This is a genomic window from Planctomycetota bacterium, from assembly GCA_016872555.1.
In the GTDB taxonomy this organism is placed as follows: domain Bacteria; phylum Planctomycetota; class Planctomycetia; order Pirellulales; family UBA1268; genus F1-20-MAGs016.
Genome location: VGZO01000001.1, coordinates 112,966 through 170,636, shown reverse-complemented (window position 1 = coordinate 170,636; position 57,671 = coordinate 112,966). Strand labels below are relative to the sequence as shown.

Sequence of the window (57,671 nt, the reverse complement as noted above, 5' to 3'; positions counted from 1 at the left end):
CTGGCGACGCGCCTGGCGACGATGGCCAAGGAGCTGAAGGAAGCGCGCCGCAAGGGGGCGACCCCGGCCGCGAACCTGTCGGTCGACCAGCTGCTCGCCGGCGCCACCGACCATGGCGGCACGAAGGTCGTCGTCGCCGATGCCCGGGGGGCCGACGCGGCGGCGATGCGCGAGTGCATCGACCTGCTGCGGCGCAAGGCGAGCCCGATCGCCGTGCTGCTCGGGTCGCGGGCCGACGACAAGGTCACGCTCGTCGCCGGGATCAGCCGCGAGCTCGAGGCCCGCGGCCTGTCGGCGGGGACGTGGATCCGCGACCCCGCGGCGCTCGTCGGCGGCAAGGGGGGCGGCCGCGCCGACCTCGCGCAGGCCGGCGGTAAGCTCGGCGATCGTCTCCCCGAGGCACTGGCCGCCGCGCGGGAGACGATCGCCAAGATGCTCGACGCCTGAGCGCCACTGTCGTCGTGGAAACGGGCGGGCTCAGAGCAGCTTGTGGAGCGCCGCCAAGGCCGCGTCGTAATCGGGCTCCGACGCCACTTCCTTGACGACCTGCGCGTAGCGGACGACGCCCTGGGCGTCGAGCACGAACACGGCCCGGGCGAGGATCTTGAGCTCGTCGATGAGGACGCCGTAGCGGGTCCCGAACGAGCGGTCCATGTAGTCGCTGCCGGTCTTCAGGGCGGTGATGTTCTCGGCGCCGCAGAAGCGGTTCATCGCGAACGGCAGGTCGAGGCTCACGGTCAGGGCGTTGATCCTGTCGCCGTGGGAGCCGAGGCGCTGGTTGAACGACTTGGTTTGCGTCTGGCAGACCGGCGTGTCGAGCGACGGAACGACCGAGATGATCGAGGGCTTGCCGAGGAGGTCGGCCTTGCGGACCTGCTGCATCCCGGCCGGGCCGTAGCTGGCCAGCGAGAAATCGGGGGCGGGACTCCCGACGGCCAATTCGTCGCCGACGAGTGTCAGGGGATTGCCTTTGAACGTGACCGCACCGTGCCGCCCCATGCGAGTGTCTCCGGGAGTGATGGTTTTCGACCGCGGCAGTATGGCCGGCTGCGGCCGTTGGGCAAGCGCGGCCGCGCCCGGGGCCTGACCGCGGCGGTTCGGAAACCCCGCTGCCCGCTGCAGGCCACCGCGGCGACGGCGGTTGTCTCGTCCCCGGGGGAGGGTGGACGACAGACCGCTCCGGGAGGCTGCTACAGTGGGGGCCTTCGCGGGAGGATGCGACGTGATCCGGGCGATCAGCAAGGCGGGGCAGTTGTTCGGGCTGGGGCTGCCGATGATCGCGATCATCCTCGAGCTCAACCACCGCATCAGCCTCGGGCAGATGCTGGTGATGCTCGTCGCCGCGGTCTGCTGCTTCAGCATCGGCCGGATCCTCGAGGGGTTTGCCGCGTCCTGACCGCTCCGCCGGCCGGAGGCGGTGGTCGCGCGGCGGGCGGCGCCGTGCCCCTGCCCACTCCCCGCAGCTTGCCGGAGGAGCGGGAGAATCGGGCTTCAGGCGACCGGGCGCGGGGACTACAGTCCCGACCCTCGTTCCCCGGGATCCCCGCCATGACCGTGTCGCGCTGCCGTCTTCCGCTGGCGCTTGTCTGCCTCGGCCTCGTCGGGGCAGGGGGGTGCGCGTCGCTCGGCCGGCCGAAGTGGCTCGATCCCGGTCCGGTCCGCAACCAGCAGCGGAAGGCGGTCCGGTTCGATCCCTATCTGCAGAACGACATCGGGCCGTATTCGTTCCGGATGCCGCTGATGGATGGCAGCCGGCCCCGCGACTTCATCGAGCCGGTTCCCGAGGTCCGCCGTTCGCGGTGGTGGTCGCCGGTCCGCTGACCGGCCCGATTCACCGCTCCGAGCCAGGCCGGCGAAACCGTGCCCGCCACCGGTCGTTCAACAGGGGGGGCCGAGCCACCTCGGCCCGGGAGCCTGCCGGTCCAGCGCCGGTATCATCAGCGGGTGCTGGCGGCTGACCGCGGGGCGGCGCTGGCCGGAGCCATCGGAGGGGGATGCCGTGCAGCGCGCGATGGATCAAGGGCGGTCGCCCACAACGCGGTGGCCCCGAGGGCTGGCGGTGGCCGCCGGTCTTGCGATCTTCGTCGCCCATGCGTGTGCTGGCGAGACGACCGACCCGGCGTTTTCCTCCGACGACATTGCCTTCTTCGAGAAGCAGATCCGTCCGCTGCTGGTGGCCCACTGCCACGAGTGCCATTCGGCCGGAGCCGCCGACATCCGTTCCGGCCTCCGCGTCGACGACCGCGAGGCCCTCCTGGCCGGTGGCGACGGCGGGGTGGTGGTCGATCCGCGAAACCCCGAGGCGAGCCGGCTCCTCGCCGTGCTCCGCTCGACCGACCCCGACGTCATGCCGCCGCGCGGCCATGGCGGACCGCTGCCCGAGCCGAGCGTCGCACTGGTGGCCGAGTGGATCGGCCGCGGCCTGCCGATGCCGGCTGGCGACGTGCCCCGCGCCGATCCCCGTGAGGCCCTGGCGACGCACTGGGCGTTCCAACCGGTGCGCTGCGCGGCCGTGCCGGCGGTGGCCAACGGCGACTGGGCGTGGAGCGACGTCGACCGGTTCGTGCTCGAGCGTCTCGAGGCGCGGGGGCTCCGTCCGGTCGCCGACGCGACTCCCGCAACGCTGCTGCGGCGCGTCCACCTCGACCTCACCGGTCTGCCCCCCGAGCCGGCCGAGGTCGAGGCGTTCCTCGCCGACCCGTCGCGGGCGCGCCTCGAGAGCACGATCGACCGGTTGCTCGCCTCCCCGCGCTACGGCGAGCGCTGGGGTCGCCACTGGCTCGACGTCGCCCGCTACGGCGAGAGCAGCGGCAAGGAGACCGATTTCACCTACCCCCATGCCTGGCGCTACCGCGACTACGTGATCGCGGCGTTCGACGCCGACATGCCGTTCGACCGGTTCATCCGCGAGCAGATCGCCGGCGATTTCTTCGTCGCCCCCGATGACCGCGACCGCGCCGAGTTGCTGGCGGCGACCGGGTTCCTCGCCCTCGGGCCGAAGTCGCACGTCGAACGGAACCGGCTGCGGTTCACGATGGACCTTGTCGACGAGCAAATCGACACCGTCGGCCAGGCGTTCCTCGGGCTGACGATCTCCTGCGCGCGCTGCCACGACCACAAATACGACCCCGTCACGCAGCGCGACTACTACGCCCTGGCGGGAATCTTCCGCAGCACCGACACGCGCTACGGCACGATCCGCCTCGTCCAAAACGCCAATCCCGCCGACATCGTCGAAATCCCCCGCTCGGCCGGGCAACCCGACGGCGTCGAGCCGCTCGACCCGCGGCAGCGCGCCCAGCTCGAGGCGCAGGTGGAGCGGCTCGAGGAGGAATTCCGCACGCTCACCGCCGACCGGGGAGCGGCGGGAAACCCCGCGATCATCCGCAACCGCACGCAACTGACGCTGGTGCGGACGCGGCTGGCGTCCTTCCAGCCCGACGGTACGCCACGGCAATTCGTCGCCTGCGTCCTCGACCGGCCGCAGCCGCGCGACTCGGAGCTGTTCCTCCGCGGCGACGTCGAGAAGCCCGGGGTCGTCGTCCCGCGCGGGCTGCCGGCGTGGGCGGGGCCGACCCCCGGGCGCCTCGACGGCAGCGGCCGGCTCGAGCTCGCCGAGTGGATCGCCTCGGCCACAAACCCGCTCACGCCGCGCGTGATCGTCAACCGGGTCTGGCTCCATCTCTTCGGCCGGGGGCTGGTGAACACCCCCGACAACTTCGGCCGGGCTGGCGAGGCGCCGTCGCATCCCGAGCTCCTCGACCACCTCGCCGCGGGCTTCGTCGCCGACGGGTGGTCGGTGAAGCGCCTGGTGAAACGCCTGATGACGACGCACGCCTATGCCCTGTCCACCGCCACGTCGGAGGAGGCGTTCGCCGTCGATCCCGACAACGCACTGCGCTGGCGGATGACGCCGCGGCGCCTCGACGCCGAGGCGATCCGCGACGGGATCCTGTTCACCGCCGGGCTGCTGCGGCTCGAGCGCCCGGTCGGATCGACGGTGGCCCGGCAGGGGGACGGGCCCGCTTTCCAGCCGGCGTTCCTCCGCCGCCGTCCCGCCGACGAGGTGCTCCCCGTCCGCGCCGTCTACCTGCCGATGCTCCGTGGCACGCCGCCGGAGTCGCTGGCGCTGTTCGACCTCCCGGCCGGCACGGGCGTCACCGGCCAGCGCTCGGAGACCACGGTCCCGGCCCAGTCGCTCTACCTGATGAACAACCGCGTCGTCCTCGAGGCCGCGGCGACCGCCGCCGACCGCCTCACGGCCCGTGCCCCCGGCGACGCGGCCCGCGTCGAGCTGGCCTACCTGGCGGCGTTCGGCCGCCGTCCCGACAGCGCCGAGATCGAGGCGGCGCTGGCGTTCGTGGCCGATCACCGCGCTCCGCGCGCGGGGTGGGCGGCGCTGTGCCAGGCCCTGTGGGCCAGCCAGGAGTTCCTGGCGCGGAACTGATCCGCTCATCCCCGAGGTCCGCCATGACAACCCAGCTCGTTGCTCCCGGATTCCCGCTCCCTTCGCGGCGCGACTGGCTGGCGACGACGGCCGCCGGCTTCGGCCTCGTCGCGTTTCGTGCCCTCGCCGGCGCCGCGGCCGGGGGGGCGTCTGTGCGGGCACCGCATTTCACGCCGCGGGCCACACGCGTCCTCTTCCTCTGCATGGACGGCGGCCCGTCGCACGTCGACAGCTTCGACCACAAGCCGGAGCTCGTGCGGCGGGCCGGCGCGCCGATCGGCCGCGGCCGGGTGCCGGGGGGCCGGCTGCTCCCGCCGGCGTGGGAATTCCGCCAGCGCGGCGACAGCGGCCTGTGGATCTCCGAGCTGTTCCCGCAGATCGCGGCGCACGCCGACACGCTGTGCCTGGTCAACAGCATGAAGACCGACGTGCCCAACCACCCGCCGGCGTTCCTCCAGATGCACACCGGCATGAGCAACGCCGTGCGGCCGTCGCTCGGGGCGTGGGTCACCTACGGCCTGGGCAGCGAGAACGACAACCTCCCCGGGTTCGTCACGATCAGTCCGCCACCTGCCAACGGCGGTCCGGCCAATTACGGCAGCGCCTTTCTCCCCGCCCGCCACCAGGGGACCCGGATCGGCGGCGGCCGGGCCCGGGTCGCCGACGCCCGGGTGAGCAACCTCGCCCATCCGTTCCTCGGCCGCTCGGAGCAGCGGCGGCAGCTGGAGTTCGTCCAGGCGCTCAACCGCCGGTCGCTCGACGGCGCGGCCGACGCCGCCGCGGTCGACGGTCTGATCGCGTCGCACGAGCTCGCGTTCCGGATGCAGGACGCGCTTCCCGAGGCCCTCGACCTGGCACGCGAGACCGAGGAAACGCAGCGCCTCTACGGCATCGGCGACGACGCCACCGAAGATTTCGGCCGGCAGTGCCTGATGGCGCGGCGCCTTCTCGAGGCAGGGGTCCGGTTCGTCGAGGTCTGCCACGGCGGCTGGGACCAGCACCGCAACCTCCGCGAGGATCACGCCGAGCACGCCCGGGCGGTCGATGCTCCGATCGCCGGCCTCCTCACCGACCTCGCGTCGCGCGGCCTGCTCGCCGACACGCTGGTGATCTGGGGCGGGGAGTTCGGCCGCACCCCCTATGCCCAGGTGGAGGACGGGCGCGACCACAACCATCTCGGGTTCACGACCTGGTTCGCCGGCGGCGGGGTCAAGGGGGGCCATGCCCACGGTGCCACCGACGAGTTCGGCCTCGAGGCGGTGGTCGATCCGGTGCCGATCCACGACTGGCACGCCACGATCCTCCACCTCCTCGGCCTCGACCACACGCGGCTCACGTTCACCCACGCCGGGCGCGAGATGCGGCTGACCGATACCAAGGGCACGGTGGTGACGGGGATCCTCGGCTGAGACCAGGACCGCTGCCGGTGGCAGTTGGCGGTGTATGATCGCTGTTTCGCCGGCGTTGCCGGTGCCGTCCGCCGCCATCCTGGAATCTCCCGTGGCCCCCGAGCCCCGCCGCCCCGAACAACCGTCCCGGATCACCTCCCGCCGCCCCCCGCGGCCGCCGTCGCCCGGCGTGGTGCCCCCGGCCGGCCGGGGGCGTCGCCCGCCCCACGGCGAGCAACCTGGGGAGCGGCTCCAGAAAGTGCTCGCCGCCGCCGGGATCGGCAGCCGGCGGGCCTGCGAGGAGTTGATCACCTCGGGGCGCGTCGAAGTCGACCGCAAGGTGGTCGCCGTCCTCGGCACGCGCGTCGATCCGGTCCGTCAGGAGATCCGAGTCGACGGCGAGCGTCTGCCCGATCCGCGCCGCAGCGTCTACGCCGTCTACAAGCCGGTCGGCGTGGTGACCACCAATTTCGATCCGTCCGGGAGGCCGCGCGTCGTCGACCTCGTGCCGGGCGAGCAGCGGCTGTTCGCCGTCGGCCGGCTCGATCGGATGAGCGAGGGCCTGATCCTCGTGACCAACGACGGCGAGCTGGCCAACCTCCTCGCCCACCCGCGCTACGGCGTCGAGAAACGGTATCTCGTCCAGGTCGCCGGCGTGCCGACCCCGGAGACGCTCGACCAGCTCCGCCGCGGCGTCGGGCTCGCCGAGGGGATGGCCCGCGCCCAGCACGTCTTCCTCCGCTCGCAGCACAAGCAGAGCGCGGTGCTCGAGATGGTCCTCGACGAGGGGAAGAACCGCGAGATCCGCCGGATGCTCGCCCGCCTCGGCCACAAGGTCCACCAGCTCAAGCGGGTCGCCGTCGGCGGGCTGTCGCTCGGCGATCTCCTGCCGGGTCAGTCGCGGCGATTGTCCGGCGCCGAGGTCGAGGCGTTGCGACGCGACGCCCTGGCGCAGGCCGGGGACGGCCCGGGGCGGCGGCCTCCCCCCGCTCCCCGCGGGCGCGGGCCCGGCCGCGGCGGCCGCCCGCGGCGCGACGACGGACAATTGCCCCCCAGGCCCGCCGGCCGCCCGACCGGTGCGCCGCGCCGTCCCGGTCGCCCGGGAGCGGGGCCGGGCGATCGCGGCCTGGCCGAGCGCCGCCCCGGCCCGCCGCAGGGGCTGCCCCCGGGTGGCCCGGGACCGGGAGGAGCGGGAGTGAGGCGCCGGCGCCGCCCCGGGAAGGCGTCGTCGTGGAGGAAGCCGCGTGCCGAGTGACCGCTCCGCCGTCGCCGGGAAGGAAGGCGTTGCCTGCTATGCCGACGGCGCCCGCGTGGAACGGGTGCCGATCGTTGCCCACCGTCAGGTCGGTACCGGCACGTTCCGGCTGCGCCTCGACTGGCCGGCGCTCGCGGCCACGGCCCGGCCCGGGCAGTTCGCGATGCTGCGGATCGCCGGCCGACTCGATCCCCTCCTGGCCCGGCCCCTGGCCGTCTACGAAACCTACGATAGCCCCGACGCCGTCGATCCGCGGGGCGACGGGGCAGGGCGCCGCTACGTCGACTTCCTGTACCTCGTCCACGGCAAGTTCACCAGCGCCCTGACGACACTCGCTCCGGGTGCAGAGCTCCACGTCTGGGGGCCGCTGGGCAACGGCTTCAGCCGTGTCCCCGCCGTCGGCCACCTGGTGCTCGTCGCCGGCGGCATCGGGCAGACGGCCCTGTTGGCGCTCGGCCGCGCCGCACGGGCGCGGGGTGCGTCCCGGGTGACGCTCTGCTGGGGGGCGCGGTCGGCGGGATTCCTCGCCGATGCCGACGACTTCCGCCGCGCCGGCATCGAGGTCCACCTCGCGACGCTCGACGGGTCGGCAGGGCTGCGGGGCACCGTCGTCGATCTGCTCGACCGCCTCTTCGACGGCGGCCCCGAGCCCGGGCACGTGGCCTGCTGCGGACCGGAGCCGATGATGCACGCCGTGGCGCGGTGGTCGGCGGCCCGCGCCATCGGGTGCACCGTGTCGCTGGAAACGCCGATGGCCTGCGGCGTCGGGATCTGCTTCACCTGCGTGGCGCCGATCCGCGATCCGGACGGTGGCTGGGACTACCGCCGGACGTGCATCGAGGGGCCGGTGTTCGACGCGGCCGCCGTCGTCTGGGAGCCGGGGCAGGGGTGATCAGCCCCGGCCGGGGAATGGCGGATCAGCCCTTGGCGGGCTTCTTCGCCTTCGACCCCTTGGCTGCCGTCTTGGCCACGGTCCCGGTGCCGGCGCCGCGAGTGACGGCGAGGATCCGGGCCGAGAGGCGCGACTTGATCCGCGCGGCCCGGTTGGGGTGGATCGTGCGGCCTGCCGCGGCCCGGTCGGCCTTCTTGGCGACGAGCCGGAACTGCTCCCGCGCTCCCGCCACGTCGCCGGCGAGCAGCTGCTCGAGCAGGCGGCGGACATGGGTCTTGATCTCGGACTTGGTCGCCCGGTTCCGCTCGCGGCGGACGACGTTCTGGCGAAGGCGTTTTTTGGCGCTGGCCGAATGGGGCATCGTGGTTCTTTCGCTGGACGAAACCTGCGGGACGACGGACGGCGCAGACCGCCGTCAGGATGTCGGGGGCCCACCTTTATCCTTCACCGAGCTCAACTTGTCCAGCCGCTGGGCCACGTCGCGGTAGCCGAAATCGATGCCGGCGAGGGTCGAGAGGTGCTTGCGGGCGGCGTCGGGATCCCCCATCCCGGCCGCGAGGACCCCGGCCCGGTACAGCGCCCGCTTCCGCTGTTCCTGTTCCCTGTCGGTGAGGGCGTCGAGGGCGATGGCGTAGTTGCGCATCGCCAGGTCGTATTGGCGGATCGACTGGAAGCACTCGCCGAGCTCGAGCGCCACGACCCCCTTGCGCCGGGCGTCGTTTTGGAGCACGTCCTGGAACTGCTTGATCGCCTCGGGGACGTTGCGGGCCGCCTTGAGCCGCAGCCCGAGCTCGTAGCGGATGGCGGTGTTCTCCGGGTAGCGCGACGACCGCGCCGAGAACACCTCGACCTCGAGCTTGGCATGCGCCTGGCGGAGCTGATCGAGCGTGCCCTGAGCCGCCGGGTCGGACGCCGCGCGCTTCTCGGCGACCGCGACGTGCTGCCGTGACCAACGGATCTGGCGATCCTCGAGGTGCTCGCGGACCTTGATGTCGCCACCGCTCGCGGCCAGCGCCCGCTCCAGGACCTTCTCGGCCTCGGCGGTGTCGTTGGCCTGCTCGAGGAGGTCGGCCAGTTCGTAGGCGGCCTCGGTGTCGGTCGGCTTCGCCGCGATCGTCTTGCGGAGGACCGTCGCCCGGTCGGGCTCCGCGCCCCCCGCCGCCGGTGCCGCCGCCTTCGGCGCCACGCGCCCCGTCAGCCCGCCGCCGGCGGAGATCGTCTTCTCGACCTGGAGCCGGGCGATCTCGCGCTCCGCCTCCTCGGCCATCCCCTTGAGCGACGAGACCCGCACCCAGCAGGCGATCGCCTGGTCGAAGTTGCCCATCTCGGCGGCGAACTTGGCGCACTGGCGATTGACATCGATGTCGGTCGGAGCAGCATCGAGGGCCGAGCGGAGGTAGACCCCGCGGGTCTCCTGATGGCCGAGCTGCCCGCAGGCATCGGCCATCGCCAGTAGCGCCGGGACGTCGTAGGGATTGCCCTTGAGGATCTCGACGCCGAGGCGGATCACCTCGCGCCACTGCCCGGCGGCCGCCGGCTTCTTCAGGCCCCCCACCTTGCTGCCGCTGCCGAGAAACGACGTCAGGCCGCCCCCTTTCTTCGGCGGATGCTTCTTGCGGAGCACGCCGAGCAGGCTCTGGAGGTAGATCGCGCTGGCGGGATCGCCGACGACGCAGTTGGCAAACATCTCCGCCGCGTAGTCGGCGTTGGCCGCGGCGTTCTGCGTGCCGCGTTGGAAGCTCTGCTGGAGCCGAGAACGCTCCGATGGCGACAGCGGCGATGGCTGGTCCGGCTCGTTGGCGGCCATGCTGCCCGTGATGCTGCTGCGAGGGAAACACCACCCGGAACGGGGTGCCGGCTGCCGGTGGCCCCGCCGCCCCGCGGCCGTCCCGTCGGCCCGCCGCACGGCGCCGCCGGCCGGGCGGCGGAAGCGGTAGAGTGTAGTGGTCCGGGTGTGGAGCCTCAATCCTCGCTCCCTCCGGCTTCCCCGTGACGAGCGATCGTGTCCGCCTCCTTTTCTGGTGACGCCACCCCCTCTCTCGGCCGTTCGCCGCCGGGGCGGGTGTGGTTCGTGGGCGCCGGCCCGGGGAGCCCCGACCTGCTCACGCTCCGCGCCCTCGACTGCCTCGAGCGTGCCGACGTGATCGTCCACGACGCGCTGGTGCCCCCGAGCCTGCTGACCCGCACCGGAGCCGTGGAGCGCTGCATCGCCGCCCCGCGCGGCGACGGCCACGGCGCCGACTCCGGGACGGCGACGGGTGACTTGCTCGCCAGGCTGGCCACGAGCGGGCGGCGGGTCGTGCGTCTCAAGGGGGGCGACCCGGGCGTGTTCGCGCGGCTCACCGAGGAGATCGCCCCGCTCGACGCGGCGGGCATCCACTGGGAAATCGTGCCTGGCGTCACCGCCGCGCTGGCAGCGGCCGCCGCCGCCGGGGCAGCGCTCACCAGCCGTCAGGGGTCGTCGAGCCTGACGCTCGTGACCGGCCACGGCGCCGCCGGCACCGAGGACCGCGTCGACTTCGGCGCCCTTGCGCGCGTGCCGGGGACGCTGGCGGTCTACATGGGGGTCGAGCAGGTCCGGGCCTGGGCCGGCGCCCTGGTCGCCGCCGGCCGGGATCCCGACACGCCGGTGACCCTCGTCAGCCACTGCGGCTGGCCCGACCAGCGGATCGTCAGATCGAACCTCGCGGCCTGCGCCAGCGCCGCGGCGACCGCCGACTGCCCACCCCCGACGGTCGCCCTCGTCGGCCTCGCGCCGGGCGCTTCGGCGCCGCGTTGTTCCGGTCCGCTCACGGGGCGGACGGTCCTCGTCACGCGACCGCGCGGGCAGACCGACGACCTCGTCCGCGCGCTGGAAGCGGCGGGCGCCACCCCCCACCTCCTCCCGCTGGTCACGATCGGCCCACCCCCCGACGGCGCCGCACTCGATCGCGCGATCGACGCCGCCGACCGCTACGACTGGATCGTCTTCGCCAGCGCCAACGGCGTCGATGCCTTCGCCGGCCGGCTCCGCGCCCTGTCGCGCGACGGCCGCGCGCTGGGCACCGCCCGCCTCGCCGCGATCGGCGGCGCGACGGCGCGGGCCCTGGCGACGGCCGGGCTGGTGTGCGACGCCGTGCCCGAGCTCGAGCGGTCGGAGGGGCTCGTCGACCTCCTCGCGGACGCGGCGCACCGCGGGCGGTTCCTGCTCGTCCGGGCCGATGCCGGCCGCGACGTCCTCGCGACGGGCCTCCGTGCCGCCGGGCATCACGTCGATGAAGTGGCCGCCTACACGAGCCGACCGCTCGAATCGCTCCCCCCCGGGGCGCGGGCGGCCCTCGACGCCACGGCGATCGACTGGATCACGGTCACCAGCGGCCGGATCGCCGAGGCGGCCTGCCGGTTGTTCGGCGACGGCATCCGTCGCTGGCGGGTGGCGAGTATCAGCCCGGTGACGTCGGCGGCGCTGCGCCGGCTGGGGGTGGAGCCGGATGCGGAAGCGTTGCGGCCGACCGCCGCCGCGCTGGTCGGGGCGATCGCCGCCGCCGACGGTCGGGCGGAATGAATCTGCGGGCCGTGCGGGGGCGCCGGACGACCGTGAAGGCCGGATGGGGGGACGCCGATAGCTGACAAGGAGGGGGCGCAGGGTCCCCGGTCGCTGGGAACCGCGTCACATGCCCACCGCGTCCGATCGGTCGACCGTCGTGCTGTCCCACGTGGTCGCTGCCGGCACGACCGCCGAGCACCTCGTCGCGATCGACGCCGCCGCGCGCCGCCGCGGGGTCCTTGTCACATGGGCCGCACGCCTCGACGGCCTCGCCGCGATGGCGGGCAGCGCGGCCCCGATCCGGGCGGTGGCCGACGACCCCGGGTGGTGGGAGTCGCGGGCGGCCCTCCGCGACCGGGTCGAGCGGACGATCCGGCTGCTTCCCGGCATCGACACGCTGGTCGTCGGTGACGGGCGGATGCTCGTCCACCGCGAGCTGCTCCGCGATCACGGGATCCGCACGGTGTGCGTCGACAGGTTCGACGACGCGGCGCGCGGATCGCGGCGCCCGGCTCCGGCGGGCTGGGCGTGCCGCAGCCTGTCGTGGGGCCTGTGGGAAGTGGCGCTCACGGCACCGTCGCGCGGGTGGTTGACGCGCTTCACGGGGCGCACCGCGACGGTCCGACCGGTGCCCGGCTGTCTCACCGTGCTCGGTGCCGGGCCGGCCGTCGAGCCGACGGCGACGATCGACCGCGTCGCACGGTGGGTCGAGGCGGGGGTGGCGACGACCGCGAGCCTCGGGGCCCTGCCCGGATTGGTGGCCGCCTCCGGCACTGCCGCGGCCGGCTCGGTGCTCCGCGCCGCCTGACACGAACCGCCGGGGACACACCACGCTCGGCGCACCGGCCACCCACGTGGAGGCTGTCGGCAGCAAGGGCGCTCGCGCGGCCACCGCGCTCACGGCTCAGGGACGGCTCTTCTCTACCACCGACCAGCTGAGGTAGGCGAGGATCAGACTGGCGATCACGAACCCGATGTCGAGGCCGACACTCACCCGGCGGAAGGGAAACCCCGCCGCGAGGTCCGCGAGGAACAGGATCCCGACCAGTCCCGAGACGACCATCCCGGTCAGAGGCAGCATTTTCGTCACCGGGCACCTGCTCCGCGATCGGCCACCGCCGGGGGTTGGGAAGGCCTACTACCATAATCGACAGCCGGGGGAGCGCCATCCACCGCTCCGGGCACCGGCGGGGAAAATGCCGTCCCGGCACCGGCCGCACGACCCCTCCGAACCGCTCCACCCCTCCCCCCACACCGAGGCACCGATGGCACACCCCGCCTCAGCCCAAACGGCGGTCTACACCGGGTCGTTCGACCCCGTCACGCTCGGCCACCTCGACGTCATCGAGCGGGCGAGCCGGATCTTCGGCTCGGTCGTGGTCGGCGTCGGCATCAACCCCGACAAACACCCGCTGTTCGCCAGCGACGAGCGGGTGGCGCTGGTCGAGGCGGCGACCGCACACCTGGCCAACGTCCGCGCGGCCCCGTTTTCCGGGCTGGCGGTGGTCTTCGTCCGCGAGCAGGGGGCGACGGTGCTGCTCCGCGGCGTCCGCTCGCTGAGCGACATGGAGGCCGAGTTCACGATGACGCTGGCCAACCGCAAACTCGATCCGGAAATCGAGACGGTGTTTCTGATGTCGGCCGCCGAGTATTCCCACGTCTCGTCGTCGCTGCTCAAGCAGATCACGCCGTTGGCAGACGACCGGGCGCTGGCCCGGTTCGTGCCGCTGCCGGTGGTCCGCGCCCTGCGGAGCAAGCTTCCGGCGCCCGCCCGCTGAAGGGCGGCGCCGGTCGGGCGGTCAGTTGAGCCGGCCAGCGCCGCCCGGACCGGCGTCGAAATGCTGGCGCAGGTAGCGGGCGCGTTCGATCCGCTCGTCGCTCCCCTCGAGTTGGATGCCGCGCAGTTTCTGCAGGTGGGCCGGCTGCGTGCGGACGAGCAACGAATTGATGTCGGCCACGTCGACGTCGCCGATCAGCCCGAGGAGGACTCCCATCCGGACCCTCGACAGCAGCTGCATCGCCTCCTCGACCTTGATCGTCTGCGCCGTGCGGAGGATCCCGTATGCCCGGCTGACTTGGTCGTGGACGTTCTGCTGTGTCTCGCGGACGAGGAACTCGCGGGCGCGGCGCTCGTATTCGATGACCACCGGGACGACGTCGCCGACCTGCTGGAGGAGCTCCTCCTCGGTGCGGCCGAGCGTCGTCTGGTTGGAAATCTGGTAGAAGTCGCCGAGCGCCTGCGAGCCCTCCCCGTACAGGCCGCGGACCGCCAGCGAGATCTTCTGCAGGCTGCGGAACACCTTGTCGATCTGCCGCGTGATCACCAGCGCCGGCAGGTGGAGCATGACGCTGACGCGGATCCCGGTGCCGACGTTGGTCGGGCAGGCGGTGAGGTAGCCGAACCGCGAGTGGAAGGCGTACGGCACGACCCGCTCGATCTCGTCGTCGACCGCCCGGATCTGCTCCCAGGCGCCGTGGAGATCGAGGCCGCTGTGGAGGCACTGGATGCGGAGATGATCCTCTTCGTTGATCATCAGGCTGACCTGCTCACGGTCGTCGATCGCGACCCCGCGGGCCCCGGCGGCCTCGGCGTGCTCGCGGCTGATCAGCTGTCGCTCGACGAGAAACCGGCGATCGACCTCCTCGAGGCGGCCGACGTCGAAATACTCGAGCCCCCGTCCGAGCGGCACCCGCGCGATCCGCTCGCGGAGCAGGCGCTCGACGTCCGCGCGGTCCTGGGCCGAGGCCCGGCTGACGAACGGGAAGTGGGCGACGTTGCGCGCCAGCCGCACGCGGCTGCTCATCACGATGTCCGATTCCGGACCGGTGCCGCGAAGCCATTCGCCGACCGAGTCGGTGAGAGTGTCGAGTTTCATGACGGCGTGTCTTCGGCTTTCCGTCGCGGTGCGAGCCAGCGCTCCTCGAGCGCGCGGATCGCGTCGCGGTGCTCGCGGGCGTCTTCGTAGCGTTCGGCGGCGATCGCCTCCTTGAGCGACCGGCGCAGGCCGATGGCGGCGGTCAGTTCCGCGGTGTCCTCCGGCAGCGCTTGCCCGGTTCCGCCCGCGGGGGAGACCGGGAGTCGGCTCGGCCGGCGGCCGGTGTGCTCGGTCGCCCCGTGGATGTTGGCGATCAGCGGCTCGAGTTCGCGCTCGAACTCGACGTAGTCGTGGGGGCAGCCGAGCCGCCCCTGGTTGCGGAACTCGAAGAACGTGATGCCGCACATCGGGCAGGCGCGTTGGTCGAGTTGGGACAGTTCGGCGGCGGTCTGCCCGACGCCGAGCGGGCCGACCAAACCGCCTCCCTTGGGCGTCTCGGCGCCGCCCCCGGATTCGGCCTGGTTGAGGTACACCCGGGCGTGGTCGTCGCAGAGGTGGATCTCGCGCACCGCACCCCCCTCCAGCTCCGTGATGTGGAACACCGCCTGCGCGTCGCACTGCTGGCATTTCATCGCCGGAACTCCACGGCGGCGACGGGCCCGCCCCATCGCCGACACGCATCATACCCGTCCGGTGACTTCCGGTCGCCGTCAATGCCGGCGGCGGGGTGTTGACCGGCGGCCCCGCCGGAGAGTCTGTTGACGGTCACGGCCCGCCGTACCCCGCGCCCACTCCGATGCACCATCCCGACCCCGCCCGGTTCGCGACCCTCGCCGCCGGTCATCGTCTCGTGCCGGTCTACCGAAGGCTGCTCGCCGACGGCCTCACCCCGGTGACGGCGTTCCGCCGGTTCGACGGCGGCGCGTGCGGATGCCTGTTCGAGAGCGTCGTCGGCGGCGAACGGGTCGGCCGCTACAGCTTCCTCGCCGCCGACCCGTTCATGCGCCTCGAGGCACGGCGGACGACCGTGCGCGTGGTGCGCGGCGGTGACGAGGAGACGCTGGAGGTCGCCGACCCCCTTGCCGAACTGCAGCAACGCCTCGCCGAGTTTCGACCGGCCCGGCTCCCGGAATTGCCGCCTTTCACCGGTGGGGCGATCGGCTACGCCGCCTACGACGCCGTCCGCTACGCCGAGCGCCTCCCGGACGCCCCGCCCGACGATCTCGGGCTCCCCGACGTGAGCTTCGCGTTCTTCGACCGGCTCGTCGTCTTCGACCACGTCACCAAGACACTCGACGTGATCGTGCTGGCCGACACCGGCGCTGCCGGCGGGGCGGAGGAGGCCTACCGTAGCGCCTGCCGGAGGATCGACCAGACACTCGAGCGGCTGTTCACCCCCGACGACTGGCCCGCGCCCGCCGACGTCGGCCCGCGGGCGCTCGCCCCCGGCCGGATCGAGGCGCTGGCGAGCCATTTCCCCCGCGAGCAGTTCCTTGCCGCGGTGTCGCGGGCGATCGAGTACATCCGTGCCGGCGACATTTTCCAGGTGGTCCTCAGCCGCCGCCTCGACATCCCGTTCCCGTCCCCGCCTCTCGAGCTCTACCGCACGCTGCGGGTGGTCAACCCGAGCCCGTTCATGTTCTACCTCCGGCTCCCCGAGGTGACGCTCGTCGGCAGTTCGCCGGAGATCATGGTCCGCTGCGTCGACGGCGCCGTGACGGTCCGCCCGCTGGCCGGCACGCGCCCCCGCGGCAAGACGGCGGAGGAGGATGAGGCGCTCGCCGCGTCGCTGCTGGCCGACCCGAAGGAGCGGGCCGAGCACGTGATGCTCATCGACCTGGGGCGCAACGACGTCGGGCGCGTGGCGCGGATCGGATCGGTGGCGCTGTCCGACGTGATGTCGATCGAGCGCTACAGCCACGTCATGCACCTCACCAGCAACGTCACCGGCACGCTCGCCGACGGGCGCACGGCGTTCGACGCGCTGGCCGCCTGCCTACCGGCGGGCACGGTGTCGGGCGCGCCCAAGATCCGCGCCATGGAGATCATCGACGAGCTCGAGCCGCGCCGCCGCGGCCCCTACGCCGGCGCCGTCGGCTACGTCGACTTCGGCGGCACGATGGACACCTGCATCGCCCTGCGCACCGTGGTGATCACCGGCGGGACGGCCCACGTCCAGACCGGTGCCGGGATCGTCGCCGACAGCGTCCCGGAGAAGGAGTTCGAGGAGTCGGTGAACAAGGCCACGGGGCTGCTCGTGTCGATCGACATGACGCTCGCCCGGGCTGCCGCCGGCCGATGATCGTCCTCGCCGACGTGACCGTCGACCGCGGTGGCGAGCGCGTCATCGACGGCGTCGGCTGGTCGGTGGCGGCCGGCGAGTCCTGGGCGCTGGTGGGGCGCACCGGGTCGGGGCGGGGGACGCTGCTGGAGGCGCTCGCCGGACGGCTGGCGTTGGCGCGTGGCGACGTCATCGTCGCCGGCTGCTCGCTCCGCGCGGCACCGCGCCGGTTCCGCCGTCTGGTCGGCCACGTGCCGGCCGGGATCGTCGCCCCGCCGGCGCTGCGGGCCGGCGAGTTTCTCGAGGTGACGGGGGCCGAGGAGGGGCTGGCCGGCGCGGCGCTGGCCGGCGCCGTCAAGCGGGCGCTGGCGCTGGCCGGCCTCGACGGCGACGGCCAGGCCCGCCTCGACCGGATCCCCGACGGGATCCGCAAGCGCCTGCTCGTCGCCCGGGCGCTGCTCCTCGACCCGCCGGTCCTGCTCATCGACGACCCGTTCCAGGGCCTCGACCCCACCGAGCGGCGCGACGTCGAGCGCCTCGTCGGCGACCTCGTCCTCGTCGAGCGGGCCGTGGTCGCCGTCGTGCCCGACGCCGACGTGCCCGGCTGCTTCACGCACCTGGCGGTGATGCGCGGGGGGCGGATCGTGAGCCGCTCCGTCGCCTCCCCGGCGGCGTTCCCGGGCCGGTCGTGGCCCGTCCGCTTCGTCGTCCCGGGCCGGGCCGACGACGCGCTGGCCGTGCTCGCGGTGGTCGCCGCCGATCCGGTGGCCCGCGACGCCGATACGGTCGTGGTGCCGCTCGCCGGCGACGGGGCGATCGCGGAGGCGGTCGCGGCGCTGGTCCATGCGGAGATCGGCGTCGCCGCCGTCGGCCACGACGGGCCGTGGGCGGCGCGGCTGCTCGACGGATGACGCGCCTCCCGCGCGGCCGTTTGACGCTCGGCGGACCGCGGCGGACGATGGGGGGATACCGGCCGATCCTCTCGCCTCGGGGAGCGCGATCCCGTGCGCTGCCGACTTCCGCGCCTGTTCCCATTCCTCGCGGGCCTCGGGCTGGCGGTGCCGGCGCTGCTCGCCTCGGGCGCCGATCCGGGGCCCTCCGCCGACCTCGCGTTCTTCCGCGACCAGGTCGAGCCGCTGCTGTCGCGGCGCTGCCTTCCCTGCCACTCCCATGGCGCCGGGCGGATGGAAGGGGGGCTGGCGCTCGATTGGCGTAGTGGCTGGGAACGGGGGGGCGACCGCGGCCCGGCGATCGCCCCGGGTGAGCCCGAGGCGAGCCTGCTGGTGACGGCGGTGCGCCATGCCGACCCCGACCTACGGATGCCGGCCGAGCCCCTCCCGGCCGCCGAGGTCGCGATCCTCGTCGAGTGGATCCGCCGCGGCGCCCCCGATCCGCGCATCGCCGCCCCACGGGCGGGCGACTGGTGGTCGCTGCGACCGCTCACGAGGCCGCCGGTGCCGGGGAGCGCCCCCGCCGATCGGGCGATCGACGCGTTTCTCGACCAGCGCATCGCACGCGCCGGGCTCACTCCGGCCGACGAGGCCGACCGGCGTGCGCTCCTGCGCCGGCTGTCGTTCGACCTCCACGGCCTGCCGCCGACCCCCGACGAGGTCGATGCCTTCGTCGCCGACTCCGCCCCCGCCGCCGTCGACCGCGTCGTCGAGCGCCTCCTCGCCTCCCCGCGGATCGGTGAGCGCTTCGCGCGCCACTGGCTCGACTCGATCCACTTCGCCGACAGCCACGGCTTCGAGCACGACGTCTTCCGCCCCAACGCCTGGCCGTACCGCGACTGGGTGATCGACGCCTTCGCCGCCGACCTGCCCTGGCCGACGTTCGTCCGTGCCCAACTCGCCGCCGACGTGTTCTTTCCCGACGACGGCCCGGTCCAGGCAGCCCTCGGGTTCCTCGGCGCCGGCACCTACGACCACTCCGCGGCGAGCACCGCGCCGCGGACGTTCGAATACCTCGACCGCGACGACCTCGTCACACAAACGATGGGCGCCGTGACGAGCACGACGGCCAACTGCGCCCGCTGCCACGCCCACAAGTTCGACCCGATCCCGCAGGAGGACTACTACGCGCTGCAGGCCGTGTTCGCCGGGATCGGCAAGGGGGAGATCGACTGGGAGCCCGACGGCTCGGTCGCGGCGGCGCGGCGGCGCTGGCGGACCCTCGCCGACCTCGCCGTCTCCGGTCCGGAGGCGCTGCTCGGCATGCCGGAAGCCGCGCTCGTGGCCGCCTGGGAGGCGGCCGGGGCGCACGCGGCGTGGTGGCCGCTGCCCCTGGCGAGCTATTCGTCGGCGTTCGGGGTGGAGCTGTCGCGCCAGGACGACGGGTCGATCCTGGCCTGCGGCACCGCGCCGGAGCGCGACGTCGTCATGCTCTCGGCCTCCGGGCCGCTCCCGCCGATCACCGCGCTGCGCCTCGACGTGCTCACCGACGAGTCGTTGCCGATGGCCGGGCCGGGCCGGGCGCCAAACGGCAACCTCCATCTCTCCGAGGTCGAGCTGACCGTTTTCCCGGCCGAAGGCGGTGCCCCGCGCCGGATCGCGATCGCCCGGGCGAGCGCCGATTTCGAGCAGGCGGGCTGGTCGATCGCCCATGCCATCGACGGTGCGCCGGCGACCGCGTGGGGCATCCACCCCGAGGAGGGCAAGCCGCACCACGCGGTGTTCGTGCCGGCCGAGGCGATCGCGCTGGGCGCCGGCGAGACGCTCGTGGTCGCCCTCCGCCAGGTCCACGGCGGTGCCCACCTGATCGGCCGGTTTCGGATCTCGTGCACCGACGGCGATCCCGCGGTGGCGATCGCGCTCTCCCCGGCAGCCGAGGCCGCGCTCGCCGTGCCCCCGGCGGCGCGGAGCCGCGACCAGGCGGCGGCGCTGGCCGGCGCCGTCATCGGCGCCCGTGCGCGGGCCGAGCTGAGCGCGCTGCCGGCCGTGCGCAAGCTCTACGCCGCCGCACCGACGGCGACCAACGAGCGCGGCACGATCTCGATCGCTCCGCCGCGCGAGATCCGGGTCCTCGAGCGCGGCGACATCGACCGTCCCCTGCACCCGGTCGGGCCGGGCGCCCTCGCCGCGGTCGGGGCGCTCGAGGCGCGCTTCGAGCTCCCCCCGGGCGCCCCCGAGGGGGCGCGGCGCGCGGCGCTGGCCGAATGGCTCGTCCACCCCGACAACCCGCTTACCTGGCGGAGCATCGCCAACCGGGTCTGGCACTGGCACTTCGGCCGCGGCCTGTGCGACACGCCCAACGACTTCGGCCGGATGGGAAGCCTGCCGAGCCATCCGGAATTGCTCGACTGGCTCGCCTGCGAACTGCGCGAGACGGGGTCGCTGCGGCACCTTCACCGGCTGATCTGCACGAGCCGTGCCTACCGCCGGTCTTCGACGATTCCCGCCGGCGGCTTCGACGCCGACCCCGACGGCCGGCTGCTGGCCTGGATGCCGCGCCGGCGGCTCGACGCCGAGGGATTCTTCGACGGCGTGCTGCGGGTCGCCACGACCCTCGACGAGACGCGCGGCGGCCCCGGGATCGCCCGGTTCACGCAGAAGCCCGGCGCCCAGCTCACGCCGATCCTCGACTACGACGCCTTCGACCTCGACGCCCCCGGCGCCAACCGCCGGGCGATCTACCGCGTGGTGTGGCGCGGGATCCCCGATCCGCTGTTCGACGCCCTCGACTTCCCCGATCTCGGCCTCCTCGCCCCGGCGCGCGGCTTCTCCGCCTCGGCGCTCCAGGCGCTCGTCCTGGCCAACAACCGCTTCGTCCTCCACCACGCCGCGGTGCTGGCGCGCGCCGCCGCGGCCCACGCCGCCGACCGGACCGGCCAGGTGCGCTGGATGGTGCGCCGCGCCTGGCTCCGCGATCCGACCGCGGAGGAGGAAGGGGAGTTGGACGCGCTGGCCGACCGCCACGGCCTCCCCGCGGTCGCCCGGGCATTGTTCAATGCCGACGAGTTCCTGTTCAGCGACTGAGCCCGCCATGGTGATCCCGATCCCGCGCCGCGATCTGCTCGCCACCGCCGGCGGTGGCTTCGGCGCCGTGGCGCTGGCCGGGCTCTTCGTCCGCGACGGCCTCGCCGACGCTCCCGCCGGTGATCCCTCCTGGCCGCTCGGCGGCCTCCACCATCCGGCCCGGGCGCGGCGCGTGATCCAGCTGTTCATGAACGGCGGCACGAGCCCGATGGACACGTTCGACCACAAGCCGCTGCTGGCCAAGCACGACGGCGAGGCACTCGGCCCCAAGGAGAAGCCCGAGGGGTTCACCACGCCGGTCGGCAAGGTGATGAACAGCCCGTTCGCATTCGCGCGCCACGGCGAGACGGGCCGCTGGGTGAGCGAGGTCTTTCCCTGCCAGGCCCGGCAGGTCGACCGGCTGGCGTTCCTGATGGCGATGAAGACGACGACCAACGTCCACGGCCCGGCCAGCTACATGATGAACACCGGGTTCATGCTGCCGGGTTTTCCCTGCCTGGGGGCGTGGGTCTCGTACGGCCTCGGGCGGATCGTCGACGACCTCCCCGAGTTCGTCGTCCTCCCCGACCCGCGCGGCCTTCCCTACAACCAGAAGGGGAACTTCTCCGCCGGCTTCCTCCCCGCCCGCCACCAGGGCACCGTCGTCGACGCCGGCGGTGCCGAGCCGATCCCCGACGCGTTCGCGGCCGGCGCCTATCCCTTCGCCCGCGGCGACGCCGATCGCGAGACGCTGGCGCTCATCCAGCGGCTCAACCGCCGTCACGCCGCGGCCCGGCCGCACGACACGCGCCTCGAGGCGCGGATCGCCGCCGGCGAGCTGGCGGCCCGGCTCCAGCTCTCCGCGCCGGCGACGTTCGCGCTCGACGGCGAGACGGCGACCACGCGCCGCGCCTACGGCCTCGACCGCCCCGAGACGGCCGACTTCGGCACGCGCTGCCTCGTCGCCCGGCGCCTCGTCGAGCGTGGCACCCGCTTCGTGCAGGTGTGGAGCGGGCCGCAGGGGGCGGTGAACAACTGGGACAACCACGGCAGCATCGTCAAGGAGCTCCCACCGATCGCCGCGAGCGTCGACGGTCCGATCGCCGCGCTCCTCGACGACCTCCACGCCCGCGGCCTCCTCGCCGACACGCTGGTCGTGTGGACGACGGAGTTCGGCCGCACGCCGTTCGCCCAGAACAACCAGGGGCGCGACCACAACGGCGGGAGCTTCGTCACCTGGCTGGCCGGTGCCGGCGTGAAGGCCGGCGCGACCCACGGGCGGAGCGACGATCTCGGCTACCAGGGGATCGACGGGATCACGACCGTCCACGACCTCCAGGCGACGATTCTCCATCTGCTCGGGATCGACCACACGCGGCTGACGTTCCGCACCGCCGGCGTCGACCGTCGCCTGACCGACGTCCACGGTCACGTGATCCGCAGCGTGCTGGCATGACGGCCCCCGCCGCTCAGCCGGCGGCGAACTCGTCGATACCGTGCGCGGCAAGCTCCGCCGACCAGCCCGTGCACTGGGCCTCGAGCTGCCCGAGCGACAGGCCGGTGACGAACATTCCCGGGCGGCTCCGCGCCGCGTCGAGCCAGGAGCGGAGGTCGCTGACGTCGGCCATGGAGGATCGCCCGCGCCGCTGCTACCGCGCCGCCGTCACGAGGTCGGCGACGGTGCGCTCGACGCCGGCGGCGAGCGCCGCCGGACCCGACGGCGCCAATTCGTCGATCCGGCGCACGAGCGCCGAGCCGACGATCGCCCCGTCGGCCACCCCCGCCAGCAGTTTCACCTGCTCCGGCGTGCTCACGCCGAAGCCGACGAGCACGGGGACGCTGGCCTGCGTCCGCAGCCAGGCGACCCGTTCGACGAGCCCGGCGGGGAGTTCGCTCCGCGCGCCGGTCACGCCGGCGACGCTCACGCAGTAGAGGAACCCGGTCGAGCGGCGGGCGATCTCCGCGGCCCGGTCGGCGGGGGTCGTCGGCGTGACGAGGCGCACCAGCGCCAGCCCAGCCCCCCGGCAGGCGGCATCGAGGAGATCCGATTCCTCGAGCGGCAGGTCGGGAACGACGAACCCGGCCAGGCCCGCCGCCGCGGAGTCGGCGACGAAGCGATCGATGCCGCGGCGGTAGATGATCGAATAGCTGACCATCGCCAGGACCGGCATCCGCACGCGCGCGGTCGCCGCGGTGACCATCGCGAACAACTTCTCGAGCGTGAACCCCGCCGCCAGCGCGCGGGTGTAGGAGGCCTGGATCACCGGCCCGTCGGCGATCGGATCACTGTAGGGCACGCCCAGCTCGCAGACGGCCGCACCGGCGCGGTCGAGCGCCTCGATGACGATCGCCGTCGTGGCCAGATCGGGGTCGCCGGCGGTCACGAACGGGGCGAGGGCCTTGCGCCCGTCGGCGGCCAGTGCCGCGAAACGCTCCGCGAGGGGCACCGGTCGCGTGCTCATCCGTGCCCCCCGCCCGCGGCGGCGCGGAGCCGGGCGATCTCGGCGGCATCCTTCTCGCCGCGGCCCGACAGGCAGACGACGATGTGCTCGCTCGCCGGGCGCCTGGCCGCTTCCTCGACCGCCCAGGCGAGGGCATGGGAGGTCTCGAGCGCCGGCAGAATCCCCTCGCGGCGGGCGACGAGATCGAAGGCGGCCAGCGCCGCTGTGTCGGTGACGCTCGTGTATTCGACGCGCTTCGTGTCGTGCCACCAGGCATGCTCGGGACCGACGCCGGGATAGTCGAGGCCGGCCGAGACCGAGTGGACGTCGGCGGTCTGGCCGTCGCCGTCCTGGAGGACATACGACAGACTGCCGTGGAGGATCCCCGGCGAGCCGAACGACAGGCTGGCGGCGTGGTCGCCGGGCTTGCCAGAGCGCCCCCCCGCCTCGACGCCGACGAGACGGATCGAGGCGTGCTCGACGAGGGGATAGAACATCCCCGCGGCGTTGCTCCCGCCGCCGACACAGGCCACGACGCAGTCGGGATCGCGGCCGATCTCCTTCCGGCAGAAGGCGAGCGTCTCGCGGCCGATCACCGATTGGAAGTCGCGGACGATGCGCGGGAAGGGGTGGGGCCCGACGACCGATCCGATGATGTAGTGGGTCGTCTCGACCGATCCCATCCAGTCGCGCATCGCCTCGTTGATCGCGTCGCGCAGCGTGCGCGAGCCACTCTCCACCGGCCGGACCTCCGCCCCCATCATCTTCATGCTGCGGACGTTGGGCTCCTGGCGGCGGACGTCCTCGGAGCCCATGTAGACGACGCAGTCGAGGCCAAACCGGGCGCAGGCGGTGGCCGTGGCGACGCCGTGCTGGCCGGCGCCGGTCTCGGCGATGATCCGCGACTTGCCCATCCGGATCGCCAACAGCGCTTGGCCGAGGGTGTTGTTGATCTTGTGGGCGCCGGTGTGGCCGAGGTCCTCGCGCTTGAGCCAGATCTGGGCTCCGCCGGCGTAGGCGGTGAGCCGCTTGGCGAACAGCAGCGGCGTCGGACGGCCGACGAAGGCCGCGAGCAGCTGGTCGAGCTCTGCCTGGAACGCCGGATCGCCGCGGGCCTCCTCGTAGGCGGCGGTGAGCTGGTCGAGCGCCGCCGACAGCGTCTCGGGCACGTAACGACCGCCAAACCGGCCGAACCGGCCGTGCACGTCGGGCACCTGGGCGATCCCCCCCGCGGGGAGCGGCGGGGCGGCGGTTGGCGGTGTCATCGGGGGCTCCGGGGAGGCGTGACGGAGGGGGCGGCGGCCCGGGCCGGGAGGGCAGCGGGGCGGCGGCGAAGTCCGCACGGCAGCGTAGGATTGCCGCGGCCGATTGTAGCCGGCCCGGCGGCAGCCAGCAGGAGCCGGCCCGAGAGAGGGTTTCCGGTCGGCCGGGGTGAGGACGTGCCCGAGCTACCCGAAGTGGAGACGATGCGGCGCGGTATCGGCCGGATCGTCGGCGGCCGGATCCATGCCGTCCGGTTTCCCCGGTCGACCCGGCGCCCGCTCTCGATCGTGCCCCGCCCCGCGCTGCTCGCCGAGCGCCTCCGCGGTGCCCGGATCGATGCCGTCGAGCGGCATGGCAAGCGGATCGCGATCGGCCTCGAGCCGGCCGGCCCGGAGCGCGCCCTCCGCTGGCTCGTCATCGAGCCGCGGATGACCGGCCTGCTCCTGCTCGTGCCACCGCCGACGGCCGATCACCTGCGGATGGAGCTCGACGTCGGCGATCGCCCCTGCCACCGGCTCCGCTTCTGGGACCAGCGCGGTCTGGGGACGATCCGCCTGGTCGACGCGGCGGGGCTCGAACGTGCCTGCGGTGCGGCGAAACTCGGCGTTGACGGGCTGGCCGTCACCGCCGCCGACCTCGAGCGCGCCCTGGGCGGCTCGCGCCGCGCGATCAAGGTCGCCCTCCTCGACCAACGCGCGGTGGCGGGGATCGGCAACATCTACGCCGCCGAGATCCTCCACCGCGCGGGGATCGACCCGCGCACCCCCTGCCGCCGGCTCGTCGCCGACGACTGGGAGCGCGTCGCCGCCGCCGCCCGCGGGATCCTCGCCGCGGCCGTCGACCACGAGGGCTCGAGCATCGGCGACGAGCTCTACCGCACCGCCGACGACCGGAAGGGGAGCTACCAACGGCTCCACCGCGTGTACGGCCTGGCGGGAACCTCCTGCCGGCGGTGCCGCACGCCGATCGAGCGGATCGTCCAGGCCCAGCGATCGACCTTCTTCTGCCCTGTCTGCCAACCGCGGCGGCGTCGCGCTTCGCCGCGCCGCTCCGGCTGATACGATTGTGTTTTCGCCGCCGTCGCGGTCCCCCGAGGAGCTCCCCATGCAGCCGTCCCTCGCCCACCTCTCGCGCCGTCGCTTCCTCGCCTCCAGTGCCGCGCTGGCCGCCGCCGCGCCCCTGGCCGGTGCCGACGAGCCGACGCGGTCCGCCGAAACGCTCGCCCAGGCGCTCCACGCCACGCTCACGCCGGCGCAGCGCGAGGTGGTCTGCTTCCCCTGGGACTACGTCCACCCCAAGTTCGGCCTGTTGCGCACGCGGGTCGGCAACAACTGGAACGCCACCAAGCCGGAACTGGTCAGCGACTTCTTCACCGGCGAGCAGAAACGACTCGTGCGCGACATCTTCGAGCAGTTGATCCGGCCGGAATGGCAGGGGCGGATCGACAAGCAGCTCGAGGATGATGCCGGCGGCTTCGGCCACGCCCAGTCGATCGCGCTGATCGGAGAGCCGGGGTCGGGGAAGTTCCAGTTCCTGATGACCGGCCGGCACATGACGCTGCGCTGCGACGGCGACTCCGCCGAGCACGTCGCCTTCGGCGGGCCGATCTTCTACGGCCACGATCCCGGCGGCTTCAACGAGGAGGCGACCCACCCGGGCAACGTCTTCTGGCCGCAGGCACTGGCCGCCAACAAGGTGGCGGCGATGCTCGACGGCCGGCAGCGGGAGCTGGCCCTGGTCGCGAAGCAGCCGGCCGAGAGCGCCGTCGCCTTCAAGGGGAGCAAGCTCGAGCAGGGGATTGCCGTGACCGAGCTGTCGGCCGACCAGCGTGCCGAGCTGGAAAACGTGCTCGCCGTCCTCCTCGAGCCGTACCGCGCGGGCGACCAGGCGGAGGTGCGCCGCTGCCTGTCGGCCCAGGGGGGGCTCGACGCCTGCCGGCTCGCCTTCTACCGCGATGGCGACATCGGCGACGACGGCGTCTGGGACTGCTGGCGGCTCGAGGGCCCGGCCTTCGTCTGGCACTACCGCGGCGCGCCGCACGTCCACGTCTGGGTGAACATCGCCGATTCCCCCGACGTGCCGACCAACACCTGACGCGATGGCCGACTGCTGCATCATCGGCGGCGGCGTGATCGGCCTGTCGCTGGCCCGCGAACTGGCCGGCCGCGGCGCGGCCGTCGAGCTGGTGTGTCGTGATCCCGTCGAGCGGACCGCGTCGTGGGCCGCGGCCGGGATCTTCCCCCCGGTGGCCGATGGCCCCGCGGCGACCGCGCTCGAACGGTTCACCGCCTTCAGCGACCGGCTCCACTGGCAGTGGGCGGACGAGCTCCGCGCGGAGACCGGGATCGACAACGGGCTGCGCCGCTGCGGCGGCCTCCACGTCGCCGGCACGCGTGCAGGACGCGAGCGCCTCGCCGCCGCCCGCGCCCGCTGGCTCGCGGCCCGGGTGCGCTGCATCGACTGCGACGGCACGGCCGTCGCCGCCGCCGAACCGGCGCTCGGCGGGGCGGTGGCCCGCGGCACGGTGTCGGCCGGGGTGATCCTCCCCGACGAGGCGCAGATCCGGCCGTCGCGGCACCTCGACGCCCTCCTCGCGTCATGCCGGGCGCGGGGCGTGAGGATCACGACCGCCACCGTGCAGGGGCTCGAGCTCGACGGCCGGCGCGTCGACGGCGTGCGGACCGACGGCGGCACGGTCCGGGCCGAACGGTATTGCCTCGCCGCCGGGAGCTGGTCCGAGGGGCTGGCGGCGGCGCTCGGGCTGGCCCTGCCGACGCGGCCGATCCGCGGCCAGATCGTGCTGGTCAGGCTCCCCCGGCAACTGCTCTCGCGGATCGTGTCGTTCGGGCTCGACTACCTCGTCCCGCGCCCCGACGGACGGTTGCTCGTCGGGGCGACGATCGAGGACGTCGGCTTCGACGACCGGACGACGGCCGCGGGGGAGGCGGGGCTGATCGACGTCGCCCGGCGCCTGCTCGGCGACGTCGACGGGGCGGTCGTCGAGCGGTCGTGGTCGGGGCTGCGGCCCGGCAACCGTGACGGCCGTCCGACGCTGGGCCCGGTGCCGGGATGGGACAACGTCTGGGTGACGACAGGCCACTTCCGCGCCGGCATGCACCTCTCGACGGGCAGCGCCGTCGCCGTCGCCGACATGCTGGACGGCGCCGTGCCGGCGCCATGGCTCGACGCCTTCGCCCCGTGGCGCGATACGGAATGCGACGACGAATCGGTCGACGCCTACCTGGCGCGGGTCGAGGCCGCGGCGGTCAGCCCCCCCTGAGCCGACGGTCACGCGGCCGTCGTCGTCAGCCGCACGTGGATCGCCTCGACGTCGGCGGCGTCGATCGGCCGGGCCGGCTCGGCGGCGGCGACCACGGCGCACAGCTCGACGAGCCTGACGACGCCCGCGGGGATCCCGCCGGCGATCTCGTGGAGCACGCGGAGGCTGTCCGGTCCCCAGCGCACGGCCGGCCGGAGCTCGTGGGCGATCGTCGCGGTCTCGGCCGGCGTCAGCGGCTGGAGAACCGCCCGCACGCGGACGCGGGCGTCGAGTGCCGGGGCGCGGTGGAGGAGCGTGAGCAGACGGCCCTGGCCGCCGAGGACGAGGCCCGGGTGGCGCGCTTCCTCGGCCGACTCGACCAGGTCGCCGAGCGCTGCCGCGGTGGCGAGGTGGGCGTCGTCGACGAGGAGCGTCGCGAGGCCATCGGTGGCGAGCAGCCGCCGCGCCGTGTCGACCGACCGCGCGAGGCGCACCTCTCCGCCGCGCGTGCGGCCGAGAATTCCGTGGAGCAGCGTCGAGACGCCCGTCCCGGCCGGCCCGCAGAGGATCGCCACGCCCCCGGGGCGTTCGAGGGCGTAGAGCACCCGCGCGCAGGCCGCTTCCTGCCCTCCGGTCAGGCGCGGCGTCCACGTCGGGCTGCCGTTCATGCCGCCGCCTCCTCACCGGTGGAGCTTGCGGCGGGGAGCGTCGCCACGACGGCGATGCCCAGCGCCCGGAGCGCCGCGACGTGGGCGGGGCAGGGAAGGGGCGAGGCCGTCACGAGGATCACCCCCTCGCAGCCGCAGGCCAGGCTCACCAGCCGACGGTGGTTGACGGCACCGGGGGGAAACCAGTCGCCGCAGCGCACGACGACGATGCCCCCCGCGGCACCCGGCTCATCGGGCACCGCGCGGAGGACCGGGCCGTCACGCTGCCCCACCACACGGCCCCGGGCGGCAAGGGCGCGGACGATCCCGGCCACCACCACCGGACTGGCCACACCGCTGCCGGCACCCGCGACAGCCACGACCCGACAACCGGCCGCGAGCACCGCATCGGCCAACCGGTGCAGGGGCGCGACCGGCTCTGCTACCGCGGCGCTCATCCCCCCGGGCAGCGCCGCACGACCGGCGTCACCACGGCCGATGCGGGCGAGAAACGCGGCGTCGAGTCGATCCATGGCGGTGTGTCCGGGATGGCCGCGACGGGCCCGGCGCGACGACCGGTCCTTCCGACGGTGGCGCATCGACCGCCGCCCGGGGCCACCTTGAGCGCCAACGGGGCGGTGGACGGCTCGGGGTTTCTGTTTCGATCCGCCGTCCTATCATAGTGGTGCTTTCCGGGCCTTCGCGCCGCATTTCCTTCCCATCCCCCCCACTCGCCCCCATGCCCAACCCCACGCTGCCCGAGGTCCTCCGCGAACGAATCGTGATCCTCGACGGCGCCATGGGGACGATGGTCCACGCCCTTGGGCTCGACGAGCACGGCTTCCGCGGCGACCGGTTCCGCGACCACGGCCGCGACCTCAAGAACTGCATCGACGTCCTCAACCTCTCGCAGGGGGACTCGATCCGCGGGATCCACGCCGCCTACTTCGAAGCCGGCGCCGACATCGTCGAGACCAACACGTTCGGGGCGACGAGCGTGGCGCTGGCCGACTTCGGCCTCCAGTCGTACACCCGCGAGATCAATCTCGTCGCCGCCCGGCTGGCCCGCGAGGCGGCCGATGCCGCGACCGCGAAGACGCCGGGCAAGCCGCGGTTCGTCGCCGGCTCGATCGGGCCGACCAACAAGCAGCTGTCGATCGCCGGCAACGTCGCCGACCCCGGTCATCGCGACGTGACCTACGACGAGATGGTCGCGGCGTACCGCGAGCAGATCGAAGCCCTCATCGACGGCGGCGTCGACCTGCTCCTCGCCGAGACGGCGTTCGACACCCTCGTGCTCAAGGCCTGCCTGCACGCCATCGAACGGACGTTCGCCGATCTCGGCCGGAAGCTGCCGGTGATGGCGTCGTTCACGATCTTCGAGGGGGGGCGGACGCTGTCCGCGCAGACCGTCGAAGCCTGCTGGACGAGCATCTCGCACGTCGACCTGCTCAGCGCCGGGATCAATTGCGCCCTCGGGCCCGACAAGCTCCGCACCCACGTCGCCGACCTGTCGCGGATCACGCCGCGGCTGGTGAGCTGTTACCCCAACGCCGGTCTCCCCAACGCCCTCGGCGGGTTCGACGAGACGCCGGAGATGATGGCCGGGGTGCTCCGCGACTTCGCCGAGGCCGGCTGGCTGAACATCGTCGGCGGCTGCTGCGGCACGACCCCGGCCCACATCAAGGCGATCGCCGACGTGATGCGGAACTATCCGCCGCGGACTCCGGCGCCGCCCCCCCGGCGGAGCCGCTATTCGGGGCTGGAGATGCTCGAGCTGCGCCCGGAGAGCAGCTTCACCGTCGTCGGCGAGCGGACCAACGTCACCGGGTCGCGGGCCTTCGCCCGGCTGATCAAGGAGGAGCGCTACGAGGAGGCGCTCGGAGTCGCCCGCCAGCAGGTCGAGAACGGCGCCAACATCATCGACGTCAACGTCGACGAGGGGATGCTCGACGGCGTCAAGGTGATGACCAAGTTCCTCACGCTGCTGTCGAGCGAGCCGGAGATCTCGCGCGTCCCGATCATGGTCGATTCGTCGCGCTTCGAGGTCCTCGAGGCGGGGCTGAAGTGCATCCAGGGCAAGGGGATCGTCAACTCGATCAGCCTCAAGGAGGGGGAGGAGACGTTCCTCCACCACGCCCGTACGGTCCACGGCTACGGCGCGGCGGTGGTGGTGATGGCATTCGACGAGGAGGGTCAGGCGACCGACGTCGAACGGCGGTTGGCGATCTGCCGGCGGGCGTACCGGCTGCTGACGGAGCAGGCCGGCTTCGCCCCCGAGGACATCATCTTCGACCCCAACATCCTCACCGTCGCGACCGGAATCGAGGAGCACAACCGCTACGCGCTCAACTTCATCGAGGCGACGCGGCTCATCAAGGCCGAGATGCCGGCAGTCAAGGTGTCGGGGGGCGTGAGCAACATCTCGTTCTCGTTCCGCGGCAACGAGGTCGTCCGCGAGGCGATGCATTCCTGTTTCCTGTACCACGCGATCCGCGCCGGCATGGAGATGGGGATCGTCAACGCCGGCCAACTCGCCGTCTACGAGGAGATCGAGCCGGCCCTCAAGGAACGGATCGAGGACGTCCTCTTCGACCGCCGGCCCGACGCCACCGAACGGCTCGTCGAATTCGCCGAGAAGGTCAAGAAGCAGGATGGCGCCGGAGGCTCGCAGGCCGACGCCTGGCGCGGGCTTGACGTCGAGGCCCGGCTGACGCACGCGTTGGTCAAGGGGATCGCCGACCACGTCGAAGAGGACGTCGAGGCGGCCCGGTCGCGCTATGCCACGAGCCTGGAGATCATCGAAGGCCCGCTGATGCGCGGGATGCAGACCGTCGGCGACCTGTTCGGCGAGGGGAAGATGTTCCTCCCCCAGGTCGTGAAGAGCGCCCGGGTGATGAAGCGGGCGGTCAACCACCTCCTCCCCTACATGGAGGCGGAACGGGCGGCGTCCGGAGCGGCCGGCACGAAGCGCGGCAAGGTCCTGATCGCGACCGTCAAGGGCGACGTCCACGACATCGGCAAGAACATCGTCGGCGTCGTCCTCGGCTGCAACGGCTACGAGGTGGTCGACCTCGGCGTGATGGTGCCGTGCACGAAGATCATCGACGAGGCGGTTCGCCACCAGGCCGACATCGTCGGGCTCTCCGGGCTGATCACGCCGAGCCTCGACGAGATGGTCCAGGTGGCCCAGGAATTCGAGCACGCCAAGCTGTCGATGCCGCTGCTCATCGGCGGTGCGACGACGTCGGCACGGCACACGGCGGTGAAGATCGCGCCGAAGTACTCCGGTCCGGTCGTCCACGTCAACGACGCCTCGCGCGCCGCCGGCGTCGTCGAGAAGCTGCTCAACTCGGTCCACCGGGGAGAGTTCATCCAGACGGTCCGCGACGAACAGGCCCGGGACGTCGAGAACTTCAAGCGCCGGCAGGAGACGAAGCTGGTGCCCTACGCCGCCGCCTGCGCGAAGCGCTGGACGACCGACTGGGCCACCGCGCCGATCGCGGTGCCGGAATTCCTCGGCGTCCGCGTCCTCGACGACGTGCCCCTCACGGAGCTCGTGCCGTACATCGACTGGTCGCCGTTCTTCATGTCGTGGGAGCTGAAGGGGAAGTACCCGGCGATCTTTCACGACGCGGTGGTCGGCACCGAGGCGCGGAAACTGCACGGCGACGCCCTGGCGATGCTCGACCGGATCGTCGACGGCCGCACGCTCTCCGCCCGGGGCGTGTACGGCTTTTTCCCGGCCAACGCCGACGGCGACGACATCGTGCTCTACACCGACGACACGCGCTCGGCCGAGCACGGCCGCGTCCACACGCTCCGCCAGCAATGGGAGCGGAAGGGGCAGGACGTGTTCCACGCCCTGGCCGACTTCGTCGCCCCGGTGGGGAGCGGGCGTGCCGACTACGTCGGTGCCTTCGCCTGCACCACGGGCCACGGCTGCGACGAGCTGTGCCGTGAATACGACCGCCAGCACGACGACTATTCGTCGATCATGGTCAAGGCCCTCGCCGACCGGCTCGCCGAGGCGTTCGCCGAGTGGCTCCACGCCGAGGCCCGGCGGGCGTGGGGCTATGGCCGCGACGAGGGGCTGTCGACCGAGGACCTGATCGAGGAGCGCTACCGCGGGATCCGCCCGGCCCCCGGGTATCCCGCCTGCCCGGATCACACCGAGAAGCGGGCCCTGTTCGACTGGCTCGGCGCCGGCAGCGCCGCCGGCATGACCCTCACCGAGAACTACGCGATGCTGCCGGCCGCCAGCGTCAGCGGACTCTACTTCGCCCACCCCGAGAGCCGATATTTCGCAGTGGACCGGATCACGCGTGACCAGGTGGAGGCCTACGCCCTCCGCAAGGGAATGCCGGTGGCCGAGGTGGAGCGGTGGCTGGCGGCGAATCTCGGCTACGACGCGTGACCGAAAACGGGCCGGCGGCGGGCGCCGCCGGCCGTCCCGCGGGGCGACGGGGTCCGCGGCAGATCTTGTTCTCCGACGCCCCCGCGGCGCCGGGCGAGGCGGAGTCGATCGCCTCCCTCACCGACCGCTTCCTCCGCTACATCCGGCACGAGCGGAGCCTCGCCGACAACACCCAGGCCGCCTACCGCCGGGACCTGGCCACGTTCGCGGAGTGGCTCGGGGGCCGTCCGGCGACCACCGCCTCGGTGACCGTCCTCGGCGACTACGTCGCAACGCTGGCACGCCGGGGCCTGGCCCGCGCGAGCATCGCCCGGCAGGCGGCGACGCTGCGGGTGTTCTACGCCTTCCTCCAGCTCGAGGGGCTCGTGGTCGACAGCCCGGCGACGGCCCTCGCCGCCTCCCGGCGCGACGACACGATGCCGGCGACCCTGTCCCCGCGGCAGGTCGATCGGCTGCTGGCCGCCCCCGACACGCGTGCCGCCCATGGCCTCCGCGACCGGGCACTCCTCGAGCTCCTCTACGCGACCGGCTGCCGGGCATCGGAGGTGTCGGGGATGCGGCTGGCCGACGTCCACCTCGCCGAGCGCTACTGCACCTGCCGCGGGAAGGGAAACAAGCAGCGCGTCGTGCCCCTCGGCAAGCGGGCAATCGACGCCCTGACGGCCTGGTTCGAGGGGCCGCGGCGCGAATGGACCGCGGGGAACGCGGCGGACTGGGCGGTGGTGTCGTCGCGGGGCAACCGCCTGTCGCGGATGCGGATCTGGGAGCTCGTCCGCCACCACGCCGCCGCGGCGGGGATCCCCGCCGACATCGGGCCCCACACGCTGCGGCACTCGTTTGCCACCCACCTCGTGGCCGGCGGCGTCGACCTCCGCCACGTGCAGGAGATGCTCGGCCATTCGAGCATCGCCACGACGCAGCGTTACACGCACGTCGATTCGGGGCGGCTCCGCCGGGTCCACGGCCGCTTCCACCCGCGCGGCTGAGCCGCGTCCGGCACCACCGTCAGCCGCGCGGCGCGGCGCGTTTCGGCGGGGTGAACTTGATCTTCCGCACCAGCTCGACGATCCGGCCGTCCTCGACCGTGCCCGACACCGCGGTGATCGCCTGCACGACGTTGAAGTAGCGCAGACCGTAGTCGCAGTCGAACTCGACCTCGGTCCGCTCGGCGAGCGAGTTGGGGCCGCGGGCATCGCCCACCAACCCGACCACCTTGCGGCGCAGCTCGGCGAAGTCGGCGATCGGGGCGCCGTTCATCGTGATCCCGGCGAGCTGACCGTCGGGATTCGCGGCGAGGCGGACGCGGATCGGCGGCACCTGCTGGTCGTCGGGAACGGCCGCGGCCGCCGTCGCCAGGGGCATGCGGACGTCGAAATCCCCCTCCGGTGCGACCACCTTGAGGGTGCACATGAAAAACGACATCAGCTGGAACACGACGTCGATCATCGGCGTCATGTTGATCTCGACTTTGTCGCCGAGCGTGCTGGCGGCCCGCCGTCGCATCGTGCTACCCCTCGTCGTACTGGGCCCGGAGGGCGAAGCGTTCGAACCCCTTCTCCTGGCAGATGCGGATGACCTCCTGGACCTCGCCGGTCTTCGACCGGCCGTCGGCCCGGATGATCACCGTCGCCCCGGCGGGCTCGCGCCCGGCGTCGAGCATCACCGTCTTCTCGCGTTCCAGGTAGCCGCCGATGTCGCGGACGGCGATCAACTCGCCGGCGTAGATCACCGACCCGGCGCTGGTGAGCTGGAGCGTGAGCGGCTTCTCGACGACGCGATCCGACGGCTTGGCGAGTTGACTGAGCGGCAGCCGGATCCGCTCGTCCTGCTCGGCCTCGGAGAAGTTCATCACGAACATGAAGAACGTGATCAACTGGAACGTCATGTCGATCATCGGCGTCATGTCGATGTCGGTGGTCGGCGGCCCCGCCGCGCCAGGCCTACGCGCCATGGGTGCGATCCTCGCGTCCCGCTGCCGCAGCCGAACCGGCGCCCGAACCGGTGGCCCCGCGGGCCGTCTTCGTCCCCATGCTCTCGAACCGTTCCATCAACGCCAGCGCCTCCTCGTCGACCTCGCCGTTGAGCCGCTGGAGCCAGTTGCGGAACAGCGCGAAACAGGCGATCGCCGGGATCGCCAGCCACAGGCCGATGAGCGTCGTGATCAACGCCTGGGAGATGCCGATCGCCAGCTCCGCCGGCTTCGGGGCGGTGGCACTCTTGGCGATCACCATGAACGCCGACACCATCCCGTCGACCGTGCCGAGCAGGCCGAACATCGGCGCCAGCGCTCCGATCAGCGAGATGTAGCTCACCTTGTGGTCGAGCTTCATCGATTCCTCGGCCTCGACCTCCTGCATCGCCTCGACCGCGGCAGGGTAGCCCGCCTGGAGCTTCCCCATCCCGGCGGCGAGGACGCGGCCGAGGTAGGAATCATCGGCCTTCGCCAGCTCGTAGGCCTGCTGGTATTCCTTGTTGTCGAGGTGGGCCTTGAATCCGTCGCGCAGCGCCGGCGGGATGAGCACCTGCCGCCGGATCTGCAGGAAACACATCACCAACAGCGCGACCAGCAGGAACGACAGCACGAGGAACACGATCACGTACCGCAGCCCGAGCGCCTTGTAGTAGAAGACGAGCATGCTCTCGCCTTCCTCGGCTGGGGCCTCGTCGGCGGCGTCGTCCTGGGCGTACGCTGCCGCCGGGGCGACGACGAGCGCCGCTGGCAGGGCGACCATCGTCAGGCCTGGCGCGCCGCCCGACAGCCCCGCCGCGGCCCGCAGGATCATCGCGCCGTACAGCGCCACGATCGACGCCAGCCGTGCCCCGCCGGTCCGTCTTTCGCTCGTTCCGCTCGCCATGCCGCACTCCTCGGGGGATCGATTCGGACAGGATCGTATTCCAAGTGCGTCGCAGGGGGCAAAGCTCCCCGCCGACTCCGGTCCCTCAGGACGCTTTCGGGGTGGCGGCCTGCTTCGCCCAACGGCTGCCGGGATAACTCGCTTCCAGGGTGCCGCGGGCTTCACGCGCGCGCTCGGGATTTTGCCCCCGCTCCCACAGTTCCGCGAGGTTCCACAGCGCCTCGGCGTGGGCCTCCGGGGAGCCGTTGTAGACCAAATCGACGGTGAGAAACGCGATCAGGGCGTCCTGGTCGTTGGCGCCGGTGGCCCGGTAGGCGGAGCCCAGCGTGTTGTAGGCCACCGCCAGCGTCGCCCCCTCCTCGGGGTTGGATTGCGCGATCGCGCCACGGGCGACGGCGATCGCATCGTCGTTCCGCCCCAGTCCGATCAGGCACCGCGCCCGCCCCAGCGCGGCGGCGCGCTTCTGCTCGCTGCCGGCATCGTCTCCGGCATCGACCGCCAGCGCCGCGTCGAACTCGGTGAGCGCCTCGGCGAACTTCCGCTGCTCGAGCATCATCCGTGCCCGCGCCGCGGCCGCCCTGACCTTGAAGGCCGGCGGCCCCTTGGCGAGCAGCGCGTAGGCCGCGAGGGCGTTGTCGCCGCGCCCTGCGCGGGCGAGGAGGTCGCCGAGCAACTCCTGGGCCTCGTAGAAATGGTGGCCGGAGGCGTGCTTGCCGAGGAACTCGTTGACCAACCTGCCGGCGTCGCGCGGATCGGCGCCGGTGGCCAGGGCCACCCGCCCGGCGGCGACCGCCTTGACGTAGTCCATGTCGGCGAGGATCGGAGCCTCGACGCCATCGAGCTCGGCGGCCTCGACCTTGGCGATCTCCGCGAGGGCCTCGGCGGCGCGCCCCCGCGCCAGCATTCCCCGTGCCGACCGCAACGACGGCGGCTCGCCGGCGAACTGCACCTCCTTGAGCCGATCGATCGGCACGCGGCGAATCTCGCCGGCCCGATCCTCGAGCTGCACCTCGTCGGGGCTCAGACCGGTGATCTTGCCGGTCAAGGTGCCGTCGGTCGTCACGATCCGGTCGGTGGTCTGGGCGCCGGCCAGCGGGGCCAGCAGCGCCGCGACCACAAACCCGCGAACGGCCGCCAGCAGACCCTGGAAAAGGTGATCGGCAGCCGGATGCGGCCGACGGCGAGCCGGGAAACCCTCGGCGTTTCCCGCGGTCGCGCCAGGCACCAGCGGACCGGTGGACACTGGCCTCAGAGGGCTTTGTCGACGGACAACCAGCGTCGCACTCGGCGCCGTCGACCGTCGGCTGGGGGCGGGGGCACGGATCATCCTGCATTCTCCAGTTCGGCGAGGCCGGACGGGCTGGGCGCGCCACGCTCCTTCTGGATCTCGCGGAGGAGCTTGTCGAAACGGGCACGCGAGGCCTCGCCGCCGAGGCCGGGGTAGAGCTTGTAGGTGATGGCGACGTCGTTGAACGCCATCTCGAGCAGCTTGGCGCGCTGGGAGTCGCTGCGGCCCGCCTGGAGCAGCCGGGCGGCGGCGACACGGTAGCGCGCGTCGAAGAACCGGTCCCGGGCCTCGAGGGCGCGGGGATCCTCCGACGCGAAGGCCTGACGGGAGAGCTTCGACGCGATCCCGCCCCAGCCCCAGGCGACGCTCTTGCCGGCCGTCCGGCCGACGATCGATTCGCGGAGGAACGTCTCGGCACGGGCCTTGTCAGCCGCCTTCTCACCGGCGGCCTGGAGCAGTTCGGCGGCCTGGAGCTGGACGTCGAGGGCGTTTTGCCGCTTCGGATCGGAGAGCACCCAGTCGAGGTGCGTGAGCGCCTCGTCGAACCGCCCCAGCTCGCGGTAGGCGCCGGCGAGCCGGAGGCGGATCGACGGCTCGAACCGCGCGACCTCGTCTCCCCCGGTGGCGAGCACCCCCTCGAACGACTTCACCGCCTTGTCGAGAAAACCGGCGGCCCGCTCGCGCCCCACCCCCGAGGCACCGCCGCCGGCGCCGAGGCTGAGGTACGTGTTGCCGACCCACATCCGCGACGAGACCTTCGCGTCGCGGCGGGCGACGCCGTCGAGAAACTGCTCGAACCCGCCGACGAGGGCCTTGAGCTTCGCCTGGGCCTCGGGTGTCTGTGCGCCCTCGGCCGCCAACTCGGCCAATTGCCCCTCGAGATCGCGCCCCATCGCCAGGTACATCGCGGTCAGCTTCGCGGACGCCTCGGCACCGGTGCCGGCGAGTTTTTCGAGCCGGTCCATCGCCTGCTGGGCGCGGCCCAGCGCCGAGGGGTCGGTGGCCGACGACTGGATGAACGCCCGCAGCGCCACCGACAGGGCCCCTTCCGCGAGCGGCCCGGTGGCCAGCGCCGGATCGCCGGGCTCGGCGCTGACGACGGTCCAGGGGCCATGGCCGGGGTGGTCGAGGAGTTGCATCGCCCGCGGCAGGTCGCCGTCGTCGAGCGCCACCTGGGCCCGCGCCAGGGCACCGGCGACGGTCGCGGCATCGGGCCGGGCCCCCTCGGGCACGGCTGCCAGCCCGGCGTCGAGCGACCGCACGGCCGTGTCGCGCCAGGCGGCGACCGTCTCCTCGGGGAGACGCTCCGCGGCGGGCAGACGCCGCTGCTCCTGGACCTCGCGCCACAGGGCCGCGCCGCCGCGGAGTTGCAATTCACCGCGCCGTGGCGAGCCGTCGGGGATCCGGCCGATCAGTTCGACCAGCCGGGGGCCGTCGTGCGACTCGCCGGCGCTGGCCAGCGCGATGACGCCCGCTTCCGCCCCCTCGGCGTCGGTGGGCCAGGTCCGCATGATCCGCTCGGCGACGTCGGCGCAGCGGTCGCGTGCGGCCGACTTCCACGGCTGCGGGCCGCTCCGGGCAAGCTGCTGCCAACTGGCCATGGCGATCGTCGCCGCCTGCCGGCTCCCGCGGGCATTGGGGTAGTGGGTGACGAGAAAATCGCCCAGCGCCGCGGCGTCGTGGAGCCGACGCGCGTCGTAGAGGAGGAACGTCATCCAGTACCGCGCCTGGTTGAGCTGCTCGCGGTCGTCAGGCCCGGCACGCTCGATCACCCTGCGGACGCTCACCAGGGCCTTGTCACGGGCCGCGGTCACGGCAGCGGCCTCCTCGTCGCCGGGCTGACCGGCCGCGCGGGCCTGCTTGAGCGCCGCCTGTTTGGCCTGGAAATCGGCAAGCGACGCGCCGGCGGCCTCGAACGCCCCGGCGAACGACTCCGCTGCGTCGCCGTCGTCGGGAACGGAACTGCCGAGGCGCTCGAGCAGGGACCGCGCGTCGCGGGCGTAGTCGCGGTTGATCCGCGCCACCTCGAGCGCCAGCTTCCGCGCGTCGCGCAGCGCCGCCGTCCGTTTGCCCTTGTCGTCTTCGGCCGCGGCCCGCTGCTCGAGGAGCAGCGCTGCCCGGTACTTCATCGCCAGCCAATCGGCGTCGAGCCGATCGGCCGGCACCGCGGCCAGCGCGAGACGCTGCAGGCGGTCGTCGAAGGCGGCGTAGTTCTTGGTGTCGAGCCAGCACTCGAGCGCCGTCGCGATCCCCTTGGCGCGGAGGCCGGGGATGATCCCCGTATCCCCCTCCAGCCCGTTGATCGTCGCCAGCGTCGCCAGGGCACGGTCGACGAGTTTCTTCCGCTCGTCGGCGTTCGTCTCGGCGAGTCCCTTGGCGGCGTAGGTGCGCCCCTCGTAGTACCGCGCGAACAGGCCGGCGCCACGGCTCGGGTACTTGTCGGCCAGCTCACGGTAGCGGTTGCCGGCCGCGTCCATCGTCCCGCGCCACTCGTTGGTTCCCGGCGGCAGTGCCTTGGCCTTCTCGAACCAGGCAGCGGCGGCCAGCAGACGAGTGCTCAGGAGCTGCCCGCGGAGCATGTCCTGCCGCTCTTCGAGCTTCTCCTGGGCCTTCGTGTCGGCCGCCAGGCGCCGCGCGGGACGGCGCGGTTTCGCCTCCGCCTCGTCTTTGGGTCCGGCGACTTCCGCGAGCTGCCCGTCGACCTGCCGCAGCTCCTTGAGAACCGCCTCCTCGGCGCTGGTCACTGAGGTGATCTCGGCACCGGCCTCGCGCTTCGGCCCTTCGAGGACGCGGATCGCCTGGTCGAAGAACCCCAGTGCCTCCGCGGCGAGGGGCGCGGCGTTTTCCCCCGGCCGCTTCGCCTGCTCGAGCTTCGCCCGGCCGCGCTCGACCAACAGGTTGCCGAGCTGCTGGTAGGCCGTGATCGCCAGATCGCCGCTGGGCCCCGTCTGCAGGAATCGGTCGATCTCCCCCGCCGCGCGGTCGAGCAAAGCGGCCCGTTTCGCGGCGGTCGCCTCGCTGCGGCTGGCGGCGACCAGCGCCTCGGCACGCCGGTAGGGAACCTCGGCCTTGAGATCCGGGGCGGCCGTGGCATCGGCTTCGACGCGGTCGAGAACCCACAGGGAGACGTCGCTCATCTGCCGCTCGGCGAGGGCGTCGAGCAGCCGGCGGGTCGTGAGCGTCGCCGTCGAAGGCTCGTCGGCGTGGATGCCATCCAGACCGTTCAGGAGCAGCGTGGCGATCGCGAGCATCCAGGGCCGACCGCGCCAGCCACCACCGCGCCTCCCGGCCGTTGCCGATGGCCGGGAGGGCAACCACGTCCGTCGCGGCGTCGATGGGCCGCCAGAAAGTGAGGTCATGTCCACGCGACCGCGGATGAGCATTCCACCACCCCGGTCGACATTGTGGGGTCAGGCCGGTGGACCGTCAAACCGCGGGCACCGCGCGGGCGCGCCACCGGGAGCGGTGCCGCGACGCGGCGGGCGCGTGCTCCGCTTGGCGACCGCTCACTTCCGCGCCTGGGCGTTCCCCGCGCCGACGAGCCACCCCGGCAGGCGCCCTGCGGGAGGCAGGGTGACGACGCGGGCCGACTTGATCCCGGGGCACTCGGCCACTGCCGCCAGGGCTTCCGCAGACGGTGCGGAGTCGAGGTTGAGGACCCCGATCGCGTCGCCGCCCGGGGCGGCACGGCCGACCGTCATCTGGGCGATGTTGACCCCCAGCCCGCCGAAAATCGTGCCCACGCGGCCGATGATCCCAGGCACGTCCTGGTGGGTGAACACGAGGAGGATGCCGTCGAGGTAGGCCTCGAGGCGGTGCCCCTCCAGCTGCACCAGCCGCGGCATCGAGTGGCCGAACAGCGTGCCCGCCGCGCGGTGGACCCGGTTTCCCGACACGAGGTCGACGGCGACGACGGAACTGAACGCACCGGGGTCGCTGCGGCTCTGCTCGACAAGGTCGATGCCCCGCTCGCGGAGCAGCATCTCGGCGTTGACGATGTTGACGTCCTCGATCGCCGACTCGAGCAGCCCGGCGGCGAATGCGGAGGTCACCAAGCGCGTGTTGCGCCCCGCGATCTCGCCGCGGTAGGCGATCGAGCAGGAGCGCGGCGCCGGGGCGTCGATCTGCGACAGCAACAGCCCGAGCCGCCAGGCGAGGTCGACGAACCCCCGCACCCCCTCCAGCTGGGCCGCGTCGATGGCGGCGGCATTGACCGAGTGGCGGATCGTGCCGGAGGTGAGGTAATCGACCAGCAGGCCCACTCCCTCGACCGCCACCTGCGACTGCGCCTCCTCCGTGCTGGCGCCGAGGTGCGGAGTGACGAGCACGCCCGGCATGCCGAACAGCGGGCTGTCGGTGCACGGCTCCTTCTCGAAGACGTCGAGCGCCACGCCCCCGATGATCCCCTGGCGCAGCCCCTCGACGAGCGCCGCCTCGTCGTAGATGCCGCCGCGGGCACAGTTGACCAGGCGGACACCGCGCTTGAGCAGCGGCAGCGAATCCGTGCCCACGAGATGACGGGTCTCGTCGGTGAGCGGCGTGTGGACCGTGAGGTAGTCGACCATCGGGAGCATGCCGCGGACCGTGTCCACCAGCTCGATCCCCAGTTCCGCGGCCCGCTCGGGGGTGAGGAACGGATCGTAGCCGACGACCTTCATCTCGAAGGCCGCGGCGCGCCGTGCGACCGCCTGGCCGATCCGCCCAAGGCCGACGATCCCCAGCGTCTTGCCGGCCAGCTGGACCCCCATGAACCGGTTCCGATCCCAGGCATGGCCCCGGAGGCTGGCGTCGGCGGCGGCGACGTTGCGCGACAGTGCGAGGATCAGGGCGAACGTGTGCTCGGCGGTGCTGATCGTGTTGCCCGCCGGCGTGTTCATCACGACGATGCCCTGCCGCGTGGCCGCCTCCTTGTCGATGTTGTCGGTGCCGACTCCGGCGCGGACGATCGCGCGGAGCCGCTGATTGCCGGCCAACGCGTCGGCGGTGACTTTCACCCCGCTGCGGCAAATGGCGCCGTCGTGGGCGGCGAGGGCCTCCCGCAGCGCCGCCCCCGACAGCCCGGTGCGGACCTCGTAGGTGATCCCCGACGCGGCGGCGGCGTCGAGCAGGGCGAGGCCGTCGCGGCTGAGGGTGTCGAGCACGATGATGGAGGGCATGGCGGGAATCCGGGGCGTCGGCCGCAGCGGTCGGACCGGGAATGCGGCGCGGGTCAGGAGCGGCCTGCGGCCGCGGTGGCCTGGCGGGCCGACTGGAACTCGATCATGTAGTCGCGCAGCGCTTCGACCCCCGCCATGGGCATCGCGTTGTAGATGCTGGCGCGGATCCCGCCCACCGATCGGTGGCCCTTGAGATCGACCAGCCCACGGCGGGCGGCCCCGGCGACGAATTCCTTCTCGAGTTCCTCGCCGGGAAGCCGGAACGTGACGTTCATCGTCGAACGGCAGTCGGCACGGGCGTGGCCCGCATAGAAGCCGTCGGAGGCGTCGAGGACGTCGTAGAGCAGTTTGGCCTTGGCGGCATTGTGCCGAGCCATCCCGGGGAGCCCCCCCATCCGCTCGCGGACCCAGTTGCACACCAGGCCGAGCACGTAGATCGCGAACACCGGCGGCGTGTTGGCCCGCGATCCATTGGTGGCGTGCGTCCGGTAGTCGAGCATCGTCGGCAGCCCGTCGGGGCACCGCTCGAGGAGGTCCCGGCGGATCACCACGACGGTCACTCCGGCGATGCCGGCGTTCTTCTGGGCGCACGCGTAGAACAGACCGTAGCGGTCGATGGCCACGGGGCGCGAGAGGAAGTCACTCGACGCATCGCAGACGAGCGGAGCCGGTCCGAAATCGGGATCGGTCTGCCACTGCACCCCCTGGATGGTCTCGTTACTGGTCATGTAGACGTAGGCCGGTGCATCGGAGAGCCGCACGTCGGCCACGGCCGGGAGCCGATCGTAGCGCGTCGCCGCGCCGTCCCAGGCGACGTGCACGGCCCCTTCCTTGCGCGCCTCCTTGATCGCCGTCGCCCCCCACGTGCCCGTGAGGAGGAAATCGGCCGACCGGCCGGTGCCCCGCAGCAGGTTCATCGGGATCATCGAGAACTGCAGGCTCGCGCCCCCCTGCAGAAAGAGGATCTCATGATCGCTCCCCACGCCCAGCAGACCGCGCAGCTCGGCGACCGTCTCCTCGAGGATCCTGTCGAATGCCGGACTGCGGTGGCTGATCTCGAGGATCGAACTCCCCACGCCCGGCAGGGTCGGGAGCTCGGCCTGGATCCGTTCGATGACCTCGACGGGAAGGACGGCCGGACCGGGGGAGAAATTGAAGAGCCGGTCGGCGAACGTCGTCCGCTTCGCTTCGGTCACGGGCTGGCTCCGCAGGGGCGCACCGGGCTGGGATGGCGGGGGCCGGCTGGACGCTCCCACCGCGCCCGCCAGCGCGGACCATGCGGAATTGCGAGCTCCATCGGCCACCACCTGGAGGTCCGGCAGGATAAAAACCGCCGCCGTGGCGGTCAACGGGCCGGAGGCGTCCCGGTGAAGGGCAGCGGTCCTCCCGGTCCCCAGGCCTGCGGCGGAGGCGATGGCTGAGGTGGAGGAAACCCGCCTGCCGGAGGCAGTGCGGCGACGCGGGTCACCGGGGGTGCGGGCGACAGGGCCGCGACCCGCGCGGCGACCACCGGCTGGCCACCGTCGGCGGCCAGCGCGCGGGAGTAATTGGCCAGGGCGAGCGTCGTGTCGCCGGTGGCCTCCCGCAACTGCCCCAGCGCCACCAGGGCCCGGGGGTTGCCCGGGGCGATCGCCAGCGCGTCGACGAGGTGGGTCTCGGCTTCGCGCAGGTCACCGTGCTCCTGGCAGAGCCTGGCCAACTCGATCTGCGGATCGGGATCGGTGGGGCGACGCCGGGCCCACCCGTCGAGGAGGCCGACCGCCCGGTCGCTGCGACCGGTCTCGACGAGGAGGACGGCGAGACCGCGGTTGCAGGCGGGGTGGTCGGGGGCCCGCGACAGGCAGAGGTTGTAGTACTGCTCTGCCGTGCGCACGTCCTCTGGACGGCCGAAGACCTTGGCCTGTTGGTGGTAGGTCGCCCCGAGGTTGTAAAAGCAGTCGGGGCTACCGGGCTGCCGGTGGAGCGCTTGCTGGAAGTGGGTGACGGCGCCGAGGTAGTTGCCCTGCTGGTAGAGCCTCACCCCCTCGGCATTGTCGTTTCGGCCGAGTCCGCCACAGCCGGCGGCGCAGGCGAGGAAGACCATGCCGCCGAAGCGGGCCCACCGGCACACGGCGACCGACAGCATGGGCATCGCGAGCCGACCAGGGCGGGGTTGGTCCGGAAAGGAGACCGGGACGCGGACACTAGCGGCCCCCCACCCACGCCGACAACGTCAGTCGCGCCATCGTCATGTCAGGCGCGCCACGGTCGCCCCCGCCGGCCTCACTTCGCGGTGCGCTGGTAGCCGAGTCCCCGGAGCACCTCGAGGATCTCGCTGCAGGTGGGAAACATCCGTCCGCTCGTCCGCTTGTAGCGGTCGAGAGCCTGCATGAATTCCAACTCCTCAGGGCGGTAGTCGCGCTCACACGTCGTCGGATCGACGAGGCGGCGGCGGGTGCCACGGGGAGTCCGGGGGGCCTGGGAATGCGGGGCAGGGCGACGGGGGCGGATCGCGCTAGTGACCATTGTGGATGTCCTCCTGCTGATGGTTTCGCCCGCTCGTCCCTGCCGGTCGGGGCGACCTGGCGGGTGGGGCAAGAACCGAGGGAAGCATGCACGACGGAAACTGTTCCGGCGGGGCAAGCCGGGGGTTTTTTCCGGCTCGCAGAGACGGCACGACCGTCATGGTCGGTACGGCCTCACCGCCGCGGCGGCCCGGGCTTCAGCGATTGTTGAAGAACTTCTTCAACGCCTCGGCGGCCGCGTCACGCGAGTTCTCGGCCGCTTTCTTGGAATTGGCGGGAAGGCCGGCCGGCTTCCCCTTGCTGTCGCGGAGCGCGTCGATCCCCACCGTCGAGCCGACACGGGACGAATCGCCCCGGCTGCCGCCGGCGACGGTCGCACTACCCGAGCCGATCCCCGTCGACGCCGCGCCGGCCGACGTGCCGCCGCCCCCGGCAATTCCCGACACCATCGACCCGGTGCCGTCGGTGGACGGTTCCGCGGCGGACGCCACGTGATGGATGCTGCTGGCGTCGCTCTCGGCGGATGGCTCGGGCTTCAGCGACCGCGTCGTGTCGTACATGCCGGCCGGGGAGTCGTCGGCCATCAACCACCGCGACACGTCCTGATCCGACTCGGCCGCGACTGCCGGTTCGGTGCACGAGATCCGGACCTCGAGGGCACCGACCCGGAGCAGATCGCCCGAGGCGACCTTGACCTTGCCGCTGATCTTCTCGCCGTTGACGAACGTGCCGTTTCGGCTTCCCAGGTCCTCGACCCAGACATCGGCCGGGCCGACGTGAACGGCGCAGTGCCGCCGGCTGACATCCTCGCTCAGCGGTCGGACGTCGCACTCCTCCGCGCGCCCGATGAGCAGAGTGTTGCGTTTGATGAGAATGGCTCGGCCGGCGCTTTTTCCGTTGGCCACGATCAATTTCGTGATCATTCAAGCCCCCTGGCGCAGCGGTCCGCACGCAACCGACCCGTGCGGCGCTCCGATCGGCCACCACCCACTCTCACCTTCAAAAGCCAATCTTATCCCGGGTCTCGCCAATCGCACCAGTGACCCCTGCCGTCCACGGGCGGACGCGGCCGGTTGGGGCGGTCTTTTCCATGGCTCGCCCCCAGCCGCCCCTTGGTGTCATCGACGCTCCGTCCAGGCTGGATCGCGGAATCTCCCGGCCAATTCGGTGATCACCGGTCCGGCTTGGTCCCACGTGCATCCGGATTGCATTTCAAGCCGAAGCCCGGCCGCGGCCGCGATGCCGGCGAGCCAGGTGTCGAGGATGTCGTCCGAGGCGAGCGCGACACCCGCGGCCCGTGCCACGTCGGCGACTCCGGCATGCCGCGCCGGCGCCGCGACCGCCATGTTCGCCCCCCAGAGCAGCGAGCCGTGCTGGACAACCGCCGCCCGGAGGCGGCGCTGCGCGCTGCCGAGGATCTTCGCCGTCCCGGCGGGTGTCGGGACGACCACGTCGCCGGGGGAGCGGCGGTCGAAGCACAGGTAGGGCTCCTCGGCGCCGGATGCAGAGACCGGCGCGTCTCGGTGGAGCCGCGCGGCGATCGCACGACCGCGGAGCACCGCGACCAGCGCGCCGTGGACCTCGTCGTACAGCCGCTGGACCGACTCGCCCCACGGATGGCTCCGCGGCACCGCGATCGCGACGGTCAGATCGGTGCCGTGCACGATCGCACCGCCACCGCTCGGCCGGCGCACCAGCGCCAGGCCGCGGAGGGCGTCGGGCACTGCACGCCGCACCTGGAAGGCCCCGAGGGAGAGCGTCGGCTCGGACCACCGCGCCACCCTGATCACCGGCCCGCCGTGGCGCAGCGCCTCCGCAGCGAGCCATTCGTCGGCTCCCATGTTCACGGGGCCGGGCACCGGTGTGTCGGACCAGACGGGGAGCGACTCCGGCGCCGATCGCTCGCTCATCCCACGGACCTCCCCCGGGGCCATGACGCGCTGGCCACCGTGCGGCTCAATGGGGGTTCGCGGCGATGAGGGCGTCGTAGGCCGTCTGGTCGAGCAGCGCTTCATGGGCCCGGGCATCGTCGGGCCGGATGCGCACGATCCAGCCCTCGCCATAGGGATCGCTGCCGAGGGTGTCGAGCCGGTCGGGGAGCGTGGAATTCACGGCGACCACTTCACCCGACACCGGGGCATACAGGTCGCTGACCGCCTTCACGCTCTCGATCTCACCGAACGACTGACCCGCCTCGACGCGTGTGCCCACCTTCGGCAGTTGCATGAACACCAGATCGGTGAGGGCCTCGACGGCGTACTTCGAGATCCCCACCGTCGCCGTCCCGTCGGCCTCGGGGCGGATCCATTCATGCGACTTCGCGAAGCGCAGGGGGGCGGACATGGCGGCGACGACTCCCGGGAAGTGAGAGGGACGGTTCGGGACGGAGAGGATAGCGGCGCGGGGTGCGGGATCCCAAGCCTCGACCGCGCCGCGGCTCAGCCGGCGGCCGGGCGCGGCCGACGGTAGAAGGGGAGCGCCACCACCGTGCCCGGTTGGCCGCTGTCGCGGACGACGACGTCGACGGCCGTGCCGGGAGAGGCGTGGCGGGCGTCGACGAGGGCCATCGCGACCGCCCGGCCGAGCGACGGCACGTAGCTGCCGCTGGTCACCCGACCGCACGCCGCGCCTCCCGCGGTGACGAGGCTCCCCTCGCGCGCCGCCCGGCGCCCCTCGAAGACGATCCCGACACGGACCTGGGCGGGCGGGCGGCCAGCCGCGGCCCGGAACGTCTCGGAGCCGGGAAACCGTCGCCCCTCGAGATCGACGGCGAGGCCCAGACCGATGGCGAACGGGTCGCTGTCCTCGACGAGCTCGTGACCATACAGCGGCATGCCGGCCTCGAGCCGCAGCGTGTCGCGCGCCCCCAAGCCGCAGGGGACGAGCCCCGCCGCGGCGCCGGCGCCGAGCAGCGCTTCCCAGACGGGCTGGGCCGCCGTCGCGTCGACCACGACCTCGAAACCGTCCTCGCCGGTGTAGCCGGTGCGGCTGGCCGCGGCGGGGACACCGGCGAGCGTCGTCACGGTCGAGGTGTAGCCGCCGAGGGCCTCGAGCCGCGGCCGGTCGGCCGCGGGGGCGAGGGAGGCGACGATGCCGACCGCGGCCGGTCCCTGGACCGCGATCATCGCCGTCTCTGCCGTGCGCTCGACGAGGCGCACGCCCGCGACGGGGAGCCGCGACCGCAGCCACTCCACCACGCGCTGCCGGTTGCCGGCGTTGACGACCAGCCCCCAGGTGTCGGCGGCGGCGTCACCGGGCACGACCGGCCCGTGGACCACCAGCGCGTCGTCGAGGATCCGGGTGCCGGCGGCGTCCTCGGCGGCGACGAGCGTGTAGCGGACCCGACCCCGGGCCATCCCCGCCACGCGCCGGGTGAGCTGCTCCTCGAGCCATGCCGCCGCACCCGGCCCGGCGACCGTCAGCCGCCCCATGTGCGAGACGTCGAACATGCCCGCGGCGCGGCGGACGGCGAGGTGCTCGTCGACGATCGAGGCGTACTGGACCGGCATCGCCCACCCGGCGAAATCGACCATCCGGCCACCGTGCGTCTGATGCCAGTCGTGGAGCGGCGTGCGGAGCAATGCGGTGGTCACGTCTGGGCACCTCACGACGAAAGGCCCGCGATCCTGTTCCGGCGGGTGGCGGATTTTAGGACCTGGCCATCCGCGGCGCCAGGAGCCGCGCGATTCACCGCTCCCGGCGGCGCGGCGGGCGGCGCCCGCGCCCCGGGTGCGATCGCGATCGCCCCGCGGACTGCGGCCGGCGCCCCGGCGGCGGCCGGCGCCGGCCCCCCGCCGCGGCGCCGGCGTGGCGCCATTCCAGTTCGCGGCGGTCCAGATCGACGCGTGCCACGGCGACGCGGATCCGGTCGCCGAGGCGGAACGCATTCCCCGGGCGGCGGCCGGCGAGCGTGTGGGCGGCGCGGTCGAAGCGGTAGACGTCGTCGGGCAGGGCCGCGGCCGGGAGCAGCCCCTCGGCGGGCAACTCGAGCCCCTGGACGAACAGGCCGAACGGCTCGACGCCGGTCACGACGGCGTCGAGCTCGGTGCCGATCTTCCCGGCCATCGCGGCGAGGAGCTTGAGCTTGACCAGCTCGCGTTCCGCCGCCTCCGCGCGGCGTTCGAGTTGCGAGCACTCGTCGCCGAGCAGATCGAGGCCGTCGAACGGCGTCTTCCGTCCCCGGGCGAGGCGGTCGAGGGCGCGGTGCACCTGGAGATCGGGGTAGCGGCGGATCGGCGAGGTGAAGTGGCAGTAGCAGTCGCTGGCCAGCGCGTAATGCCCCTCGTCCTGCGGGCCGTAGACGGCGCGCGACAGGCTCCGCAGCACGGCGTAGTGGACCGCGTGCTCCTCCGGTCGGCCGCGCGTCAGGCCGAGGAGCCGCTGCAATTCGAACCGGCTCTCGAGCGTGTCGACCTCGAAGCCCAGCTCCGAGACGAACTCGGTGAGCTGCCGCAGCTTGCGCAGATCGGGAGCCCGGTGGACGCGGCGGAGGAAGCCGCACCGCGCCGCGTGGAGCCGCTCCGCGACCGCCTCGTTGGCGGCGAGCATGAACTCCTCGATGATCCGGTGGCTCTCGGTGTGGGCGACGACGTGCGCCCCGCGCACGCGGCCGTCGCGGTCGAGGTCGATCTTCACCTCGGGCATCACCAGCTCCAGGCTGCCCCGCGCCTCGCGGCGGCCGCGCAGGAGGCGCGCCAGGTCGCGCATCCGCCCGAGCAGGTCGCGGACCGCCGGTGCCATCTCCACCGCCCGCGTCGCCGGGTCGGCGAGGAACAGGTCGACCTCCTCGTAGGTGAAGCGCCGCCGGCTGCGGATCGCCGAGCGCTCGACGGAGGTGTGCACGGGGAGGCCGTCGGCCGTGAACTCGATCCAGCAGGTGCGCGTGAAGCGGACGCGGTCCGGCTGGAGGCTGGCGAGGTTGTTGCTCACCAGTTCGGGGAGCATCGGGATCACGCGGTCGGGGAGGTAGACGCTCGTGCCGCGTCTCCGCGCCTCCTGGTCGAGCGCCGAACCCTCGGGGACGAAATGGGCGACGTCGGCGATGTGGACGCCGAGCAGCCAGTGGCCGCGGTCGCCGCGCTCGAGCGAGATCGCGTCGTCGAAGTCGCGGGCATCGACCGGATCGATGGTCACCGTGACCGTGTCGGTGAGGTCGCGGCGGTCGGCGGGAACGGCGCCCTCCCAGGCCGCCGCGGCAGCGCGGGCGACGTCGAGGGCGGGCTCGGGAAACGGCCCCGGCAAGCCGAATTCGTGGATCACCGCGAGCGTGTCGACCCCCGGGGCGCCGGCCGCGCCGAGGACCTCGACCACCACCCCCTCCCCGTCGCGAAGCGCCGTCGGGAAGCGGACCATCTCGACGACGACCTTGTCGTCGACCCGCACCCCCTTCGCACCCGGATCGCCGACGGCGACCGGCCGCGCGAACGCCGTGCCGTCGATCCGCACCCAGCCGCCGCCGGCGGCCTCGAAGTAGCTGCCGACGAAGCGCGTCGTCCGCCGCCGGAGGACGGCGACGACCTCCCCCGACGGCCCCGGTCGGCCGGCCTCGCGGCTGCGCAGGATCCGCACCCGCACCGTGTCGCCGGTGGCGGCGTCGCGGCTGGCGTGGGCCGGCACGTGGACGTCGGGGGGAACGCCGCCGTCCACCGCCGTCTGGCGCACGAAGCCGTGGCCGGCGTGGGCGCGGCGAAACACCCCCTCGACCTCTTCGGGGCGACGCCCGGCGCCGGAGCGGTGCGGTTTCCCCGGCCGCGGCATGGTCGATCGAGCGGCTCGTCAGCCGCGCCCCTTGAAGAACTTCCGGCCGAGCTGCTGCTGGAACGGCGTCCACCCGCCGTCGAGCGCCGCCCCGCCCTCGAGGAGCTGGGTCACGCCGGCGACGCGGGCGTCGAGGGCGTCGAGCTGATGGAGGAGGATCGCCTCGAGGGTCATCGGCAACCGCGGGGCGCCGTATTCGTATTCGCCGTGATGGCTGACGACCATGTGCTTGAGGCGCGTCGCCGTCGCCGGGTCGAACTCGCGGCCGGTGCGCTCCTGCACCCCCTGGATCTTCTCCTCGAGGATCTCCACGCCGAGGACGACGTGGCCGACGAGTTGCCCGACGTCGGTGTACGAGCAGCCGCGCTCGCTCTCCAGCTCCACCGTCTTGCCGATGTCGTGGATGAACGCCCCGACGAGGAGCAGGTCGCGGTCGACGGCCGGGTAGAGCGGCGCCACCCGATCGACCAGCCGCAAAAGCGTGACCACGTGGAGGAGCAGGCCGCCGACGTGGGCATGGTGCTGCTTGACGCCCGCCGGGCTGCGCCGGAAGGTCGCCATCAGCTGGGAGTCGGCGCGGAACTCGGCGACCAGATCGGCCAGGTCCCCCGGGGGGACCGTCGCCAGCAGCGCCGCCAGCTCGCCGTCGAGCGCCTCGACGTCGCCGGGGCCGAGGACGGCGAACTCCCGCTCGTCGACGGTGCGCGGATCGACTCGGGCGATCGCGCTGATGATGATCTGGAGGTTGCCGGCGTAGAGCTGCGTCGCCCCTTCGACGCGGACGTAGTCGCCGTCTTCGAAGGCGTCGTTGTCGGTGGTCGAGGCGTTCCACAATCGTCCGGTGATCGAGCCGCTCCGGTCGGCCAGTTCCACCTGGAGGAACAACTGCCCGTTGCGGTTGGGCCGGAGCTGCTTGTGCGTGGCGAGAAACACCTGGTCGACGCTGCCCTGGGCGGGCAATTCGCTCACCAGCCGGCGCTTTACGGCAGGGCGTCGCCCACCGGGGCGTCCGTCCACGGGGCCGGTTGTCGCCTCGGCGTCGGCGGCCGACGGCCGTCCAGAACGCGCTGCCGTCGAATCCCCCTGGCCGGTCGCCATCCTGCCTCCACACCCGCAGCCGGCGGTGGGCCGGGAACGGCCACCGCTGGCGCGGCCGTGTCGGGTGCGGCCGCGATCTCGGTGATTCTACGCCGCTCGACGCACCGCGCCCAACCGCCCCGGCCGGCGCGGGAACGCCGCGCCGCTACAATCCCGCTCCCCCAACCGCCCCGCGCGGCGACCGCTGCAGGAGCGCACCGATGCCCGACCATGCGATCAGCCCGACCCGGCGCGACGACTATCCCGAGTGGTACCAGCAGGTCGTCCGCGCCGCCGACCTCGCCGAACAGTCGCCGGTGCGCGGCTGCATGGTGATCAAGCCGCACGGCTACGCGATCTGGGAGCGGATGCAGGGCGTGCTCGACCGGGCGTTCAAGGCCACCGGCCACCAAAACGCCTATTTCCCGCTGTTCATCCCGGTCAGCTACCTCGAGCAGGAGGCGAAGCACGTCGCCGGATTCGCCAAGGAATGCGCCGTCGTCACCCACCACCGCCTCGAGTTGTCTGCCGACGGCCGGCTCGTACCGGCCGGCAAGCTCGAAGAGCCGCTCGTCGTCCGCCCGACCAGCGAGACGATCATCGGGGCGATGTACGCCAAGTGGATCCAGTCGTGGCGCGACCTTCCCGTGCTCATCAATCAATGGGCCAACGTCGTCCGGTGGGAGATGCGCCCGCGCGTCTTCCTCCGCACCGCCGAGTTCCTCTGGCAGGAGGGGCACACGGCCCACGCCACCGCCGCCGAGGCGGTCGAGGAGACGTTGCGGATCCTCGGCATCTACGCCGCGTTCGCCCGTGAGCACCTCGCGATGCCGGTCCTCGAGGGACCGAAGCCGGCCGCCGAGCGCTTTCCCGGGGCGGTCGAGACCTATTCGATCGAGGCGATGATGCAGGACGGCCGCGCGCTGCAGGCGGGGACATCGCACTTCCTCGGGCAGAACTTCGCCCGCGCCCAGGAGATCAAGTTCGCCGACACGACCGGCGCCGAGGCCTACTGCTGGACGACGTCGTGGGGCGTGTCGACGCGGCTCATCGGCGCCCTGGTGATGACCCACTCCGACGACGACGGGCTCGTGTTGCCGCCGCGGATCGCACCGACGCAGATCGTCCTCCTGCCGATCCACCGCACCGACGAGGAGCGGGCCCGGGTCCTCGAGGCATGCCGGGGCCTCGAGGCGACGCTCGGCGCCGTCCGCTACGGCGACGAGCCGATCCGCGTCCGCACCGACGCCCGCGACATGCGCGGCGGCGACAAGGTGTGGCAGCACATCAAGCAGGGGGTGCCGGTGCGCGTCGAGATCGGCCCGCGCGACCTCGCCGCCGGCGCCGTGAGTGTGTCGCGCCGCGACCGGGGGCCGCGTGAGCGGGTGGCGCTGCCGTTGGAATCGTTCCCGGCGGCGGCCCCGGCGCTGCTCGAGGAGATCCAGCGCGGCCTGTACGACCGGGCGCTGGCGTTTCGCGAGGCGCGGACGGTGCGCGTCGCCGACCGGGCCGAGCTCGTCGCGCGGTTTGCCGACGAAGGGGCGACGGGAGAGGGGCAGGGGGGGTTCGTGATCACCCATGTCGCCGACACCCCGGAGGTCGCGGCGGTGTGCGATCCCCTCAAGGTCACCGTCCGCTGCATCCCGATGGACGGCCCCGACGATCCGGGGCGCTGCATCATCACCGGCCAGCCGGTGCAGCGGCCGAGCGTCCTCGCCCGCGCCTACTGACCGGGGGCGCGACCGGAGGGACCGGTTGGCGGGCGGACCGCAACTGGTTGCTACACTAAAAGCGTGCGGGTTTCGGCCAGATCGAGGGCTCGAGACCGCGCCGGTCGTGCCTTCCGGGCCGGGCACGACGCCGCTCCGTCGGACCGCCGATGAGGGAGCGACCCCGGCCCACACGGGTAGCTGCAATGGCACTGCGGAAACCGTCCTCGTTGGCCGTCGCCCTGGCGGCCGTAGTCTGCGGCATCGGCTTCGGCACCGGTACCGCCGCGCTCGTCTCCCGGCTCCAGCCCTGGCGCGTCGGAGAGTTCGACCCGCTCGGCGAAGGTGTCCGCGTCGCGGAGACCAGCGCGCGCGTTTCCGTCGACGTGACGACGCACGCCTTCGGTACGATCGCCCTGGGCAACGAAGGGGAGCACGCGTTCGTCATCCGCAACGTCGGCCAGGCCCCGCTCGTCCTCAGCAAAGGGGCCTCGTCCTGCTCCTGCACGGTGATGGATTTCGACTCCCGTCAGGGGGGCAACGACGAGGCCGAGAAGTCGATTGCACCGGGGGGATCGGAGAAGGTCCGTCTGAAGTGGCGCGGCAAGGCCGACGGTCCGTTCCGTCAGCAGGCGACCGTGCTGACCAACGACCCCGGCCGCCCCGAGGTGGTGTTCGTGGTCGAAGGGGCGGTGGTCCCGTCGTGGCGGGCCGTGCCCTCGACGCTCGTGATCTCGCGGGCGACGTCGGGGAGCGGCGAGCGGGCGACCGCCGATCTGTTCACGTTCGGCGACACGGCGCCCGAGGTCGTCTCCACGGCGCTCCTCAATTCGGCGACCGAGCGGTTCTTCAAGGTCGGCGTCGAGCCGCTGCCTGCCGAGACGATCGCCGCCGAGAAGGGTGCCACCGGCGGGGTGCGGCTGGTGGTCGACGTCCTTCCCGAGACCGAGATCGGCTTGGTCAAACAGACCGCGCGCGTCGTGCTCCGCACAGCGGAGGAACTGGCCGTCGAGGTTCCGATCGAGGTCTCCGTATCGGGGGCGCTGAGCCTCGCCGGGGCGGGGTGGGACCCGGATCGCCAGGCGCTCGCCCTGGGAACGGTCTCCGGCAAGACGGGTGGACGCTGGGCCCTGTTCATGGCCGCGAAGGGGCCGCACCGTCAGGCCGTCCGCCCCGTCGTCCGCGAGGTCGTGCCGGCCTCGTTGGCGGTGACGATCGGGGAAGCGGTGCCGATCGGCAACGGCAACGTGATGCGGATCCCGATCACCATCGAACTGCCCGCCGGCAGCGCACCGGCGGTCAACAACTGCACCAAGCAGGCCCCCGGGGGAAGAATCGTCCTCGAAACGGGGCATCCGGAGTCCCCGACGATGTCGATCAAGGTGTGTGTGGCGATCACCCCCTGACCGCCGCACGGTGGCCGGGGAGGATCCCGGCCCGGCAGGTCGTTCACGGAGGTTTCGTGGCATGAAGCGCTCGATCGCCCTGCTGCTGGTGCTGACGGCCCTGGCGCTCGTCGTGGCGAGCGGACCTGGCCGGCGGCCGGCGGCCGCGCAGGTGCCGGCCACCCCCGACGGAGCCGGCGGGATCCCCGATCGCGGTCCCGGGGTGGCCGCCGAAGTCGCCGTCGACTTCGCCCGGCGGAACGGGCGGGTGTTCGACGGCTGGTCGAAGCCCGGTGCGGTGCTCGTCCTCACCGGTGAACTCGACGGCTACATCGAACCCTGCGGCTGCACCGGCAAGGAGAACCAGAAGGGGGGTCTGAGCCGTCGCCACAACTTCCTCCGCGCCCTGGCCGCGGCCGGCTGGCCCGCGGTGGCGATCGATCTGGGGGGGCAGGTGAAGCGGTTCGGGCGACAGACCGTGATCAAGTTCCAGTCGATCGCCGAGGGACTCAAGGCGATGGACTACCGCGGCGTCGGACTCGGGCCCGCCGACCTGCGCTTGCCGACGGAGGGACTCGTCGCGGCCGTCGCCGCCGTCGGCACCGCACCGACGCCGTTCGTCTCCGCCAACGTCGGCCTCTACGGCCTCGACGCCAAGATCACACCGCGGACCACGGTCGTCGAGGTCGGCGGCCTGCGGATCGGGATCACCGCGGTGCTCGGCGACCGCCAGGCCACCGCCGTCCGCAACGAGACGATCGAGATCGCCACGGCGACGGAGGGCCTGAAGGCCGCCGCGGCGGAACTCGCCGCTGCCGGCTGCGACCACCAGGTGCTCCTGGCGTGGACGGTCGCCGAGGAAGCGGCGAAATACGCGGCGCTGTTTCCGCAGTTCGACCTCGTCGTGGCCGCCGGCGGTGCCGACGAGCCGCCGCTCGAGGCCCCGGCTCTGCCGGCCGCGGCCGGACGGGCACCGGCGCGGATGGTGGAACTCGGTCACAAGGGGATGTACGCCGTCGCCGTCGGCTTGTTTCCCGGCGCGCCGGTGGCGCTGCGCACGCAGCGTGTCCCGCTCGACGCCCGCTGGGGCGAGTCGGAGGAGATGATCCGGCTCCTCGGCGACTACCAGGCGCAGCTCGAGCGGCTCGGCCTCGATGGCCTCGGGATGGCACCGGTCCGCCATCCCAGCGGCCGACGGTTCGCCGGCAGCGCCGCTTGCGCCGACTGCCACCAGGAGGCCTTCGACGTCTGGAAGGAGTCGGGCCACGCCAAGGGGCTGACGACCCTGGAGATCCAGTCGCCGCGGCGCGACGGCGACCCCGAATGCCTGTCGTGCCATGTCGTCGGCTGGGTGCCGCAGAAGTTCGAACCCTACGAAGGGGGCTTCGCGGGCATGGCCGTCACCCCGCAACTCGCCCACCAGGGCTGCGAGAACTGCCACGGCCCGGCCGCCGATCACGCCGCCGTGGAGCGGGGCGACCTCGAGGTCGCCGACGAGGAACGAACCCGGCTCCGGGCGTCACTCGCCCTGTCGTTGGCGACCCCCGAAGGCAAGGAACGTGCGGTCAACAATTGCCTCGAGTGCCACGACATCGACAACAGCCCGAAGTTCGACTTCGACACCTACTGGCCACAGGTCGAACACTGACCGGCCGGCGGCTTCGACGGCTCAGCCCAACTGGGCGAGGGCTTCGTCGGGGATGCTGAAATTGGCGGCGACGCTCTGCACGTCGTCGTGGTCGTCGAGCCGCTCGAGCAGGGCGAGCACCTTGCGGGCGACGTCGACGTCGTCGACCGAGACGGTCGTCGTCGGCAGCCGGACGATGCCCCCCGGCTCGGGTTCGAGGCCGGCGGCGCGGAGGGCGTCGAGCACGCCGGTGATCGCCGCCGGTTCGCAGGTGATCTCCCACCGATCGCCGGCGAGCTTGACGTCGTCGGCGCCGGCGTCGAGGGTCAACTCGACGAGCCGCTCCTCGGTCACTGCCCCCTGCGCCACGCGGACGACCCCCTTCCGCTGAAACAGGTAGGCCACGCAGCCGGTGGCTCCGAGCTTGCCGTCGCACATCTCGAAGATCTTGCGGATCTCGGGGGCGGTCCGGTTCTTGTTGTCGGTGAGGATCTCGCACAGCACCGCCACGCCGCCGGCGGCATACCCCTCGTAGATCGACTCCTCAAGGTTGCCTCCCTTGAGCTCACCGGTGCCGGTGCGGATCGCCCGCTGGATGTTGTCCTTGGGCATGCTGACCGCCTTGGCGGCGTCGATCGCATACCGCAACCGGAGATTGGCATCGGGATCGGCACCGCCGTGCTTGGCGGCGACGATGATCGCCTTGGCGAGCTTGCTCCACAGCTTGCCGCGCTTCGCGTCGATCAGCGACTTCTTGCGGGCGATGTTCGCCCAATGAGAATGACCGGCCATGCATCACCTCGCGATCAACGCGGTTTCCGCCTCGTCAGCTGCGCCGCGGCCGTGCCGGCTCCCTTGCCGTCGGCCTTGCGCGGTGTCCCTTTCGCGCTGCCGGCCCGCGTGCCCCCCTTGTCGGTTCGCCCGGCAGGGCGCGGCGGCTTCGCCGGCGGTTTGGGGGCGGCACCGCCACGCTCCTTCGCGGTGCCGGCGGGGGATTCCGCGGCGGGCTTCTTCGCGCCGCGGTCGGCCGCCGGCCGCGCCGGCCGGACGACGCCTGCGGCCGGCTCCGCGGCCCCCTTGGCGGCGCGCGCGCCTCCCTTGCCGGTAGCTGGCGGCTTGGTGGAGGCGGCCTTTGCCGTGGCCACCGGCTTGGCCGGCTCGACGACCTCCGGCTCGGCGGCTGCGGGCGGGGCAGGGGGCAGGTCGGCCGGCGGCGGACGGCCGACGTTGGGTTTGACGACGAACGGCTTCGGCCCCGGTTTGCTGCCTGCCACCGGCTTGCCATCGGCGGTGCGCTTCGGTCCCGATCCGGGGGGCGGCAGCGGTGTCTTGCCAGCCGGGCGTGCGGCGGCCTGCGGACCGGCGGGCCGGTGCTCATCGGCCATGCCGCGTGTGCCATCCCCCTTCGCGCCATCCGCGTCGGCTGCAGCCGGGACGGCCGGGAGGGGCATCGGCTCGCCGCGCTTCGGAAACCGTTCCTTGAGGTCGGGCGCGACCGACTGCAGGATCCGTCGCACCGTCGCACCGTGGAGATTGCCGAGGACTTCGACGCCGAATTGGTGGAGCAACGAGGAGAACTCGGGGCCGTTCTTCTTGGCGACGAGCCTCTCGAGACCAGCTGCCCGGCCGGCGACGTACTCGTCGCGCGTGACGATCCCGGCGAGGTACAGGGCCTGCAACCCACCGAGATCGACCGGCACGAAGTGGCCGCCGAGCGCCGTCGAGGCC

General features: G+C 72.8%; 47 protein-coding genes (2 of these 47 only partly in view). 21 read left to right on the top strand and 26 right to left on the bottom strand.

Features of this window, described 5'->3' with window-relative positions:
• Positions 1-447, top strand: partial view of an alanine--tRNA ligase gene (gene alaS, locus FJ309_00750; protein MBM3953145.1) — the end only. 2,160 nt of this gene lie to the left of the window's left edge; only the last 447 of its 2,607 coding nucleotides appear in the window; the start codon falls outside the window, past its left edge; its stop codon occupies positions 445-447.
• A 30-nt stretch (positions 448-477) separates the two neighbouring features.
• Here the strand turns inward: alaS and FJ309_00745 are convergent, their stop codons facing one another.
• The gene (locus FJ309_00745; GenBank protein ID MBM3953144.1) at positions 478-999 is read right to left on the bottom strand and encodes a thiol peroxidase; all 522 of its coding nucleotides are present in this window, start codon (positions 997-999) and stop codon (positions 478-480) included.
• A 549-nt stretch (positions 1,000-1,548) separates the two neighbouring features.
• On the opposite strand from FJ309_00745, the gene FJ309_00740 reads away from it, so the two are divergent.
• From FJ309_00740 to FJ309_00720, 5 genes are read left to right on the top strand one after another with little or no spacing between them, the layout of a single operon-like run.
• Positions 1,549-1,821, top strand: coding sequence for a hypothetical protein (locus FJ309_00740; GenBank protein MBM3953143.1), 273 nt, complete (start codon positions 1,549-1,551; stop codon positions 1,819-1,821).
• A complete protein-coding gene (locus FJ309_00735) occupies positions 1,745-4,447 on the top strand; it encodes a DUF1549 domain-containing protein (GenBank protein ID MBM3953142.1) in 2,703 nt (900 codons plus the stop codon). Before FJ309_00740 ends, FJ309_00735 begins: the two co-directional genes overlap by 77 nt.
• A 23-nt stretch (positions 4,448-4,470) precedes the next feature.
• Positions 4,471-5,856, top strand: a complete 1,386-nt coding sequence (locus FJ309_00730; protein MBM3953141.1) for a DUF1501 domain-containing protein — start codon at positions 4,471-4,473, stop codon at positions 5,854-5,856.
• Positions 5,857-5,890: 34 nt separating this feature from the next.
• Positions 5,891-7,090, top strand: a complete 1,200-nt coding sequence (locus FJ309_00725; protein MBM3953140.1) for an rRNA pseudouridine synthase — start codon at positions 5,891-5,893, stop codon at positions 7,088-7,090.
• Positions 7,080-7,982, top strand: coding sequence for a dihydroorotate dehydrogenase electron transfer subunit (locus tag FJ309_00720; protein ID MBM3953139.1), 903 nt, complete (start codon positions 7,080-7,082; stop codon positions 7,980-7,982). Before FJ309_00725 ends, FJ309_00720 begins: the two co-directional genes overlap by 11 nt.
• 25 nt (positions 7,983-8,007) lie before the next feature.
• Here the strand turns inward: FJ309_00720 and rpsT are convergent, their stop codons facing one another.
• Positions 8,008-8,343, bottom strand: coding sequence for a 30S ribosomal protein S20 (gene rpsT, locus FJ309_00715; protein ID MBM3953138.1), 336 nt, complete (start codon positions 8,341-8,343; stop codon positions 8,008-8,010).
• 54 nt (positions 8,344-8,397) lie between these two features.
• Complete coding sequence (locus tag FJ309_00710; GenBank protein ID MBM3953137.1) at positions 8,398-9,789, bottom strand: tetratricopeptide repeat protein; 1,392 nt, start codon at positions 9,787-9,789, stop codon at positions 8,398-8,400.
• Positions 9,790-10,053: 264 nt separating this feature from the next.
• Here FJ309_00710 and cobA point away from each other — a divergent pair, with 264 nt between their 5' ends.
• The 3 genes from cobA (at position 10,054) to coaD (ending at position 13,286) form a co-directional block, all read left to right on the top strand.
• Positions 10,054-11,526 (top strand): uroporphyrinogen-III C-methyltransferase, encoded by a 1,473-nt coding sequence (gene cobA / locus FJ309_00705; GenBank protein MBM3953136.1) that lies wholly within the window; start codon positions 10,054-10,056, stop codon positions 11,524-11,526.
• A 109-nt stretch (positions 11,527-11,635) separates the two neighbouring features.
• Positions 11,636-12,316 carry a hypothetical protein gene (locus tag FJ309_00700; GenBank protein MBM3953135.1) on the top strand — a complete coding sequence of 227 codons (681 nt, stop codon included), beginning with the start codon at positions 11,636-11,638 and terminating at the stop codon, positions 12,314-12,316.
• A gap of 457 nt (positions 12,317-12,773) precedes the next feature.
• Entirely contained in the window at positions 12,774-13,286 is a 513-nt protein-coding gene (gene coaD, locus FJ309_00695) for a pantetheine-phosphate adenylyltransferase (GenBank protein MBM3953134.1), read from the top strand.
• Positions 13,287-13,307: 21 nt separating this feature from the next.
• Here coaD and FJ309_00690 read toward each other — a convergent pair whose 3' ends face one another.
• Both FJ309_00690 and FJ309_00685 read right to left on the bottom strand, forming a co-directional pair.
• Positions 13,308-14,384 carry a protein arginine kinase gene (locus FJ309_00690; protein ID MBM3953133.1) on the bottom strand — a complete coding sequence of 359 codons (1,077 nt, stop codon included), beginning with the start codon at positions 14,382-14,384 and terminating at the stop codon, positions 13,308-13,310.
• Entirely contained in the window at positions 14,381-14,956 is a 576-nt protein-coding gene (locus FJ309_00685; GenBank protein MBM3953132.1) for a DNA helicase UvrBC, read from the bottom strand. Before FJ309_00685 ends, FJ309_00690 begins: the two co-directional genes overlap by 4 nt.
• Before the next feature lie 164 nt (positions 14,957-15,120).
• Here FJ309_00685 and trpE point away from each other — a divergent pair, with 164 nt between their 5' ends.
• The 4 genes from trpE to FJ309_00665 all read left to right on the top strand — a co-directional run bounded on the left by trpE (position 15,121) and on the right by FJ309_00665 (position 22,014).
• A complete protein-coding gene (gene trpE / locus FJ309_00680; GenBank protein ID MBM3953131.1) occupies positions 15,121-16,626 on the top strand; it encodes an anthranilate synthase component I in 1,506 nt (501 codons plus the stop codon).
• Positions 16,623-17,516, top strand: coding sequence for an ATP-binding cassette domain-containing protein (locus FJ309_00675; GenBank protein MBM3953130.1), 894 nt, complete (start codon positions 16,623-16,625; stop codon positions 17,514-17,516). Before trpE ends, FJ309_00675 begins: the two co-directional genes overlap by 4 nt.
• A 93-nt stretch (positions 17,517-17,609) precedes the next feature.
• Positions 17,610-20,579, top strand: a complete 2,970-nt coding sequence (locus FJ309_00670) for a DUF1549 domain-containing protein (GenBank protein MBM3953129.1) — start codon at positions 17,610-17,612, stop codon at positions 20,577-20,579.
• A gap of 7 nt (positions 20,580-20,586) precedes the next feature.
• Positions 20,587-22,014, top strand: a complete 1,428-nt coding sequence (locus FJ309_00665; protein MBM3953128.1) for a DUF1501 domain-containing protein — start codon at positions 20,587-20,589, stop codon at positions 22,012-22,014.
• A gap of 193 nt (positions 22,015-22,207) precedes the next feature.
• Here FJ309_00665 and FJ309_00660 read toward each other — a convergent pair whose 3' ends face one another.
• On the bottom strand, positions 22,208-23,020 hold the full coding sequence (locus FJ309_00660) for a tryptophan synthase subunit alpha (protein ID MBM3953127.1): 813 nt from the start codon (positions 23,018-23,020) through the stop codon (positions 22,208-22,210).
• Positions 23,017-24,264, bottom strand: a complete 1,248-nt coding sequence (gene trpB / locus FJ309_00655) for a tryptophan synthase subunit beta (GenBank protein MBM3953126.1) — start codon at positions 24,262-24,264, stop codon at positions 23,017-23,019. Before trpB ends, FJ309_00660 begins: the two co-directional genes overlap by 4 nt.
• 174 nt (positions 24,265-24,438) lie before the next feature.
• On the opposite strand from trpB, the gene mutM reads away from it, so the two are divergent.
• Genes mutM through FJ309_00640 form a run of 3 tightly spaced genes read left to right on the top strand, consistent with a single transcriptional unit; the run spans position 24,439 to position 27,542 of the window.
• The gene (gene mutM / locus FJ309_00650; protein ID MBM3953125.1) at positions 24,439-25,320 is read left to right on the top strand and encodes a bifunctional DNA-formamidopyrimidine glycosylase/DNA-(apurinic or apyrimidinic site) lyase; all 882 of its coding nucleotides are present in this window, start codon (positions 24,439-24,441) and stop codon (positions 25,318-25,320) included.
• A gap of 46 nt (positions 25,321-25,366) precedes the next feature.
• Positions 25,367-26,356, top strand: coding sequence for a DUF3500 domain-containing protein (locus FJ309_00645; protein ID MBM3953124.1), 990 nt, complete (start codon positions 25,367-25,369; stop codon positions 26,354-26,356).
• Between the two features lie 4 nt (positions 26,357-26,360).
• Positions 26,361-27,542 (top strand): FAD-dependent oxidoreductase, encoded by a 1,182-nt coding sequence (locus FJ309_00640; protein ID MBM3953123.1) that lies wholly within the window; start codon positions 26,361-26,363, stop codon positions 27,540-27,542.
• 8 nt (positions 27,543-27,550) lie between these two features.
• Here FJ309_00640 and FJ309_00635 read toward each other — a convergent pair whose 3' ends face one another.
• Together FJ309_00635 and FJ309_00630 are read right to left on the bottom strand one after the other, a co-directional pair.
• Positions 27,551-28,189 carry a hypothetical protein gene (locus FJ309_00635; protein ID MBM3953122.1) on the bottom strand — a complete coding sequence of 213 codons (639 nt, stop codon included), beginning with the start codon at positions 28,187-28,189 and terminating at the stop codon, positions 27,551-27,553.
• Positions 28,186-28,701 carry a hypothetical protein gene (locus FJ309_00630; protein ID MBM3953121.1) on the bottom strand — a complete coding sequence of 172 codons (516 nt, stop codon included), beginning with the start codon at positions 28,699-28,701 and terminating at the stop codon, positions 28,186-28,188. Before FJ309_00630 ends, FJ309_00635 begins: the two co-directional genes overlap by 4 nt.
• 206 nt (positions 28,702-28,907) lie before the next feature.
• Between FJ309_00630 and metH the strand changes: the two genes are divergently transcribed.
• Both metH and FJ309_00620 read left to right on the top strand, forming a co-directional pair.
• Positions 28,908-32,585 carry a methionine synthase gene (gene metH / locus FJ309_00625; protein ID MBM3953120.1) on the top strand — a complete coding sequence of 1,226 codons (3,678 nt, stop codon included), beginning with the start codon at positions 28,908-28,910 and terminating at the stop codon, positions 32,583-32,585.
• Between the two features lie 62 nt (positions 32,586-32,647).
• Positions 32,648-33,571: a tyrosine recombinase XerD gene (locus tag FJ309_00620; protein ID MBM3953119.1), complete on the top strand. Its 924-nt coding sequence runs from the start codon at positions 32,648-32,650 to the stop codon at positions 33,569-33,571.
• A 19-nt stretch (positions 33,572-33,590) separates the two neighbouring features.
• On the opposite strand, the gene FJ309_00615 is transcribed toward FJ309_00620, so the two are convergent.
• From FJ309_00615 to FJ309_00545, 15 genes are all read right to left on the bottom strand, one after another.
• Positions 33,591-34,088: a biopolymer transporter ExbD gene (locus FJ309_00615; GenBank protein MBM3953118.1), complete on the bottom strand. Its 498-nt coding sequence runs from the start codon at positions 34,086-34,088 to the stop codon at positions 33,591-33,593.
• Between the two features lie 4 nt (positions 34,089-34,092).
• Positions 34,093-34,536: a biopolymer transporter ExbD gene (locus tag FJ309_00610; protein ID MBM3953117.1), complete on the bottom strand. Its 444-nt coding sequence runs from the start codon at positions 34,534-34,536 to the stop codon at positions 34,093-34,095.
• Positions 34,526-35,317: a MotA/TolQ/ExbB proton channel family protein gene (locus tag FJ309_00605; protein ID MBM3953116.1), complete on the bottom strand. Its 792-nt coding sequence runs from the start codon at positions 35,315-35,317 to the stop codon at positions 34,526-34,528. The genes FJ309_00610 and FJ309_00605 overlap by 11 nt, the downstream gene beginning before the upstream one ends.
• A 208-nt stretch (positions 35,318-35,525) precedes the next feature.
• Positions 35,526-36,665 carry a hypothetical protein gene (locus FJ309_00600; GenBank protein MBM3953115.1) on the bottom strand — a complete coding sequence of 380 codons (1,140 nt, stop codon included), beginning with the start codon at positions 36,663-36,665 and terminating at the stop codon, positions 35,526-35,528.
• A gap of 98 nt (positions 36,666-36,763) precedes the next feature.
• The gene (locus tag FJ309_00595; protein ID MBM3953114.1) at positions 36,764-39,979 is read right to left on the bottom strand and encodes a hypothetical protein; all 3,216 of its coding nucleotides are present in this window, start codon (positions 39,977-39,979) and stop codon (positions 36,764-36,766) included.
• Positions 39,980-40,234: 255 nt separating this feature from the next.
• Positions 40,235-41,884 carry a phosphoglycerate dehydrogenase gene (locus FJ309_00590; GenBank protein MBM3953113.1) on the bottom strand — a complete coding sequence of 550 codons (1,650 nt, stop codon included), beginning with the start codon at positions 41,882-41,884 and terminating at the stop codon, positions 40,235-40,237.
• A 53-nt stretch (positions 41,885-41,937) separates the two neighbouring features.
• The gene (serC, locus tag FJ309_00585) at positions 41,938-43,080 is read right to left on the bottom strand and encodes a 3-phosphoserine/phosphohydroxythreonine transaminase (GenBank protein ID MBM3953112.1); all 1,143 of its coding nucleotides are present in this window, start codon (positions 43,078-43,080) and stop codon (positions 41,938-41,940) included.
• Between the two features lie 149 nt (positions 43,081-43,229).
• Entirely contained in the window at positions 43,230-44,015 is a 786-nt protein-coding gene (locus FJ309_00580) for a tetratricopeptide repeat protein (protein MBM3953111.1), read from the bottom strand.
• Positions 44,016-44,146: 131 nt separating this feature from the next.
• Complete coding sequence (locus FJ309_00575; GenBank protein ID MBM3953110.1) at positions 44,147-44,389, bottom strand: hypothetical protein; 243 nt, start codon at positions 44,387-44,389, stop codon at positions 44,147-44,149.
• A gap of 196 nt (positions 44,390-44,585) precedes the next feature.
• Positions 44,586-45,311 carry an FHA domain-containing protein gene (locus tag FJ309_00570; protein MBM3953109.1) on the bottom strand — a complete coding sequence of 242 codons (726 nt, stop codon included), beginning with the start codon at positions 45,309-45,311 and terminating at the stop codon, positions 44,586-44,588.
• Positions 45,312-45,506: 195 nt separating this feature from the next.
• On the bottom strand, positions 45,507-46,451 hold the full coding sequence (locus FJ309_00565; GenBank protein MBM3953108.1) for a hypothetical protein: 945 nt from the start codon (positions 46,449-46,451) through the stop codon (positions 45,507-45,509).
• The gene (gene gcvH / locus FJ309_00560; protein ID MBM3953107.1) at positions 46,345-46,731 is read right to left on the bottom strand and encodes a glycine cleavage system protein GcvH; all 387 of its coding nucleotides are present in this window, start codon (positions 46,729-46,731) and stop codon (positions 46,345-46,347) included. Before gcvH ends, FJ309_00565 begins: the two co-directional genes overlap by 107 nt.
• Before the next feature lie 95 nt (positions 46,732-46,826).
• The gene (gene gcvT, locus FJ309_00555) at positions 46,827-47,981 is read right to left on the bottom strand and encodes a glycine cleavage system aminomethyltransferase GcvT (protein MBM3953106.1); all 1,155 of its coding nucleotides are present in this window, start codon (positions 47,979-47,981) and stop codon (positions 46,827-46,829) included.
• Positions 47,982-48,075: 94 nt separating this feature from the next.
• Positions 48,076-50,145: a VacB/RNase II family 3'-5' exoribonuclease gene (locus FJ309_00550; GenBank protein MBM3953105.1), complete on the bottom strand. Its 2,070-nt coding sequence runs from the start codon at positions 50,143-50,145 to the stop codon at positions 48,076-48,078.
• Between the two features lie 18 nt (positions 50,146-50,163).
• Positions 50,164-51,114: an HD domain-containing protein gene (locus FJ309_00545; protein ID MBM3953104.1), complete on the bottom strand. Its 951-nt coding sequence runs from the start codon at positions 51,112-51,114 to the stop codon at positions 50,164-50,166.
• A gap of 329 nt (positions 51,115-51,443) precedes the next feature.
• Between FJ309_00545 and FJ309_00540 the strand changes: the two genes are divergently transcribed.
• The 3 genes from FJ309_00540 to FJ309_00530 all read left to right on the top strand — a co-directional run bounded on the left by FJ309_00540 (position 51,444) and on the right by FJ309_00530 (position 55,964).
• Entirely contained in the window at positions 51,444-52,952 is a 1,509-nt protein-coding gene (locus tag FJ309_00540; GenBank protein MBM3953103.1) for a proline--tRNA ligase, read from the top strand.
• A 149-nt stretch (positions 52,953-53,101) separates the two neighbouring features.
• Positions 53,102-54,337 carry a DUF1573 domain-containing protein gene (locus FJ309_00535; protein ID MBM3953102.1) on the top strand — a complete coding sequence of 412 codons (1,236 nt, stop codon included), beginning with the start codon at positions 53,102-53,104 and terminating at the stop codon, positions 54,335-54,337.
• 61 nt (positions 54,338-54,398) lie between these two features.
• Positions 54,399-55,964, top strand: coding sequence for a hypothetical protein (locus tag FJ309_00530; protein MBM3953101.1), 1,566 nt, complete (start codon positions 54,399-54,401; stop codon positions 55,962-55,964).
• A 21-nt stretch (positions 55,965-55,985) separates the two neighbouring features.
• Here the strand turns inward: FJ309_00530 and FJ309_00525 are convergent, their stop codons facing one another.
• Both FJ309_00525 and FJ309_00520 read right to left on the bottom strand, forming a co-directional pair.
• Entirely contained in the window at positions 55,986-56,735 is a 750-nt protein-coding gene (locus tag FJ309_00525; protein MBM3953100.1) for a YebC/PmpR family DNA-binding transcriptional regulator, read from the bottom strand.
• A 14-nt stretch (positions 56,736-56,749) separates the two neighbouring features.
• On the bottom strand, positions 56,750-57,671 hold the 3' portion of the coding sequence (locus FJ309_00520; protein ID MBM3953099.1) for a hypothetical protein. Its footprint extends 410 nt past the window's final position; only the last 922 of its 1,332 coding nucleotides appear in the window; its start codon lies off the right edge, out of view; it ends in the stop codon at positions 56,750-56,752.

What these genes read in the sequence shown, in the direction of transcription:
- FJ309_00745 (MBM3953144.1), bottom strand. Translation starts at nt 999, where the DNA reads ATGGGGCGGCACGGTGCGGTCACGTTCAAAGGCAATCCCCTGACACTC.
- FJ309_00740 (MBM3953143.1), top strand. Translation starts at nt 1,549, where the DNA reads ATGACCGTGTCGCGCTGCCGTCTTCCGCTGGCGCTTGTCTGCCTCGGC.
- FJ309_00735 (MBM3953142.1), top strand. Translation starts at nt 1,745, where the DNA reads ATGGCAGCCGGCCCCGCGACTTCATCGAGCCGGTTCCCGAGGTCCGCC.
- FJ309_00730 (MBM3953141.1), top strand. Translation starts at nt 4,471, where the DNA reads ATGACAACCCAGCTCGTTGCTCCCGGATTCCCGCTCCCTTCGCGGCGC.
- FJ309_00725 (MBM3953140.1), top strand. Translation starts at nt 5,891, where the DNA reads ATGATCGCTGTTTCGCCGGCGTTGCCGGTGCCGTCCGCCGCCATCCTG.
- rpsT (MBM3953138.1), bottom strand. Translation starts at nt 8,343, where the DNA reads ATGCCCCATTCGGCCAGCGCCAAAAAACGCCTTCGCCAGAACGTCGTC.
- FJ309_00710 (MBM3953137.1), bottom strand. Translation starts at nt 9,789, where the DNA reads ATGGCCGCCAACGAGCCGGACCAGCCATCGCCGCTGTCGCCATCGGAG.
- FJ309_00700 (MBM3953135.1), top strand. Translation starts at nt 11,636, where the DNA reads ATGCCCACCGCGTCCGATCGGTCGACCGTCGTGCTGTCCCACGTGGTC.
- coaD (MBM3953134.1), top strand. Translation starts at nt 12,774, where the DNA reads ATGGCACACCCCGCCTCAGCCCAAACGGCGGTCTACACCGGGTCGTTC.
- FJ309_00690 (MBM3953133.1), bottom strand. Translation starts at nt 14,384, where the DNA reads ATGAAACTCGACACTCTCACCGACTCGGTCGGCGAATGGCTTCGCGGC.
- FJ309_00685 (MBM3953132.1), bottom strand. Translation starts at nt 14,956, where the DNA reads ATGAAATGCCAGCAGTGCGACGCGCAGGCGGTGTTCCACATCACGGAG.
- trpE (MBM3953131.1), top strand. Translation starts at nt 15,121, where the DNA reads ATGCACCATCCCGACCCCGCCCGGTTCGCGACCCTCGCCGCCGGTCAT.
- FJ309_00675 (MBM3953130.1), top strand. Translation starts at nt 16,623, where the DNA reads ATGATCGTCCTCGCCGACGTGACCGTCGACCGCGGTGGCGAGCGCGTC.
- FJ309_00665 (MBM3953128.1), top strand. Translation starts at nt 20,587, where the DNA reads ATGGTGATCCCGATCCCGCGCCGCGATCTGCTCGCCACCGCCGGCGGT.
- FJ309_00660 (MBM3953127.1), bottom strand. Translation starts at nt 23,020, where the DNA reads ATGAGCACGCGACCGGTGCCCCTCGCGGAGCGTTTCGCGGCACTGGCC.
- trpB (MBM3953126.1), bottom strand. Translation starts at nt 24,264, where the DNA reads ATGACACCGCCAACCGCCGCCCCGCCGCTCCCCGCGGGGGGGATCGCC.
- FJ309_00645 (MBM3953124.1), top strand. Translation starts at nt 25,367, where the DNA reads ATGCAGCCGTCCCTCGCCCACCTCTCGCGCCGTCGCTTCCTCGCCTCC.
- FJ309_00640 (MBM3953123.1), top strand. Translation starts at nt 26,361, where the DNA reads ATGGCCGACTGCTGCATCATCGGCGGCGGCGTGATCGGCCTGTCGCTG.
- FJ309_00635 (MBM3953122.1), bottom strand. Translation starts at nt 28,189, where the DNA reads ATGAACGGCAGCCCGACGTGGACGCCGCGCCTGACCGGAGGGCAGGAA.
- FJ309_00630 (MBM3953121.1), bottom strand. Translation starts at nt 28,701, where the DNA reads ATGGATCGACTCGACGCCGCGTTTCTCGCCCGCATCGGCCGTGGTGAC.
- metH (MBM3953120.1), top strand. Translation starts at nt 28,908, where the DNA reads ATGCCCAACCCCACGCTGCCCGAGGTCCTCCGCGAACGAATCGTGATC.
- FJ309_00615 (MBM3953118.1), bottom strand. Translation starts at nt 34,088, where the DNA reads ATGCGACGGCGGGCCGCCAGCACGCTCGGCGACAAAGTCGAGATCAAC.
- FJ309_00610 (MBM3953117.1), bottom strand. Translation starts at nt 34,536, where the DNA reads ATGGCGCGTAGGCCTGGCGCGGCGGGGCCGCCGACCACCGACATCGAC.
- FJ309_00605 (MBM3953116.1), bottom strand. Translation starts at nt 35,317, where the DNA reads ATGGTCGCCCTGCCAGCGGCGCTCGTCGTCGCCCCGGCGGCAGCGTAC.
- FJ309_00595 (MBM3953114.1), bottom strand. Translation starts at nt 39,979, where the DNA reads ATGCTCGCGATCGCCACGCTGCTCCTGAACGGTCTGGATGGCATCCAC.
- FJ309_00590 (MBM3953113.1), bottom strand. Translation starts at nt 41,884, where the DNA reads ATGCCCTCCATCATCGTGCTCGACACCCTCAGCCGCGACGGCCTCGCC.
- FJ309_00580 (MBM3953111.1), bottom strand. Translation starts at nt 44,015, where the DNA reads ATGCCCATGCTGTCGGTCGCCGTGTGCCGGTGGGCCCGCTTCGGCGGC.
- FJ309_00575 (MBM3953110.1), bottom strand. Translation starts at nt 44,389, where the DNA reads ATGGTCACTAGCGCGATCCGCCCCCGTCGCCCTGCCCCGCATTCCCAG.
- FJ309_00570 (MBM3953109.1), bottom strand. Translation starts at nt 45,311, where the DNA reads ATGATCACGAAATTGATCGTGGCCAACGGAAAAAGCGCCGGCCGAGCC.
- FJ309_00565 (MBM3953108.1), bottom strand. Translation starts at nt 46,451, where the DNA reads ATGGCGAGGGCTGGATCGTGCGCATCCGGCCCGACGATGCCCGGGCCC.
- gcvH (MBM3953107.1), bottom strand. Translation starts at nt 46,731, where the DNA reads ATGTCCGCCCCCCTGCGCTTCGCGAAGTCGCATGAATGGATCCGCCCC.
- FJ309_00550 (MBM3953105.1), bottom strand. Translation starts at nt 50,145, where the DNA reads ATGCCGCGGCCGGGGAAACCGCACCGCTCCGGCGCCGGGCGTCGCCCC.
- FJ309_00540 (MBM3953103.1), top strand. Translation starts at nt 51,444, where the DNA reads ATGCCCGACCATGCGATCAGCCCGACCCGGCGCGACGACTATCCCGAG.
- FJ309_00535 (MBM3953102.1), top strand. Translation starts at nt 53,102, where the DNA reads ATGAGGGAGCGACCCCGGCCCACACGGGTAGCTGCAATGGCACTGCGG.
- FJ309_00530 (MBM3953101.1), top strand. Translation starts at nt 54,399, where the DNA reads ATGAAGCGCTCGATCGCCCTGCTGCTGGTGCTGACGGCCCTGGCGCTC.
- FJ309_00525 (MBM3953100.1), bottom strand. Translation starts at nt 56,735, where the DNA reads ATGGCCGGTCATTCTCATTGGGCGAACATCGCCCGCAAGAAGTCGCTG.